The following is a 57025-nucleotide window of genomic DNA, read 5'->3' on the forward strand; positions in this document are numbered from 1 at the left end:
CGTCGACGCGGTAGGCGAACGGTTCGGTCACAGTGCACAGTGTGCACCGGGAATGCCGAAACCGCTGCTGTGCAGAGGATCTGCGACAGATGATCCGCTCGCCGGGACGATCGAGGCGCAAAATCAGTGGTGTCGCCTCGATACCATCGATCCATGGCGATGACACTGCGGCTGGACGACGAGGACGACCGGCGGCTTGCCGCGGCGGCCGAACGCGAAGGGCGCAGCAAGCAGGATCTGGCGCAGGATGCGATCAAGCGGTATCTGGACCGGGCCGACTCGATTCGGGCCATGGTCGAGGCCAATATGGAACGGCACGCCGATCTGATGGACCGGCTGGCGTGAGCACGCGCATCGAATACTTGGGTCTGCCCGAACTGCTGATCACCGCCTCCGTGGTGAACGGTGGTGACCCGGCCGTTCGGGACGTCGGGTTGCTGGCGTCGGCCGGAGAACGGCCGCGGCTCGACGTGTTCGAGGTCGAGCCGTATCCGACAGTGTGGGAGAAGGCGGCCGCGCTGCTGCACAGCCTGGCCCGCAATCATCCGTTCGTGGACGGCAACAAGCGGACCGCGCTCCAGGCCGCGGCGCTGATGTTGGAGTTGCACGGCCGTCGGCTGGCGGCGCTGCCGGACGAGCAGGAAACTGTGATGCTCGACGTCGCGCAGGGTCGGGTCGACGCGCCCGAACTCGCGGCGGCCCTCGCTTCGTGGTGCGACTGATCCGGCCGACCGCCCAGGTGCGGGAAACACCACTGTGTTCGCGGGGCATCGAACCTGTACCGTCGAGTAGGAATGGTTTTTACGGTGCATAGGAGGCCACGTGGTCGGGCAGGCGCATCAGCCGATCTTCGCGTCGGTGGACGAGGTGATCACGCGGCTGGCGGAGACCGGGTATCTGGCCGACAAGGCGACCGCGACCTCGGTGTTCCTGGCCGACCGACTCGGGAAGCCGCTGTTGATCGAGGGACCGGCCGGTGTCGGTAAGACCGAACTGGCACGGGCGGTGGCCACGGTCGCGGGCGCGGGACTGGTGCGGTTGCAGTGCTACGAGGGCATCGACGAGGCGCGGGCGCTCTACGAGTGGAACCACGCCAAGCAGATCCTGCGTATCCAGGCGTCCAGCGACAACGGCTGGTCGGAGACCAAGGCCGATGTGTTCTCCGAAGAGTTCCTGCTGGCCCGGCCGCTGCTGACCGCCATCCGGCGCAGCGAGCCGACCGTGCTGCTCATCGACGAGGCGGACAAGGCCGATGTCGAGATCGAAGGCCTGATGCTGGAGGTGCTCAGCGACTTCGCGGTCACCGTGCCGGAACTGGGCACCATCACCGCGACTCGCCTGCCGTTCACGGTGCTGACCTCGAACGCGGCCCGCGAGCTGTCCGAGGCGCTCAAACGCCGCTGCCTCTACCTGCACCTAGACTTCCCGGACGAGGAGCTGGAACGCAAGATCCTGGCCAGCCGGGTGCCGGAGCTCAAGCCCGCGGTCGTGGAACAGCTGGTGCGCGTGGTGAACGTGTTGCGTGGCATGCAGCTCAAGAAGCTGCCGTCGGTCTCGGAGACCATCGACTGGGGCCGCACCCTGCTGGCACTGGGCGCCCGCGACCTCGACGACACCACGGTGCGCGCGACGCTCGGTGTCGTGCTCAAGCATCAGGCCGACCACCAGCGGGCCCTGGCCGAACTGAAGCTGGCCTGAGCCGTGGCCGTGCCGCGCTCGAGCCGCACGTTCCGGGTGCCGCGCAAGCCGGTCCCCGGTCCCGGCGCCCCGCCGCAGCCCGATCCGGTGCCGCCGCACGGCATGGCCGGGCATCTGGTGGGTTTCGTGGAAGCCTTGCGGGACCGCGGAATTCCGGTCGGCCCGGCCGAAACCGTCGACGCCGGAAGGGCGTTGGCGGTCATCGAACTGACCGACCGCGAGACGGTGCGGGAAGCCTTGGCCTGCTCGCTGATTCGCAGCAGTACCCAGCGCCCCACCTTCGACGGCCTGTTCGACCTGTGGTTCCCGGCCGCGCAGGGTGAGCGGCAGGGCGCGGTCGGCGCCGAGGTGCCCCGCAAGGAGGACGGCACGCCCGACATGATCGCGGTGCGCCGGGAACTGGCCGAGGCGATCGCCGACCCGGACGGCGTCCAGCAGGAGCGGATGCGCGAACTCGCGGCGCAGGCGGTCGAACAGCTCGGGCAGTACAACGCGGCCGGCGGGCCCTCGTTCTCGGCCTATCAGACCCTGCAGGCCGTCCAGCCCGAACTGCTGATCAGCAAGATCATCGCGGGATTGACCGCCGGACAGGACAGTTCGGAATTCGACGTGGCGGTCGCCCGCCAGACCGCGCGCAATCGGGTGCAGCAGTTCCGCGACGCCGTCGCCGACGAGACCCGCCGCCGCGTCGCCGAACGCGTCGGCCGCGACCGGGTCGCCACCTACGGTGTCAACCGTCAGGCCGAGGACGCCGACTTCCTGCGGATCTCCGACAAGGAGCTGGCGGACCTGCGCCGCGGCAGCCAGCGGCTGGCCCGGGTGCTGGCCGCCCGGCTGTCCGCCCGCCGCCGAAGGGCCCGGCGCGGCGAGATCGACCTGCGCAAGACGTTGCGCAAATCCATGTCGACCGGCGGCGTGCCGATCAAGCTGGCCGCCCGCAAGCCCCGCCCGGGGCGCCCGGATCTGGTTCTGCTGTGCGATATCTCGGGTTCGGTGGCAGGTTTCTCCGGTTTCACCATGCTGCTGGTGAGCACGCTGCGGGAACAGTTCTCGCGGGTCCGGATCTTCGCGTTCGTGGACCGGGTCGACGAGGTCACTCACCTGTTCACGCCCGCCACACCGCTGGACCAGGTGACCAAACGCATCTTCACCGAGACGAACGTCATGTCCGTGGAAGGGCATTCGGACTACGGCCGGGCCCTGGCCGACTTCGCCCGCGACTTCCCGGACGCGATCACCGACAAGACCGCACTGCTGATCCTGGGCGACGGCCGGACCAACTATCGCGACCCGTCGCTGGGTGCGTTGCGCGAGCTGTCCGCCGCGGCCAAGCACACGCACTGGCTCAACCCCGAGGCGGAGAAGCTCTGGGGCACAGGTGATTCGGCGGCCATGAAGTACGCCGATATCGTCGAGATGCACGAGTGCCGGACCGCCCGGCAGCTCACCGAACTGGTCGGCCGGCTGCTGCCGGTGTGACCACTCACGGGGAACACCTACGGCCGAACCGGTTCCGGTTCGCCGGTGGTGTCGTGCCCCGAACGAAGTACCGCCACCGGTGATCTCGATCCGCTCGTAGTGCAAGGCGTCGTTAAGCGGTTCGTTGGCGCTGTCGGCAAAGGTCGGCGCATGCATCACAACGCGCGCGCCGATCCCGGCGGCCATACCGGCGTGGCCGGGATCGTGGAACAGGCCGTCGCGGTGTTGCGTACCGACCCGGCGCGAGCCGAACTGTTGCTCCGCCAAGCGCTGAGCCGCGGCGCCGGGCTACCCGCCACCGATCTGGCGCGGCTGTCCTCGCTGGTGGTCACCGCGGTCGCCGCCCGGGGAGGCCCGGACCGCGAACTCGCCGACGCGGCACTCGCGGCCGCGCTGCGCTGGGAAGCCATCTCGCCGCCCGACGCCGCTCATCATCGAGCGCTCGCCGCCCGGATACTGCACCGGCAGGGCCAGCACGCGGCCGCCGCCGACCTGTTCGCCACCGTGCTGCCCGCACGGGACCTGCCCTACCGGCCGCCCGAGATCGCGCTGCTGCACGAACAATACGGCTGGTCACTGCGCGCGCTCGGCCGATACACCGATGCCGCAGGACAATTCGAGGCCGGCGCGGGGCTGGTCGCCGACGGCGCCGAATACCGCGAACTGCACGCGGACCTGTCCGCGGATGCTCGCACCGCCCGGCTGTTCACAACCGGCGGCCCGAGCACGATGAATCCCCGATGACCCGAACCACATCGAAACAGGGGGAACCCATGCGTATCCGGATCGTTGCGACCGCGGCGGCACTGGCCGCGAGCGCGGTACTGCTGACCGCCTGCGAGCCCGACGACGGAACCGTCCCGGTGGCAACGCCTTCCGCCGGGGCGCCGGCCGGCAGCTCGTTCACCGTCACCAGCAAGCACCTCGAGGGGCCGAACTACACGCTCGACGTCCCACAGGTCGGCGGCGGCGCAGCGGCGGCCCGGACCGAGTTCGACACCGCCATGGCGGCTCTCGGCGACAAGTTCGCGGCGATGGCGAAGCCGGGCGACCTGCACGCCCCCGGGGCGCCCGGAGTCGCGGTGAGTACCGTGGCCGACAACCCCGCCTCCGGCCAGGTCGGCAGCCGGGTGGTCATCGGCACCCACGTCCTCAGCGGCGTGCTCGCGGTGTCGGTGTACTCCGGTGGCGCCGCGCACCCGTTCACCGACCAGGACACCCACGTCACCGATATCGACACCGGGCGCGCGCTGACCCTGGCCGACATCTTCACCGACGAACAGCAGGGCCTGCGGGTGCTCTCGCAGCAGGCGGCGATCCTGGTGCCACAGACCAACGCGCACAACAGCTACAGCCCGGACAGCATCGCGCCGGTGGAGAAGAACTACGCGCACTGGAACGCCACCGCCGACGGCATGCAGATCCTGTTCGGCGAGATCGCCTCGCATGCGGCCGGTCAGATCGTGATCACCGTGCCGTGGCAGAACCTCCACCCGGTGCTGAAGCCGGAGATGCGCACCACACTGGAGACCTTCTAGTTCACTGCGCCAGCCCGATGATGCGGCCGATGTCGGCCAGCGTGGCGTCGAACAACAGGTCCGGGTGCGACACCGGCAGCGGATAGTTCCCGAACACCTCGAGCGTCACATGGCCGTACAGCCGCGCCCAGGACTGGATCATCACGTAGGCGACGCCGAGATCCAGTTTCTCGGCCGGGAACTTCTGCCCCGAATCCGCGGCGGCGCGCACCAGATCCGCCTGGAACCGGGTCAGGTCGTCGCGCAGCTCCGGCGGAATGTGCTCGGTGGGCGGGGTGACCACGTCGTAGTCGGTGAGCAGCCGGCCGGCCGCGCCCAGGAAGATCCGGCCCACCGGCTCACCGAACTGCTGCATGGCGCTGGTCGCGCCGGCGCCCAGCGGGGACGCGAACACGAGAGTGAATTCGCGGGCGTGCGCCAGGGCCCACTGCCGGAAGGCGCGGAACACCGCGAAGAACTGGGTCGCCGCGTCGTCGGGAAGACCCGCGCCGGCTGCCGCCAGTTCGACGGTGAGGTCCGCGCAGATGTCTCGGCGGACCGCTTCCACCAGGTCGTCGCGGGATTCGTAGTGCCGGTACAGCGCGGGCGCGGTGACCCCCAGGTCCCGGGCGATGGCCCGCAGGGTGATGGCATCGGGCCCCTGCTCGACCAGCAGGGTGCGTGCGACGCGACGGATGTCGCGGTCGGTGACCGCGGGCGTCCGGCCACGCCGGCGGGTCTCGTTCATCCGTGTTCCTCTCACCTACTAGCGGTCTCGTGTCTGCGACCGTCGGGCCCGCTGCCCGCACCGATAGGTGCGGGCAGCGGGCCCATCCGGTTACCGTAACCGCCGAAGGGGGTCGCGTCCTTGTGAACGCGTACCCCGTCTCACTCGTAGGCGACCTGCCAGCTCTTGATGCCGTTGAGCCAGCTGGAGCGCAGCCGCACCGGCTCGGAGATCTGCCGGATGTTCGGCATCACGTCGGCGATGGCGTTGAAGATCAGATCCAGCTGCAGGCGAGCCAGATTCGCGCCCACACAGTAGTGGGTGCCGGTGCCGCCGAAGCCGACGTGCGGGTTGTTCTCGCGCAGCACGTTGAACTTGTACGGCTCCTCGAAGTAGTTCTCGTCGAAGTTGGCCGCCGAGTAGAACAGGCCGATGCGCTGACCCTGCTTGATCTGCGCGCCGCTGAGCTCGAGGTCCTGGGTGGCGGTGCGTTGGAACGCGACGACCGGGGTGGCCCAGCGGACGATCTCGTCGGGTGCGGTGCGCGGGCGCTGCTCCTTGTAGATCTCCCACTGTTCCGGGTTGTCGACGAACGCCTTCATGCCGTGGGTGGTGGCGTTGCGGGTGGTCTCGTTGCCGGCGACGGCCAGCAGGATCACGAACCACGCGAACTCTTCGGAGTTCAGCGAGTCGCCCTCGATGTCGGCGTTGAGCAGGGTGGAGGCGATGTCGTCCATCGGGCAGGCGCGGCGCTGCTCGGCGAGGTTCCACGAGTAGCCCATGACCTCGGCGGTGGCCATCTTGTGGTCGCCGTTGAATTCCGGGTCGTCGTACCCGATCATCTGGTTCGACCAGTCGAAGATCTTGCCGCGGTCCTCCTGCGGGATGCCGATGAGTTCGGCGATGGCCTGCAGCGGCAGTTCGCAGGCGACCTGCTCGACGAAGTTGCCGCCACCGGTCTTCTTGGCCTCGTGGACGATTCGTTCGGCGCGCTCGCGCAGCGCGGCGCGCAGCGACTCGACCGCGCGCGGGGTGAAGCCCTTGGAGATGATCTTGCGGAGCTTGCTGTGCCGCGGCGGGTCGGTGTTCAGCAGCAGGAAGCGCTGCACCTCGATCTCGTCGCGGGTGATGTCACCGTAGAAGCGGATGACGGCGGTGTTCTCCTCGGAGGAGAAGAGCTCCGGGCGCTTGGAGATCTCCTTGATGTCCGCCATCTGGGAGACGGCCCAGTAGCCGCCGTCGTCGAAACCGGTGAGGCCGTCGGCCTGCGGCACCCAGAACGGGGTGGCGGTGCGGCGGAGTTCGGCGAACTCCTCGACGGGCAGGCGCTGGGCGAGCAGGTCCGGGTCGGTGAAGTCGAAGCCGGCGGGGATGGATGGTGCGGACACGATGTCTCCTCTTCGAGCAGGTGTGACATCGATCCAAGCACTTCGGCACCCGGTTGTGAACATCTATTAGTAAATGGCGTTCATTTTCTCAGGAACGACGCCTTCGAGTCGCGGCCGATCAGCGCCGTCCACACCCGGGCCCACCGGGACACGGCCAGTAGACTCGGCAGCCGTGCAAGAAACAGCGCGGCGCAAGCTCGGCGTGATGGGCGGGACCTTCGACCCGGTCCACCACGGACACCTGGTTGCCGCCAGCGAGGTCGCCAACCGGTTCGACCTCGACGAAGTGATCTTCGTCCCGACCGGTCAGCCGTGGCAGAAGGCGGGCAAGACCGTCTCCCCGGCCGAGGACCGCTACCTCATGACCGTGATCGCGACCGCGTCCAACCCGCGATTCTCGGTGAGCCGGGCCGACATCGACCGCGACAAGGTCACCTACACCGTCGACACCCTGCGCGACCTGCAGAACCAGTACCCTGATGCCGAGCTCTACTTCATCACCGGAGCGGACGCGCTGTCCAACATCCTCACATGGCAGGATTGGTCCGAGCTGTTCGAGCTGGCGAAATTCGTGGGGGTGACCCGTCCCGGGTACGAACTCGACGTCGACCATCTCGAGGAGCATCTGCGGGACAGCCCCGCGGATGCGCTGACCGTCATCGAGATCCCCGCCCTGGCGATCTCGTCGAGCGAGTGCCGCCGCCGAGCCGCCGAGGGCCGGCCGGTCTGGTATCTGGTGCCGGACGGGGTGGTGCAGTACATATCGAAGCGGCACCTCTACGTGCCGGGGAACGGGAAGGTGGACCGGTGACGGCATCCGACGAAGCGGCGCGCTTGGCGAAGGTGGCCGCGCTGGCGGCCGACGACAAACTGGCGACGGACGTGGTGGTGATCGACGTGTCCGAGCAGCTGGTGATCACCGACTGCTTCGTGATCGCGTCCGCGCCAAACGAGCGCCAGGTCAACGCCATCGTCGACAATGTCGAGGAGAAGCTGCGCGAGGCCGGGGCCAAGCCGGTACGCCGCGAGGGCACCCGTGAGGGCCGCTGGGTGCTGCTGGACTACGTCGATCTGGTAGTGCACGTACAGCACAGCGACGAGCGCGAGTTCTACGCGCTCGAGCGGCTGTGGAAGGACTGCCCGCAGATCGCCGTCGAGGGTCTGACCGGCGCGAGCAACCGTGCGGCGGGTGGAGTCGCCGAGTGAGTAAGTATGCCGGCGTGCGCACGCTGATCCTGTTGCGGCACGGGCAGACCGAGTGGAACGCCGCCGACCGGATGCAGGGCCAGTACGACACCGAGCTCAGTGAACTGGGCCGGCGGCAAGCGAAGGACGCGGCTCGCGAGCTGGGACCGTCCGACCCGATCGCCATCGTCTCCTCGGATCTGCGGCGCGCCTACGACACCGCGAGCGCCCTCGCCGACGCCACCGGCCTGCCGGTGACCGCGGACGCCCGGCTGCGCGAGACCTCGCTCGGCGACTGGGAAGGGCTCGACCACCGTGAGGTGGACGTCCGCTACCCGGGCGCCCGCAAGGCCTGGCGGCTCGACCCCACCTTCACCCCGCCCGGCGGCGAGAGCAAACTCGAGGTCGGCGCGCGGGCGCTGCCGGTGGTGCGTGAACTACTCGCCGAGCGCGCGGACTGGCCCGACCGCACCCTCGTGCTGGTCGCGCACGGCGGACTCATCGCGGCACTGACCGCGGCGCTGCTGGAACTGCCGCCGGCGAACTGGCCGATCCTCGGCGGACTGGCCAACACCAGCTGGGTGCAGTTGTCGAGCCACGGGCCGAGCATCGACGAGCCGAAATGGCGGATGGACGTGTGGAACGCGGCGGCGAAGGTGGCACCCGATGTCCTCTGATCGATCCGAGCAGTCCGGCGAACGCCAGGTGTCCGACGAGCAGCTGCGTGCTGCGTCGGACGGGCAGGTGCGCCAGGTGCCGGACGCGCTGCTGGACGGTCCCGCGGCCGCCGAGCCCCGGCCGGTGCTGCTGGTGATCGCCGACTCGCTGTCCTATTTCGGGCCGAAAGGTGGTCTGCCCGCGGACGACCCGCGGATCTGGCCGAACCTGGTCGCCGCGGAGGTGGGCTGGGAGGTCGAGCTGGTCGCGCGGATCGGCTGGACCTGCCGCGACGCCTACTGGGCGCTGATCGGCGACCCGCGCGTCTGGGCCGCCGTGCCGCGCGCGGCGGCGGTCGTGATCGCCACCGGCGGAATGGATTCCCTGCCGTCGCCGCTGCCGACACCGCTGCGCGAGCTGATCCGCTATCTGCGACCGCCGGCCCTGCGCCGCACGGTCCGCACCGGTTACCAGTGGTTGCAGCCGCGGCTGTCGCGGCTGGGTGGCCCGGTCGCCCTGCCGCCCAAGGTCAGTGTCGACTACCTGGAACAGATGCGGGATGCGCTGGCACAGTTGCGGCCCGAGCTGCCGGTGATCGCGGTGCTGCCCTCGGTGCACCGCAGCGAGTCCTACGGCGAGGTACACACCGGGCGCGAGCCGGCGGTGCGCGCGCTGCGCGAGTGGTCGGCGAAATCCGGTGTGCCGCTGGTCGATCTGGGTGCCGCGGTGCGCGACAACATCGATTCCGACGATGCCAATCCCGACGGGATCCACTGGGGCTGGGACGGTCACCTCGCCGTGGCGCAGGCCATGCGCAAAGTGCTGACCGACGTGGAGACCGGCACCCGCGCCGGGAGGGTGCGCTGACCCATGGCGGTGGTCGTGGTGACGGATTCGTCGCCGAATCTTCCCGCGGCGGTGTACGAGGAGCGCGGTATCGAGGTCGTGCCGCTGCATGTCCTGGTCGACGACCGGTCCCTGCGTGAGGGGCTGGACACCGGCGAGATCGATTACGCCGCATCCGCGGTGAGTACCGCCGCGGCCTCGCCGGGCGATCTGCGGACGGCCTACGAACGCGCGCTCACCCGGTCCGGTGGTGACGGTGTCGTCGCGGTGCACATCTCGCGGCAGCTGTCGTCGACCTGGGAAGCGGGCCGGCAGGCGATCCGCGATATGGACGCCGCGCGCACTGTGCGCCTGGTGGATTCGCTCAGCGCCGGGCTCGGGCACGGCATGACGGTGCTGGCCGCCGCCCGCCGCGCGGCCACCGGCGCCACGCTGGACATGGTCTACGACACCGCCGTCTCGACGGCCATGCGCGCCCGCACCCTGCTGGTGGTCAACCGCACCGAACAACTGCGCCGCGGTGGCCGATTGAGCTCGGCCGCAGCCTTTTTCGGCTCCGAACTGGTCACCAAGCCGGTGCTGCAGCTGGTGGACGGCCGCCTCGAACTACGCGAGAAGGCCCGCACCCGATCCAAGGCCTTCGCGAAACTCGTCGCGGCGGCCGTCGACGCGGCCGGTGACGACGGCGCGGCCATCGGCGTGCAGCACCTGGGTGCCCCCGAGGCCGCCGAAACCCTCGCGGCCCAGCTCACCGACCTGGTCCCCGACATCCGCGAACTGGTCACCGCCGAATTCGGCCCGACCCTGGGCGTCCACCTCGGACTCGGTTCGGTCGGTGTCGTCGTAGTACCCGGCGGCTGCGGCTGACCACCCCGCTGGGCTCCTGACCTGAGCCGATCGGCCCGCCCCGCGCGTCGGTGTCCGGTGAGTTGTCCACAGCCCGAAGGAATTCCACAGACCTACTGTTTGCCCTGGTCGTCCGCCCTGTGACCCGTGCCGCGCTGCCTACCGTGAGGCCATGGCGCGAGATGACGGCAGAGTGCGGGAGCGGCTCGGGGCACTCGGCGGTGGACCGCTGGGGGACCGCGGAGGTGGGCCGCGCATGGAGCACAGGGGTGGCCGGCACCGAGAGTCCCGCAGTGGTGTGCCGGCGGAGGCCGGCGCCGATCCGCGCGCGGCATCGAGTGGGCTGCTCGGAAGATTCGGCGGTAATCCCTTCGGCGAGAACAGCAGTGAGATAGCGGGAGAGCGCAGAGGCCGGCACCGCGAGCGCGGTGGCGAGTCTCGCGAAGCGGGCCTGCGGGGAACGGGCGACGGTGTGGCGTTCGGTGCGTTCGACGGCGGGCGCGCCGAGTCGGGTCGCGGCTCGGCCGGGCGGCACCGGGGGCGTATGCCCGGTGGGGAGTCCGACATGGCGGGCTCGCCGGTAAGTGTCGGCGGGGTCGATCACGGAAGAGCTGAGCTCGGTAGTCCGACCGCAGTCGGGTGGCACCGTGAGCGTGTGACCGGAGGGGGTGGTGGCGAGTCCGGCAAGGTGGGTCCGCCGGCAAGGGCAGGTCGTGGGTTCGCCGGGGCGTTCGATAGTGGAAAGGCCGAGCTCAGTGATCTGGCCGCAGATGTGCGGCACCGAGAGCGTGGGCTCGATGAGCGTGGTGGCGAGTCGGGCACGGTGAGTCCGGTGGCAAGGGGAGGTCGTGGGTTCGCCGGGGCGTTCGATAGTGGACAAGCCGAGTTCGGTGGCCTGGCCGCAGATGTGCGGCACCGAGAGCGTGGGCTCGATGAGCGTGGTGGCAAGTTCGGCACCGCGGGTCTGCCGGAAAGAGTCGGCGCGGTCGAGCGGGTGCGTGCCGAGTTCGGTGGCGGCACCGCTGTGGGTCGGTGGGAACTGGATACGGAAAGCTTCGCTGCGGTGGGGCCGGTGGGGTCCGAAGGTGGTGAGCGGGAGCAGGATTCGGGTGGGGGTGTGCCGCTGCCGGTGCCGCCGTGGCTGAGTGAGCCGGTGGGCAGTGTGTCGTTCTGGCACGGGCGGCTGGTTCCGGAGCGGTTCCGGGGTGTGCGGCTGGATCCGGGGCGGCGGGGGGTCGTGGTGCTGGCGCTGGTGGGGGTGGCGGCAGTGGTGGTCGCGGGTGCGGCGGCACAGCGCGAGAAGCCGGTTGTGGCGGCGGTTCCGGCATTGCCGTCGATCGTTCCCGGGGCCGCGCTGACCTCGGTGGCGAGCGGTCCGGCGGTGGGTGCGGACAGCCGGACGCCGGATCCGCCCGCGCGCGTGGAGGATCTGGTCGTCAGTGTGGTCGGGCTGGTGGAACACCCTGGGCTGCTACATATTCCGTCGGGGTCGCGGGTGGCTGACGCGCTCTCCCGGGTAGGTGCCGCCGACGGGGCCGATCTGACGAGTCTCAATCTGGCCCAGAAGCTCTCCGACGGCGACCAGATCGTCGTCGGCTCGACCGGACCCGGATTGCATCCGGTCAGCGCCGTCCAGTCGGGTGGTGCGACGGCAGGTACCCGGGCTCCCGGCACCGCGACCGGACGGGTGAACCTCAACTCCGCCACCGAGGCCGACCTCGACACCCTGCCCGGCGTCGGAGCGTCCACCGCCCGCGCGATCCTGGCCTGGCGCACCGAACACGGCCGCTTCACCGCCGTGGATCAGCTGGGCGAGGTCGCAGGTATCGGGCCGTCGCGACTGGCCCGCCTGCGTGCGCTGGTGACGCTGTGAGCGGCCCCGCGCCGGCCGACCGGCAACTGGTCGAGGTGCCGTCGGTGCTCGACATCCGTTTGCTGCCGGTGGCATTGAGCTGCTGGGCAGCGGCACTGGTGGCGATCGGATTCGGCTGGCGGATCGGCCTGATCCTCGCCGGTGTCCTGACAGCTGCCGCGATTGCCTTGTCGCCCATGCTGTTTCGCGATCGGAAGCAGCCGGGTGCGGTGCTGCTCCTGGTGCTGCTCGCGGTCTTGTTGACCGGGGCGGGGTTCGCGGCTGCCGCGGCCTGGCAGGAGTACCGCGCCGAAACCCATCCGCTGCGCCACATGGCAGGCGGAACCTACGTGACCGCGGTCGTGGTGCCCAGCGAAGACCCGAAGCAGTTGCCGGAGCAGGCTTTCGGCCCGCGGCAGTGGATGGTGCGGGCGGGCCTGCTGGAATACCGGCACGGTCCGGTGCCGGTCCGGGCCGGCGGCTCGGTGATCGTGCTCGCGCCCGGACCGGGGTGGTCCGCGCTGGTCCCGGGCCAGCAGGTGACCTTCCGGGCGCGAGTGCAGCGCCCGTGGCGCCACGACCTGACCGTGGCCGTCCTGCGAGCGCAGGGCCCGCCCACCGCGGTCGGGCCACCACCCTGGTGGCAGGTGCCCGCGACGGCAGTGCGCACCCGGTTCGTCGCCGCCGCGCAACGGGCACTGCCGGAACGGGCCGCGGGCCTGCTGCCGGGGCTCGTGGACGGCGACACCGCGCGCTTGCCCGACGATGTCCGGGAGAACTTCACGAAGACCGATCTGTCGCATCTGGTGGCTGTATCGGGAACCAACGTGACGATCGTGCTGGCCAGCGTGCTGGTGTCCGTTCGCCGGGTGTCGTTGGGCCCGCGGGTCGGTGCGCTGCTCGCCGCCCTGGCGCTGACCGGATTCGTGATCCTGGCCCGGCCCTCGCCCACGGTCCTGCGGGCGGCGGTGATGGGTGCCGTCACGCTGACAGCGGTCGTCACCGGCCGCCGTCGCCAGGCCTTGCCGGCCCTGTGCACCGCAGTGGTCGGACTGCTCGCCTTCTCGCCGGGACTCGCCCTGGACGCGGGCTTCGCGCTCTCGGTGCTGGCGACGGCCGGCCTGATCCTCCTCGCTCCGGGCTGGTCCCAGTGGCTCGTGGCACACGGCTGGCCGCACCGCCCAGCCGAGGCGGTGTCGGTCGCCCTGGCGGCGTTCCTGCTCAGCAGCCCGGTCATCGCCGCACTCACCGGCCACGTCGGCCTGCTCGCCGTGCTGGCGAACGTCCTGGTCGAGCCGGTCGTCGCCCCGATCACCGTGCTGGGAACGCTGGGCGCGCTGCTGTCGTGCCTGTGGCTACCGGGCGCGGTCCTGCTGCTGCGACTCACCGGTCCGCCGCTGTGGTGGCTCCTCGAGGTATCGGGTCGTGGTGCCGCACTGGGCATTTCACTGTCGGTGCCCAGCGGTGTGTGGGGCGGCGCGGCTACCGCCGCGGTGGTCGCGGTGCTGGTCGCACTGTCCGCCCGGCCGCCGGGAGACCACCGCACGCCGGCGGATCCCGATGGATGAGCGGGCCGGGCCGGACGAGGTGCGCCGGCCCGACGGCCGTAGCCCGCGCCCGAGTCGACGAGCCGCGGGAAGTCTGTCGGTGCCCATCCGTAGGATCGACGCCGTGACCGAACGGCCCGCCCCCCTGCATCTCGTGCTCGGCGAGGAAGAGCTGCTGATCGAGCGCGCTGTCGCCGCGGTCGTCGCCGACGTACGGGCATCGGTACCCGATCCGGCGGCGCTACCGGTCGACCGGCTGCGTGCCGGTGACGCGGGGACCGCCGAACTGGCCGAGCTTTTGAGCCCGTCGCTGTTCGCCGAGGAGCGGGTGATCGTGCTGGAGTCGGCCGCCGAGGCGGGTAAGGACGCGGTCGCGCTGATCACCGACGCCGCGGCGAATCCGACCGAGGGCGTGGTGATGGTGATCCTGCACTCGGGCGGCGGCCGGGCCAAGGCACTGGCCCCGGCGCTGCAGAAGCTGGGTGCGGTCACCCACGCCTGCGCTCGGGTGTCGAAGGCATCGGAGCGAACCGAGTTCGTGCGCAACGAATTCCGCACAGCGGGCATCCGGGTGTCGGCCGATGTGGTGCAGGCGGTGCTGGAGTCGGTGGGGTCGGATCTGCGCGAGCTGTCCGCGGCCTGCTCGCAGCTGGCCGCCGATACCGGTGGCCGCTTGGATGTGGCCGCGGTGCGCCGGTACTACTCCGGTAAGGCGGAGGTCACCGGTTTCGACGTGGCCGACCTCGCGGTCGGCGGCGACCGGGCCGAAGCCATGGAGGCCCTGCGCTGGGCGATCGACCGGGGCGTGCCGGCCGTGCTGCTGGCCGACGCCCTGGCCGATTCGGTCCACACCATCGCGCGGGTGGGCTCGGCCGGGCGGGCCGACCCCTTCTCGCTGGCGCCGCAGCTCGGCATGCCGCCGTGGAAGGTGAAGAAGGCGCAGGGGCAGGTCCGGGCCTGGAACTCCGGTTCGATCGGTGCCGCCCTGCAGGTCGTGGCCACCTTGAACGCCGACGTCAAGGGCGGCGCGGCCGACAGCAACTACGCCCTGGAACGGGCGTTGGGTCGGATCTTGGACCTGCGCGGGGCGTAGCGTTACACCCCGCCGCCGGATTCACAGGAAAAGCACAAGTGAATTCGGGCACGGTCCTGGGTACCTGCGAGTTGACTAGTTATGTGCGGGGGCACGGGCTCGGCACATTGCGCTGGAGCACCCGACTCGCACCCGGCCGGCGTACCGATGTCCGAGGAGGCGAGGCTGTGCACACCGAGGTGACGACTGCTCTGACCCACCGTGAGCTGGCCCAGCTCATCGGCATCCAAGCCGAGTCCGTCAGCCATCGTGGCTCACGGTCGCTGAACGCCGACGCGGTCGGTGCGTACACCGATATCGCGCGTGGCCGTTCGGCTTTCGTCGTCGCGGACGGGATCGGTGACCATCTGCTCGCGGTCCGCGCCGCCCGCACGGCCGCCGCCACCGCCGCGCACGCGTCCGCCGCCTGCGGCGCGGTGGCCGGGATCCTGGCCGCGCAGCAGGAGCTGACGCGGCAGTTCCCGCAGGCGAAGGCCGACTGCGTCCTGGTGGTCGCGGTCCTGCCCGCACCCGAATACCCCGACATACCGTGCGATATCGCATGGGTGGGCGATTGCCGCGCCTACCGGTGGAACGGTCGCGTCCTGCACCAGATCACCACCGACCACACCGTGGCCGAAGCGCTCAGTTCCCGTGGCATCCGCCCGACCGCCCGCATGGGCCACCTGGTCACCACCTCCGTCCGCACGGTCACACCCGAGGAGATCGGCCACGCCACGACCGGCACCAGCAGCGGCCGCTTCCTGCTCGCCTCCGACGGCGCCCACAAACCCCTGACCATGGCCGCTATCCGAGACGTTCTGGCCGCCGCCGAAACCCCCGGCGCCGCCGCAGCGTCCCTGACCGACGGCGCCCTGCGCGCCGGCGGAACCGACAACACCACAGCCCTCGTCCTGGACCGCGCTTAACCGCCCCCGCTGCGGCCGATTCGTCCGCCCTGCGCACGGGCGGGATCGACTGCGCCACAGCCCTCGTCCTGCGCGCGGCCGCATTGCACACCAGCACCGACTGCGCCAACCGATCTCGTTGGGCCAAACCATTCGGCGCTCGGTGTGTGGGCGGGTTCGACCGAGTGACGGCCCTCGTCCAGGACCGCGCCTAACCGCCCCGCTGCGGCCGATTCGTCCGCCCTGCGCACGGGCGGGATCGACTGCGCCACAGCCCTCGTCCTGCGCGCGGCCGCATTGCACACCAGCACCGACTGCGCCAACCGATCTCGTTGCGGCCCAACCATTCGGCGCTCTGTGTGTGGGCGGGATCGACTGAGTCACGGCCCTCGTCTTGGACCGCGCCTAACCGCCCCCGCTGCGGCCGATTCGTTCGCCCAGCGCGGGCGGGTTCGACCGAGTGACGGCCCTCGTCTTGGACCGCGCCTCACCGCCCCCACCACGGCCGATTCGTTCGCCCTGCGCGCGGGCGGGTTCGACTTCGCCACGGTCCTCGTCTCGCGCGGCCCGCATTGCACCTGCGCACCGGACTGCGCCAACCGATCTCGTTGCGGCCCAACCATTCACGCTCTGTGTGTGCGGGATCGATCAGGTCAGGCCTTGCCTGAACGCCCTTGGCCGATCCTGTTGTTGTCACCTAGTTGCGTGCCGCGCGATTGCTATGGGCCGCTGTGGGATTCAGCGGCGCGCGCGGCGCGTGACCACCGCGGTGCCGCCGTGCGCGGCGAAGACCGCGACGACCAGTACCGTCACCAGTTCCAGCACATCGAAGGCCACCGAATCGGCGGCGGGCTCGGCCAGGGTCTCCTGTACAGGGGGTACCACCGCTGGCGGTGTGATCATCGGTGGCTCGGGCACCCGCTGCGGCGCCGGGGCGACCCGGCCCGCCGCCGGGATCGGCACCACGGCTGGCAGCGGGGGTGGCGACAGCAGCAGCGGTAAGCCGGGCAGTGGGGCCGGTGGATGCGGCAGCAGGGCCAGACAGCCGAGGGCGATCCCGGAGGCGCCACCGGCGATGATGCTGCCCAGAGCCGAACCGCTGCCCGTTCCGGATCCGCCGATCAACGCGGGACCGCTGCCGAAACTACCGATCAACGCCGGACCGCTGCCGAAGCTGCCGGAACTTCCCACCGATCCCGCCGAGGCGAGCCCGCCGCCGAGCGCGCTCGCCGAACACGCTGCCGCACTACCGGCATCGGAGCTCCCACTCGGGGCAATGTCGCCCGCGGCCGGGGTTGCGGCCTGCGCAGGACCGGCCGGAGTACCGACAGCCGGAGTGACCACGACCGGCCCAGGTGCGGCGTGGCCGACGGGTTGCTCAGCCGAACCTGTACTGCCGGAACCCAATCCGATCGAGCCACCCGTATTCGGTATGCCACTGCCCGATTCCACACTGCCGGTGCCCAATCCGAGGCGGCTACTGGCGTCGGTGCTGCCGGTGCCCAGTCCGAGGTGGGTGCTGGCGTCGGTGCTGCCGGTGCCCAACCCGAGGCGGCTACTGGCGTCGGTGCTGCCTGTGCCCAGTCCGAGGTGGGTGCTGGCGTCGGTGCTGCCTGTGCCCAGTCCGAGGTGGGTGCTGGCGTCGGTGCTGCCGGTGCCCAACCCGAGGTGGGTGCTGGCGTCGGTGCTGCCGGTGCCCAACCCGAGGTGGGTGCTGCCGTCGGTGCTGCCGGTGCCCAACCCGAGGCGGGTGCTGGCGTCGGTGCTGCCTGTGCCCAACCCGGGGCGGGTACTCACGTCGCCGCTGTCGTTTTCGAGACCGCGGTGGCTGTCTATGTCCGCGCTGCCGTATTCCGGACCGAGGCGGCTACTGACGTCCGTGCTGTTGCCACCCGGCATGCCGCCGGTGCGCACGCCGTCGATCAACTCCTGTGGTGGCAGCGGCATGCCCGCCGATCCACTGATCGGTAGCGTCGGCATTCCTGCGGGCCCGACGGTCGGCAGCGCGGGCATTCCTGCGGGTCCGGCGGCTGGCATTTCTGCCGGTCCGACAACCGGTAGCGTCGGCATTCCCGCCGGTCCGGCGGGCGGTTGCGTTGGTACCTCCGCGGGACCGACAACCGGTAGCGTCGGCATTTCCGCCGGTCCGATGACCGGCAGTAGTGGCAACCCCGGCAGCGGCAACACCGGTTCGGCCGTGACCGGGCCCGCGAGTCCGGCCGTGGTCGCGATCAGTACGGCCAGACCTGCCGCGAATAGGACGGTCAGTGCCCGGTTACGAGGCATGCTGGACCGGTCCGGTGGTGGGCTGGAACTGTTCGAGGGCCAGGCGGAAGGTGTCGGCCGGCACTACGTCGCCGCCGGCGAAGGGATGGTCGAGATTGTGGATCTGCAGCAGTACCGACCCGATCACGACTCCCAGCAGCGCGATCATCACCACGCTGCGCCTGCTCACTCGCACGCCGGACAGGACCGGACTGAGCAGCAGTAGCGCGGCGGCGATGTAGAGCGCGACGTAGAGGAATCCGGGGATGCCGTGGGCGGCGGAGTTGGCCCGATAGTGCCGCGCGTCGGCGACCTTGTCCAGGCCGGACAGCGCGTTCGCGCGCAGCGTCGATTCGTAGGGATCGGCGGGTCGCAGCTGCTGGACGGTGTCCCGCAGGCGGTCGAACGTGGCTTGTGTTTGTGGGTCCAGCCGCTGGTCGCGGTCCATGACCGGCCATTCCTGGGTGACGACCGACGTCGTGTAGTCGTGCACCTGCTGCTGGATCTGCTCCCGCTCGGGCCCGGGCATCGAATGCGCCGCCCAGTAGGTCTCGATCAGCGCGTTGGCCTCGGCGACCGTGCGGCCGCGCGCGTTGTCGTACTGCTGCCAGCAGATCACCACCACGAAGGCGACGATGGCGGCGAAGAACGTTTTGATGAGGTCGAAGACCAGTGTGCCGGACGATTCGTCGCTGCTCTGCCGCCAGCCGGCGGGGCGCAATCGGTCACCGAGCAGAAACGCGAGCAGCGCGACCAGCGCTCCCCCCACCGCGACCATGACTTCCATGACCATGACGACAATCCCCACTTCCCATGTGGCGAAACGGTTTTCGTGGGGTATTCGTGGTCGCCGGTGCGGGGGATGGGAAGCGGGAGCGATGCCGGTTCAAAGGTCGCGGACACGACAAAAAGCCGCCGTGGTCGCCTGCTCAGCAGGCCCTCTCGCCACGACGGCTGGGGGACTCGCGGACTGCGAGCCCTCGACTCAGATCTTGTTCAGCGCCAGGGCGAGCGCCGACTTCTTGTTGGCGGCCTGGTTGGCGTGGATGACGCCCTTCGAGGCAGCCTTGTCCAGGCTGCGGCTGGCGGCCTTCAGCAGGTCCTGCGCGGTGGCGGTGTCGCCGGCGGCGGCGGCCTCGCGGAACTTGCGGATGGCCGTGCGCAGCGAGGACTTCACCGACTGGTTGCGCAGCCGCGCCTCCTCGTTGGTGCGGATCCGCTTCACCTGGGACTTGATGTTGGCCACGCCGATTCCTCTGGTTTCTGTCGTCAGTTGGTTTGCCTCGAGAGCGGGTGCTCTCCCAAGGGCTAAGTCGTGTGGGCGCGCCACCGACACGGGGTAACGCTGCGCCGACGATCGAGAGTACCAGCCGGGCGCCCAGGGAACGAAATCGGACGGTCCGAGCCGGTCATGATGCGAGAAATTTACCTGTCGCACACACGGCATAAACGCCGGTTGATGGACGATTCTTGCATGTCCCCGACAATTGCGACACGTGCCGGTGCCGCTGCCGCGTCAGCGCGGCGGGCGCCGGATACGGGGGTCTTCGACGGTTACCGCCCCGGCCGTTACCACCGCGCGTTCGACGAGATGTTCGACGGTCACGGCCGGCCTCGGCCGGCGTATCGCGGACTGTTCGCGGCGCTCGCGCCGATCGCCGCGACCGATCTGGAGCGGCGGGCCGAAGCGCTCGACCGCGCGTTCATCGATCAAGGCATCACGTTCTCGCTGTCTGGTCAGGAACGTCCGTTCCCGCTCGATCTGATTCCGCGCGTGATCACGGCGGCGGAGTGGGCGAAGCTGGAGCGGGGCATCCGGCAGCGGGTCACCGCGCTGGAGATGTTCCTGGCCGACGTCTACGGTGAGCAGCACATTCTGCGCGACCGGGTGATTCCGAAGCGGCTGATCACCTCCTGTGAGCATTTTCATCGCGAGGCGGCGGGTGTGGTCCCGCCGAACGGGGTGCGGATCCACGTCGCGGGTATCGATCTGATCCGGGACGAGCGCGGCGAGTTCCGGGTGCTGGAGGACAACCTGCGGTCGCCGTCGGGGGTGTCGTATGTGATGGAGAACCGCTCCACCATGGCGCGGGTGTTCCCGGACCTGTTCTTCTCGCACCGGGTGCGCGCGGTGGGCGACTATCCGAGTCATCTGTTGCGGGCGTTGCGGGCCGCGGCCGCGCCCAACGAGGTCGATCCGACCGTGGTGGTGCTCACGCCCGGCGTGTTCAACTCGGCGTATTTCGAGCATTCGCTGCTGGCCCGGCAGATGGGTGTGGAGCTGGTGGAGGGCCGGGACCTGTTCTGCCGCGACAACGTGGTGTACATGCGCACCACGGCCGGCGAGGTGCAGGTCGACGTCATCTATCGCCGCATCGACGACGTGTTCCTCGATCCGATGCAGTTCCGGCACGATTCGGTCCTCGGGGTGGCGGGGGTGCTCAATGCTGCCCGGGCCGGAAATGTGGTGATCGCCAACGCATTCGGAAACGGTGTCGGTGACGACAAGCTCACCTACTGCTATGTGCCGACGATCATCGAGTACTACCTGGGGGAGAAGCCGATCCTGGGCAATGTCGACACCATGCGCTGCTGGCTGCCCGAGGAGCGCGAGCAGGTGCTGGATCGGTTGGCCGAGTTGGTGATCAAGCCGGTGGAGGGTTCCGGCGGGTACGGCATCGTGATCGGGCCCGATGCCACCTCGCGTGAGCTGGACGCGATCCGCCGCAAGATCAAGTCCGATCCGCGCGGCTGGATCGCGCAGCCGGTGGTGCAGCTGTCCACCGTGCCGACCAAGATCGGCGGCGAACTGCGGCCCCGGCACGTGGATCTGCGGCCGTTCGCGGTCAACGACGGCGACGAGATCTGGGTGCTGCCCGGTGGTCTCACCCGGGTCGCGCTGCCGGACGGTTCGCTGGTGGTCAATTCCAGTCAGGGTGGTGGCAGTAAGGACACCTGGGTGCTGGCACCGCGCACGTCGGACGAGAAGCGCGAACTCGAAGGGGCCGAGGTGGTTTCCGAGCCGCCGGGCGTCGACATGCGGGAGCAGGGCCGGGAACCGACCGCAGCGCAGGCCGCGCAGCAGCAGCAACAACAGCAGCAGGGGTGAATCATGTTGGCTCGCAATGCCGAATCCCTCTATTGGATCGGCCGCTACGTCGAGCGCGCCGACGACACCGCCCGCATCCTCGATATCGCCGTGCATCAGCTGCTGGAGGACGCCACCGTCGACCCGGATCGCACCTCGCGAGTGTTGTTGCGGGTCTTGGGAATCGATCCGCCCGAGGGTGAACTCGATGTCTGGTCGGTGACCGACGTGGTGGCGTTCAGTCACTCCCAGGGCGGTTCCATCGTGGACTCGATCGTGAAGGCGCGCGAGAACGCCCGTGGCGCGCGCGAAGTCGTCTCCAGCGACATGTGGGAGTGCCTGAACGCCACCTACAACGGCCTGGCCGTCGCCGAACGCAACTCACGCGCGCTCGGCCCGCACGAGTTCTTCCACTACATCACCGGGCGCGCGGCCATGTTCGCCGGCCTGTCGGACTCCACGCTCTCCCGCGACGACGGGTTCCGGTTCCTGCTGCTCGGCCGGTCCATCGAGCGGGTGGATATGACTGTGCGACTGCTGCTTTCGCGCGCCGGGGACCGCTCCTCGTCGCCGGCCTGGGTGACCGTGCTGCGGTCGGCCGGCGCGCACGACACCTATCTGCGCACCCGGCGCGGGGCGCTGGACGCCAATCTGGTGGTGGAGTTCATCCTGCTGGACCGCCACTTCCCGCGTTCGGTGTTCCATTCGCTGCTCGAGGCCGAACACTGTCTGCGGGAACTGGATCAGCGGCCCAACAGCCGGTTCGGCGTCCAGCACGAGGCCGCCCGGTTGCTGGGCCGGGCGCGCAGCGAGCTCGAATTTCTCGCGCCCGGACTCCTGCTGGAGGATCTGCAAGCTCGCCTGTTGTTTCTGCAGCAGACCTGCCGCCAGGTCAGTGAGGCGGTGTCGCGGCAGTACTTCCATGCCGCCCCGTTCGTGGCCTGGACGGACCTGCGTTCCAGCCAGGATCAGCGGGACAGTGTCGTGGAGGAGTTGCAATGAGCTGGCGTCTACGGGTGGTGCACACCACCGGTTACGGATACGACGTGCCCGTGGTCGGGTCGTTCAACGAGGCGCGGCTCACGCCGCGCGCCGACGGCCGACAGAACGTGATCATGAACCGGGTGGAGACCGTGCCGTCCACCCGCTCCTATAGGTACGTCGACTACTGGGGTACCGCGGTCACCTCGTTCGATCTGCACGCCCCGCACACCGAACTGGAAGTCACCGGTTCGTCGGTGGTCGAGACCGAGCCGTTCGCCGGGCCCTCGGAGGAGCTGTCGTTCGACGAATTGCGTTCGGACGCGGTCGTCGACCGGTACGACGAGCTGCTGACGCCCACCGGCTACGTGCCGCGGGACCGCCGGCTCGCGACGGTGGCCCGGCAGCTGGCCCGCGGTGTGCCACCGGCGAAAGCCGTTGTGCGCGCCGCAGAGTGGGTGCACCGGGAGATGGACTACGCGCTGGGGTCCACCTCGGTGCACACCTCCGCCCCGCAGGCCTTCGCCGAGCGACGCGGCGTATGCCAGGACTACGCGCACCTGACGCTGGTGTTGTTGCGCAGCATGGGAATTCCCAGCCGCTACGTCTCGGGCTATCTGCACCCGATGCCGCTGGCGCCGATCGATCAGACCGTGGCCGGCCAGTCGCACGCCTGGATCGAGGCGTGGACCGGTGGCTGGTGGGGTTACGACCCGACGAACAACATCGCCGTCACCGAACAGCACGTCTCGGTCGGTGTCGGCCGCGACTACGCGGACGTACCTCCGCTGAAGGGCATCTTCTCCGGTGACGGCACCACCGCGCTGGAGGTCCTGGTGGAGGTCACCCGCCTCGCCTGAGCCGGTCAGCGGGCGGAGGCGGCAGCGGAGTGTAACCACGTAGCCCGCCCGGTCCAGGCGCCATAAACACGGCCTGAGCCGAATCGGCCTCAGTACCAGCGGTATTCGCCGCAGAGCCGATGCGCGACCGCGTCGAACGAGCGGCGCTCCAGGATGGCGCCCTCGCGGCGGATGCTCTCCTCGGGCACGTCGTGGACGCGGTCCATCCGCACCCAGTGCGGCCGGCCGTCCCAGGAACCGCGGCCGATCCCGACCCAGTCCGGGTCGTGCGCCCAGCGCGGGTCGGGGGAGACCGCCAGGCCCAGCAGCGTGCTGCGTTCCCGGCCCACGATCAGCACCGGCTGATCGCTGCCCTCGCGCGGGTCGTGGTCGAACGGCAGCCAGGTCCAGACGATTTCGCCCGGATCGGCCCGGCCGTCGAGGTGCGGGCAGTACACGACCTGGCGGGCCCGCTGCGTGGTCGGCATCGCGACCGAGGCGGTCGGCCGGACGGCGACCCGGGGCACGGGACGACGCCCGAACGCGAACTCGACCACCGCCGACCGGCGCATCCGCCGCACGATCCCCGGCGTGGACTGCCGGACGAGCTCAGCCCCCTGCCCGGTGGCGATCGTCGTGATCTGCCTGCCGAACGAGCTCCACGTAGTGGCCATACCGGGGACTATAACGGGGACGAGGGGTGATCACATCTCACGTCGAGGCCGCGCCACACCGGCCCGCGGCTCGATCCTACCGGCGAGTACGCCGAATCCCCACTGCCGCAACCGGACAGCGATCGCGGTGGTCAGGGCCTTCTCCGGAGGACGCGAACGCGCCGTGCGCGGGTCGCTCACCCCGGCCACTGGGTGATCAGCTGCCACACCGCGCGCGGATTCTCCTCGGGGGTGAAATGTCCGCTGCCCGCAACCGTTGCGGCGCTGACGTTCTCGATCCCGAAGTCGGCGAAGCCGCGGGCGTAGGTCTGGATCTCGCCGCCCTCCTGGTCGCCGCGCAGGTACAGCAGCGGGGTAGCGATCGTGGCGGTGAGCATCGTGTTCGCCGCGGCATCCGCGGGAAATGCCCGATACCAGTCGAATCCGGCCGCCAGCGCGCCGTCGCTGCCGTAGGCGGCCGCGTAGCTGTCGCGTGCCGATTCGGTGACGGCGTCGGGACGCGCGGCCGCGGTGGCGAAGATGTGGTCGAAGTAGCGGCGCTGGTGACCGGCGACCAGGGTCTCGGGCAGACCGGGTACCGCGTGGAAACCGAAGTGCCACAGGCGCGGATCGGCGAGCGCCCGGTCCCACGGCGCGATCCCGGGGATCACGGTGTCCATGACCACGGCCCGGGCGATCTCGGGGTAGGCGCGCAGCAGGGAGTAGCCGACCATGCCGCCGATATCGTGCCCGACCAGCGTGTACCGCTCGAGTTCCAAGTCCGCGGCCACCGCGTGGACGGTCTCGGCCATGGCGACCGTACTGCCGTCGGTGCGCGCGCCGGCCGACCCGCCGATCCCCGGCAGATCCAGGGCGATCATCCGATTCCCGTCGGCCGCACCGAGTTCCATGATCGCGGTCCAGGCCCGCCAGTTCTGCGGCCAGCCGTGCAGCAGGAGTACCGGGCGGCCGTCGGGGGGACCGTGCTCGACGACGTGCACGGCCCTGATCTCGGCGGTCCGAAACCCCGCGTTCCCCACGCCGGCTACGCCGACCCGACCGGCTCACATGTCACGAATGTCCAGCCTACGCCGGGTGCGGGTGCGCGGCGGGGACCTTCACGGTGTGCCCGGGTTCACTCGTGTTCCCAGTGACGGCGTCTCGATAGGGTGACGCGCATGGTTCAGCAGGTTTCGAGCACTTTCGTCGGGCGGGCCGCGGACCTCGAACAATTGACAGCGGCGTACCGGGATCCGCAGGTCGCCGCGGTACTGGTGGCGGGCGAGGCGGGTCTGGGGAAGTCGCGGCTGGTCGGCGAGTTCGGGAGCCGGTTGCCGGCCGGGGTGCGGGTGCTGACCGGGCGCTGCCCGGAGTTCGGCAGCGCTGGGGTCGCCTTCGGGCCGTTCCTGGCGGTGGCGCGGGCGCTCGTCCGCTCGATCGGCGCCGACGGGCTGCGGATGCTGCTGGCCGGACCGGTGCCGGAACTGGCCCGGTGGGTACCGGAGCTGGCCACCGACGTCCCGGCCGGTGAGCCGGACCGCACCCGCCTGTTCGGCGAGGTGCTGATCCTGCTGGACGCGCTCGCCCAGCAGGGGCCGCTGGTGCTGGTCCTCGAGGACCTGCACTGGGCCGACGACGCCAGCCTCGATCTGCTCAGCTTCCTGATCGCGAATCTGGACCGTGCCGATGTACTGCTCGTCGGCACGTATCGGCCGCCCGGGCCGGGCCGGCTGCACAGTCTGCTCACCGAGCTGTCGCGACTGCCGAGTGTGGTCGCGGTCGAACCGCGCGCCCTGACCCGGCACGACGTGGGCCGCCAGCTCGCGGCGCTGCTCGGACGGGAGCCCGAACCCGGTTTCGCCGGAAGGGTTTTCGAGCGCAGCGGGGGCAATCCGCTGTTCGTCGAGGCGTTGAGCCGCTCGGCGGCGGACGCGCCGGCTGCGCTGGGGGAGCTGCTGCTGGCCGGGCTGCCGGGGCTGTCGGCGACCACCCAGCGGGTGCTGCAGGTGGCGGCGGTGGCCGGATCGCCGGTGGAGCACGAATTGCTCTCCGCCGCAGCTTCTCTCGACGACGACACCCTGGACGCCGCGGTCGGCGAGCTGATCGGGGCGCGGTTGCTGCAGATCCACGGCAGCGGGTACGAATTCCGGCACGCGTTGATCCGAGAGGCCGTCTACGACAGCCTGCTGCCCGCACGCCGGACCCGGCTGCACGCGGGCCTCGCAGCGGTCCTGCGGGCCGCCGCCGGGCCGGAATCGGCAAGTCTTGTTCCACCGGAACGGTATTCGGCGGAGCTGGCTCGGCACAGCGAATGCGCGGGCGATATCGCGGGGGCGCTCGCCAGCGGGTGGCAGGCGGCCGCGGATGCCGCCGCGACCGGATCCCGCGCGGCTCAACTGCATCACCTGCGCCGGATGCTGGACCTGTGGGATCGGGTCGGGCCGGAGCAACGGCCGGTGGACCGGGCGGCGTTGCTGGAACTGTTCGCCGACGTGTGCGCGCATCAGGGTGCCGTCGAGCCCGGGCTGGCGGCGGTCGAGGAGGCGCTCGGGATCGTCGCCGCACAAGCCGGTTCCGCGCAGGACCGCGGCCGGCTGCTGACGGTGCGTGCTCGCCTGCGCAACCAGGCGGGCGGTGGCCGGGCGGATCTGCAGGAGGCGCTCGAAGTGCTGGGCGCCGCACCGACGGTGCTGCGGGCGAAGGTCCTGCTGGAGTCGGCCTCGGTACACCTGTTCACCGGCGAGCCGGCGGGTGCGGCGGCCGATGCCGAAGCGGCACTGGAGATCGCGGCCGGATTCGACTCCGCCGCGGATCCGGAGGTGGCTGCGGTCCTCGCCCGCGCCCACGCCTTTCTCGGGCTGGCCGCCGCCGACCGGCCCGAACTCGCGAGCGGGCATTTCGAAACCGCTCGCAAGCTGGCGCCCGACGCGGAAACCCTTCTGGCCGTGGTGGTCTGGGAGTCCGCGTTCCTGGTGGCGACCGGCGCGTACGGCACCGCGATCGAAGTGATCGGACAGGGGTTGCGCGCGGCCTGCGATACCTTCCGGTTCGTCGAGAAGGGCCCGATCCTGATCGTCAAATGGGTGCAGGCGCTGGAGGCCCTGGGCCGCTGGCCCGAGGCGCTCACCCTGATCGACGACACCCTGGCCGACCCGATCCCGCCGCTGAGCCGGGCCGTACTGCTGCTGTGCCACGGCCGGATCATGGCGGCACAGGGGGATTCGGCTGCGGGGGCCGTCTCCGCGGCGACAGTGGAACCGCTGCTGCGGGATTCGGCCTGGGCGGGTCAGTACGTGCTCGAATCTGCCGGTCTGCGAGCGGATCTGGCACTGAACGCAGCCGACCTGGGCGCCGCACGCGAGATCGTGGAGCGTGCGCTGCGGGACGGCGCGCGGCATCACCACGAGGTGTGGGCGCTGCTGGTGACCGGCGCCCGGGCGGGCCTCGACCATCGGGCGCTCGCCGCCGCGCTGCCCGTCACCACCGCGCCCGACTCCGCCTATCGATCGACCTGGGCCGCAACGGTTTCCGGTGATCCGGCGGACTGGCGGACGGCGATCGCGGCCTGGGCCGAGCTCGGCCGGCCCTTCGACCGGGCTGTCGCCGAGTTCGCCTGCGCGCGTGCGTCGCTCGCGGCCGGCGACCGCTCGGGAGCGCGGGAGATTCTTGCGGCCGCGACCGCTCGCGCCGCCGCGCTGGGCGCGGACGGACTGGTCAGCGCGATGGCGGACACAGTGCGCCGCGCCGGGCTCGCCGCCGCGACCACGGCGCCGCCGGCGCCGCCGCGCAGTTTCGGCCTCACCACCCGGGAACTCGAGGTGTTGCGCCTGATCGCCCGCGGCCTGAGCAATCGCGCGATCGGGGCGGAGCTGTTCATCAGCGGCAATACCGCCGGAGTGCACGTCTCGCGGATCATCACCAAGCTCGGGGCGTCGAGCCGCACCGAGGCGGCGGCACTCGCCCGCGACGCGGGTCTCATCGACTAGAACACCGCGGACGGCACGGCGGTGCGATCCATCGCGGCGGAACCCGACGACCGGGCCGATCACGCCTTCGCGGTGTTCCCCGAGCGGATACCGACCGGAGGATTTGACCTCAACCTTACTTCGGGTTCTACGGTCGTGAGGTCGATGAAATACGGAGGTAGACATGAACATCCGACCCACACTGGCCGACCCCGCCGGGCAGCAGATCGCGGATCGCGTCGCTGCCGACCTGGCCGCCGAACTCGAACAGGCCGGGCTGGCGAGCGACGCCGACGGCTACGACCGCCGGTTCGCCGCCGACATCCTCTGGGGCAGCCCGTTCGGTGCCACCGTCACCGGCTACCCGACCTTGAACGCGATCCACCACCGGCTGATGACCACCAAGGTCGCGCCCGCCTCCCACTTCGAGGTGGTCGCCGCACTCAGCCCCGCACCGGGCGTGGTGATCACCCAGATCCGGCGCCGATCCGCCGACCCGGCCGGTTTCTCTGAGATCGCCATGTACACCCTGGTCGAGCGCGACGGTGACTGGTGGCTCGCCGCCGCCCAGAACACCCCGGTCGAACTCGCGCGATCGCCGTTGGCGGCGAGCGGGAACTGAGGGTCCGGGACGCCCGGCAGCGGATCCGCGGCGGCCGTCGAGCTTGTGGCACAGTATCTTTCGCGCATGTCCCGGCGGCCGGCGCCGAAATCCGCGCGCCGCGAACCGCCGGGCTCGCACGGAATTCGATCTGGACGGCTCCAGCGCGATACGCAGTTGCAACGGGGCGGTGCCGGCGACCGGGCCGGTAAACCTGCCGGGTCCGCCCGGTGGCCGAGACGGTGACAGGAGTGACCCCACACGATGAGATCACGGATCATAGGAGCCGGTCGGCGTCGGGCGGTCGGCGTGGTCGCCGGTCTGATGGTGGTGGCCGGCTCATCGGGTTGTACCGACAGCGGAAGCGGTGGGCGCATGGTGGACGGTACTCCGGCCTCGAGCGTGGCCGATATCGTCAAGGAGGCATCCGAATTCGGCGGGTTGGTGATTCCGCCGGACGCGAAGGTCCTCGACGCTCGGACAGACCGCGGAATCGACACGAGCTATCGGATCGCGCTGTCGACCGACTCCGCGGGTGTGAACGCGCTGCTGACCGGGTCGGGGATCACGCCGCCGCTCACCAGGACCTACCACGTGACGGTGGAAATCATTGCCGGTCCGCCGCTGGCGACCTCGCCGTCGCTGCTGGAGACGGGAGATCGCTATCAGCGGCCCGACGGCAAGCACGTGTCACGCGATATCACTGTCGACGAGCGGGATCAGACGACCCGCTACGTTCACATCCAGCTGTTCGACACCTAGCCGATCCGGTCAGGACAGGTCGCGGAAGGTCATCACCCACCCGACGACGGCGAACGCGACCAGTGCGATATAGGTGGCGACGCGCAGCCACTGCCACGGCAGATCCCGGACGAACAGCCCGGCGATCATGAACGTGATCAGCATCAGGACCCCGTAGAACGGGGTCCGCTGCGGGTGCTTACCCATGCCTGCGGGATACCCGTTCGGGGTCGGCGTTCACCGTCGGTCGCCGCACCGTCCTGCTCGCTGCGGCGATGCCGGCCCACCACGTCATCGCCGGCTGAATCGCCAGGTAGAGCGGCAGATTGCCCGGCGACACAGTCGATCGGCGCGACTACGACGAGGCGCGGGCCGGCACCGAGCTGGCCGACTTCGCGGATCCGCGCCCTCCGGTCATGACGCCTGGGTCGTCGGTGGCGAGGACGTCGTGACCGTCGACTGGGCCGGAGGGAGCCACTACGCCGAACAATAGGGCCCGAGATCTATTGTGGCCGTAGCTCGCACATGCCGTCCGAGCCGATGTTCAGGCCGACATTCGTCAGGTTGTAGAGGTGCTCGCTGGCGACCAGCCAGGCCAGTTCGCAGACCTCGCGCTCACTGAACTGCCGACGGACGGCGTCGATGGTGGCCGGGGAGACGGACTTGTCGACGGTCAGTTCGGTGGCGTAGTCCAGGGCGGCGCGTTCGGCGGGGGAGAACCTCGGGTCGGTCCGGTAGTCGGCGAGCGCCTTCGCCTTCGCCGCGGTCTCGCCGCCGATCTTGCGGGTGACGAACCACTGGTTGGTGTCCATGCAGAATTCGCAGACGTTCAAGTTCGCGACGCGCGAGCGGACCAGAAGCGCGGTACCGCGCGGCAGCACGAGCTTGCGGTCCAGTCGCGACACCTTGCCGTAGAAGGAGAAGAACGACAGCGGCATGCGGGCGCCGAACACGGCCAGCGGGCCGGCGACCTTGCCGAGCACCCGGCGGCTGACGAGGTAGGCGAGCTTGCGCAGCAAGCCGCGGGGATGCTCGACCGGGGGCAGATATGTGGTGGATGTGGTCATGGTGGGCCTCCTGTTCGTCGGAACACCACCCATATCTCCTGCATACCCCGCTCGGGCCTGCGATCACAGCCGGTGTGTCGCGGCGGCCGCCCGCACCGGCGGCGGAGGTGATGCCCACTGCGATTCCGCAGGGCCCGTTGGCTTTTCGGCTGCCTGCTAGAGTGCAGGTGAACTGCGCAGGTTACCTGTACGTATTGGTGGTGGATCGTGACGAACGTGGAACTGCGGGTCGACGGCCTCCGGCGGACCTGCTCCCTCCGACTGCCCACCGATCAGCGGCCCGAGATGCCGCTGATGCTGGTGCTGCACGGCAGTCGCTCGCCGGTCCTCGCGCCGATCCAGCGGTTCGCCGAGGCGAGCAGCCGGCGCCGGAGCGGGTTCGAGGCCTTCGCCGACCGGCACGGGGTCGCCGTGGCCTATCCGGACGCGGTCACCGGCCGCTGGGCCGACGGGCGCGGTGTCACCGTGAGCGAGGAGAAAGGAATCGATGACGTCGCCTTCCTGCGCGCGGTCGCCGAGGAGTGCGCCGGTCGTTTCGGCACCCGGCGCGACGGCATCCTGGTGGCCGGCATCTCCAACGGCGCCTTCATGGCGCACCGGACGGCACTCGAGGCGTCGGACCTGGTGGTCGCGTTCCTGGCGATCGCTGGTGGCCTGCCGGCCGCGCTGGCCGGGGCGCAGCCGACCCACGCGGTATCGGCACTGCTGATCCACGGCACGGCCGATCCGGTGGTGCCGATCGAGGGCGGGTATTCCCGGCGCCGCGGCCCCGACGGCGAATTACGGGGCCGCACACTGTCGCTCGCCGACTCGGCCCGGCACTGGGCCGACATCGACCGGTGCGGGGATGAAGCCGTTGTTACGGAATATCCGTCCGGACCGGGTCCGGACGACCTGGCTCGGAACCGGCGGACGGTCGCCGGCGGGGTCGGCGGAACCCGGGTCGAGGCATGGGCGGTCGAGGGCATGGGCCACACCTGGCCCGGTCAGCGCGTACCCGCGGTCCTGCGATCCGCGCTCGGCGCGTCCGCGGCGAACATCGATGCGGCCGAGGAATTCTGTCGCTTCGCACTCCCGTTGCTCGCGTCCGCCGCCGATCGCCGACGCTGATGCGCCGAAAGTCGCTGCTACGGCCGGATGTTCAGTTCGATCGACGCCGTCGGGGTGCTGCTGACCGGGGTGGGGGCGTGCGCGCTGGGGTCGGTCCGGGTCGCCTCGAACCGGGTCGAACCCGCGACGAGATTCGGCGCCGGGTCGACCTCCAGCTTCAGGTGATAGGTCACCGACTGTCCGGCGCTCAGGCTGAACGCGGGGACCAGGGTGCGGCCCAGGAAATCGGTGCCGCCGCCCTGAGTGACGTACGGGGCCGGCTGCCAGGAGCCGTCGGCGGCCTCCAGCTGCATGCTGCCCGCGGGCATCGTCTTCATCGGACCAGGATTACAGCCACAGTGCCCCAGCGACACCACGACACCGACGCCGGTGAAGTCGCCGGAGGTCGAATTCTGCACCACCACATCGAATCTCACCGGAGTGCCGGGGTGGACGGTGGTCGACTCGGGTGCGGACACCTCGATGTAGAGCCCGTCGGCCGTGGTGCTCGCGTGCACGTCCGCGGGTGCCTGGGGCGGCACCTTGCCCGATTCCGGGCCGGACGCGGCGACCGATCCGGTCGCGGTCGGCGTCGGTGACCCGACCGGGATCGGGGTGTCGTCGTTCTGGCAGGCGCCGAGGGTGACCATGGCGGCCACCGCGCAGACTGCGGTCGCCAGGATCCGGCCGACTGGTTTCATGATGTCCTCCCGGGAGGTGTGGATGTCCACCAGTGATAGCGCGGATCCGGTGCCGCGTTAACCGTTTCGGCACCCGGCGCGTCATGGCCCGCCTGCGCGAGATCACCGACCCGCATATGTGACATCGCGGTCGGCCGCAACACTTTCCGCTGGGGGTGAACCTCACAGACCGCGCGGAATAACTCCCGCCGATCTCGGGCTGACCATGATCGGAACGCTCGTCGGCATCCGAGCGACCCGCGTCCGGTCGGGTGCCGCTACCCGGCCGACGCTCGAGGCGAGCAGTAGGCAGGAGCGAACAGTGTCCCTTCCCACCAGAATCGGACCTTCGGTGCGCACCCGGGTGCAGATCCCGATCACCTTCGACGACGGATTCTCGGTTACAGCGCAGGTGGTGACGTTCGCCGGACTGTCCGACGGGCTGGAGCATCTCGCACTCGTGCTGGGCCGGACGGACGACGTCCCGCTGGTCCGGTTGCATTCGGAATGCCTCACCGGCGACGTATTCGGTTCGGCCCGTTGCGATTGCGGACCGCAGTTGCGGGAAGCTGTCGAGCGGATCAGCGACACCGGTGGTGTGCTGCTCTACCTGCGGCAGGAGGGACGGGGGATCGGCCTCTACAACAAGCTCGACGCATATGCGTTGCAGGACTTGGGGTTCGACACCTATCAGGCGAACACCGCGCTCGGCTTCCCGGAGGACGACCGCGACTACACCGCGGCCGCCGAGATGCTGACGGCGCTCGGGATCGCGGAACTGGATCTGCTGACCAACAATCCGGACAAGGTCCGGCAGCTGACCGAACTCGGCGTGACGGTGCGGAACACGGTGCCGACGGGTGTGCACGCGAACGAGAACAACGTCCGCTACCTGCAGGCCAAGGCGGACCACACCGGCCACACCATCAGCCTGGCGTCCTGACCGCGCCGGGCTCGACCATCAGCCACACGCCGCGGTCGTGCGATCGGGTCAGGTGGCGAGCAAGTAGCCGCCGGGGATCACCAGTTGCATCAATCCGAGCGCGCTGAACAGCCGGTTGCTCTCGGCCAAGCAGCCGACAGTGATCGCCACGTCCGCGCACGCCATCAGGATCAGGGAGGCCCGCTCACCCGGCCAGGGCGCGAGTGCCCAGTACGCGGCCCACGCGACTCCGAAGGTGATGGTGAACACCGTGACCAGGTTCCACACGCCGGTCGGTCCGGCGGTGGACACGAGAGCCAATGCGGTGATCAGCGCGATCACGGCCCCGCCGACCGCCACGACTCCCTTCATGACTCGGAGTGCGCCGTGGTGGTCGAGGGTCCGGATCAGCCACCGATAGTCCAGGTGCTCGTTCCACCAGGCCGCGATCGTCTGCCGGCCCGTCGTCTGCGATCCGATCATCGATCGGCACCTCCGCTTCACTACCGATCCGCTACTGGTCAGCGAATTCTAGGTGTGATCCGCGGGATGGGGGGATGAGCGGTCTTCGGCGAGGTGGGCGGCATCCTCGGGAGCCGGGCGATCACGCGCCCTGCGGCACGACCTCGCAGTCGGGCCCGGGATAGATCAGGCCTTCGTGTCCGTCGGAGAACCGCACCACATAGGGCGGCTCACCGTCGTTCCCGCGTACTTCGACGATGTCGCCGGATCGGTCGGCGAGGCCCACCGTCCGGCCGTGCACCACGATTCGATCTCCGACATGGGCTTGCATCGAGCAACCTCCCTCGGGGCCGGCGAATTCGTTCAGGAGTCGAGCAGCGCCCTGCACCTCCAGTATGCGGCGGGAACGGTCCGTTGTCCCCTAGGAGGCGAGTACCACGGTGTTGCCCCCCAATTGCTTGGCCCGGTACATCGCCGAATCCGAGCTGCGCAGCAACTCCTCGGCGTCGCGGCCGGTACCGCCCTCGACGACGGCGACACCGATGCTGGCGGTGACCGGTTGCACAGCGGTCTCGATCGCTTGGCACAGCCGCTGCGCCTCGCTCACCGCGGCGACGGCGGCCAACGGGACCAGAACGACGAATTCCTCACCGCCGCTTCGGGTTACGACTGCGGCGGCGGGGCGTTCCTGGAGCAGGCAGGCGGCGGTTCGGGCGAGGACCTGGTCGCCGGCGCGGTGGCCGAAGGTGTCGTTGACCTGTTTGAACCGGTCGAGGTCGATGGTCATGAGGGCGATCGATTCGTGGGCGCCGGGTTCGAACCAGGACGAGACGTAGTAGTCCAGGCCGCGGCGGTTGAGCAGGCCGGTCAGCGGATCGGTCAGCGCGTCCTGCCGGAGTACCCAGTAGCAGAAGTGCAGCGCGGGCAGCACCAGCAGCATGACCGACGCCATGGTCAGCACGATCGAGACGCCCACCGGGCCGTCGGTGTCGCCGGCGTCGATCATGATCCACGCCGCGGTCGCGATCGACAGCACCGACCACAGGCCGTGGAGCGCGAGGATCCGCGGTCCGTGGAAGATCGCCAGGTAGCCGCCCGGAATCACCAGCTGCATCAGCCCGAACGCGCCGAACATCCGGTTGCTCTCCAACAGGGAACCGACCGTGATCACCACGTCGGCGCAGCCCATCAAGGTCAGCGAGGTCCGTTCGCTCGGCCACGGCGCCAGCCACCAATACGCCGCCCACGCGACCGCGAAGGCGATGAGGCAGACGGTCACCAGGCTCGGGCCCCGAGCTGGCCCGGCAGCGGACTGCAAGCTCAGGGCCGTGATCACCGCGAGTATCGCCCCGCCGACGGCGGCGACCCCCTTCACGACGATCAGCGCGCCACGGGCCTCGAGTGTCCGGACCAGCCACCGATAGTCCAGGTGGTCGTGCCACCAGGCCGCCACCGTCCGCCAGCCCGTCCTGTCCGATCCGAGCATCGGTCGGCACCTCCGATCCACTCCCGTCCGCCACTGATCAGCAAATTCTAGGGACGGGTGGCCGGATAGTCCGAGTCCGTGCAGATCGAAGTACGCAGTGCGATCCCCTCCCCTCCTCATCGGGGACCGAACTGCTGGACCGAGTAATGCGCACCTGCGACGACGTGAACGGCACATGCGTCCGCACTTTCTCGGCCGTGCACGGAGTCTTCGATTCCGGATGCTGGTTGTCAATCGAACCGGGGCGAATCCGCGCGGGTTCGTGACCGCGACCAGCGGCTTTCGCGGCGACCGGGAGAAAAACGTCTACAACCTGTAGTACTTGTGCGGCCGAACGTTCACGCCCCGGGCGACGGCGTCAGCAGGGCTCGACGGGAATCAGGGAATGAAAGAGCACCGGTGGCTGCGCGGCGCCGGAGCGCGGCAACGGATCGGCGTCGCGGTGCACGTTGACGTAGTAGTACCGCTGACCGGTGTGATCGCGCAGGTGCAGCTGCGAACGGCTGGCATAGAACCGTGCGGCCGGCTGCGTCGACATGAGCTGAAATTCCGGGGCCCGGGAGAGCCGGTCGAACGCCCGCAGATCGGCCTGGCCGCGGAAGTGGCGGCGCAGTTGGGTGGCGGTCCAGACCCCGAGATGCGTTTCCGGCCACCATTCTTCGCCGAGAACGTGCTTCGAGCGCGGGTCGAGCATCAGCCATTCCAGGAACGAGCTACCCGCGTGGATGCCGGGGTGCAGTCGTTCGTAGGCGGTATTGGCCTCCAGCACCCACAGCAGACCGGGAGTGATCAGCGCGGCCGGGAACGGCATGCTGTGCACCCAGGTCTTGTCGCGCGGATCGGGGTCGATGCGGGGGCCGGGGATGGCGTGCTGGAGTTGGATGCCTTGGACGAGAATCTCTTCCAGACTGTGCAGATCGGGTAGGCCGAGCGCGGTCGCGACCACCTTCAAGGTGCGATGGGTCACCTTCCGGGCACCGGACTCGTATGCCTTGACCGTCGCGATCGACAAGCCGGTGAGTTCGGCGAGATCCTGCTGGCTGAGCCGGGGCCGGGCGTCGAGCCGGGCCTTCACCAGCCGATCCCGGACCGCGGCCTGGCCGGCCGTCAGCCGCGGCCGACCGGCCGCCGAGTCTCGTCGGGCCGAAGCCTCGGTGGTCTGCTGTGCGGGCAGGGCCGGGTGATCGCGGCGGCCGCCCGAAGGTAACGCTGTGTACATCGCCGCCGAAGAATAGCCCGACCCGCCCGCGGTCACACCCGAGCGGAGGTGAGCCGGACCGGCAGCCGCAGCGGGGCCGCGGTGAGGATCGACTCGGTCGTCGGGACGTCGGTGCGGGCGGCGGCCAGCGACACCGCGGGGAAGCGGGCCAGCAGCGCCCGCAACGCCACCTGTCCTTCGAGTCGAGCCAGCCGCGCGCCGATGCAGTAGTGCATGCCGAGGCCGAACGCGAGATGGGCCGGGCCGTTGCGGTGGTCCAGGCGCACGCGCAGCGGGTCGTCGAAGACGGCCGGATCGGTGTTGGCCGCGCCGAGTCCTACGATGACCACCCGTCCCGGCGGTATCTCCACCTGCCCCAACGACAACGGCGCCGTGGTGTAGCGCAGGGTGGCGAACGGGCCGGGGCTCAGGATGCGCAACACCTCCTCGACATAGGTGTCGATGCGCTCCGGGTGGGCGGCGAGTTCGTCCCGGATCTCGGGTGTGAGCAGCATGACGCTGTTGGCGATCAGTCCGCGGGTGGTTTCGTATCCGGCGGCCAGGAGGACGGTGGTGTTGGTGGCGATCGCCTGATCGGCTGCGGCGATCCGCTGCTCCGCGGGCAGCCCGGCGGTCGCGGGGTCCGCGGCGACCGCCGCGTCACAGCGAATTGTCAACGTGCCCAGCAAGTCACCGGGCAGCGGGTCGTCCGGTGTCCAGGACGCCAGGTCCGGCTGCTGTCTGCGGCGACGCACCTGTTCCATGAGGTACATGGCGAAGTTCCGGCCCGCGCGGGCCCGTTCCCGACCGGGGTTCTGGGAGAGCAACATCGTGTGCACCCAGTCACCGAATTGCTGGTGGTCTTCGGCTGGGACGCCGAGGATTTCGCAGATCACCTGCACCGGCAGCGGAGTCGCGTACGCGCCGAGCAGGTCGACCGGTTCGTCGTCGGCGTCGATGCCGGAGAGCAGCTGCTCGGCGATCTCGTGCACCCGCGGTGCGAGTGCGGCCACGGTCCGGGGAGTGAACGCGTCGGCCACCAGCGCTCGCAGCCGGGCGTGCTCGGGCGGGTCCGACCACGGCAGCCGCTCGTCCAACGCCATCGCCGGCAAGGTGAGCTCGGCGAACTCCTTGACCTCCGGGCTGTCGGTCGCGGCGGGGTTCTTGCGCAGGCTGTCCTCGCCCAGGGCCTGACGGGCCAGTTTGTAGTCGGTGACCAGGATCGCGGTGCCACCACCGGGGAAGGTCACCTCGTGGACCCCGCCGGCTTCCCGCAGACTCGGGTAGATCTCGTAGGCGCGGCGGAAGAAATCGTCGGGCAACTGCACACGCGGTGCTGGGGTGGTCATCTGCGGCCTCTGTTCGCTTGTCCGAGGTGCGGTGCTGCCTTCCGTGGCTCACCTCGCTGCAGACGATCATGCGGCATGAACCGCAACATGTTCTAGTTTTCCCGCTGAGGCCCCGGGTGACATCTCCGCTGAGCCGGTGACCGGGAGGGCCGCAGTTCCGCCCTGCGGGCAGCGGCCGCCCGGTCCCGTGGGATCATGAACTCCGCCCGAAACGACCACGACCAGGAGTGCCGTGCCCAGCTTCGCCGACACGACGTTCACGGATCCGTCCCGGATCCGGAACTTCTGCATCATCGCGCACATCGACCACGGGAAATCGACCCTGGCCGACCGGATGCTGCAGTTGACCGGGGTGGTCGAGGAGCGGGCGATGCGCGCGCAGTACCTGGACCGGATGGATATCGAGCGCGAGCGCGGGATCACCATCAAGGCGCAGAACGTGCGGTTGCCGTGGCAGGTGAACGGCGAAGAGTACGTGCTGCACATGATCGACACGCCCGGCCACGTCGACTTCACCTACGAGGTGTCGCGGGCGCTCGAAGCGTGTGAGGGCGCGATTCTGCTGGTCGACGCCGCGCAGGGCATCGAGGCGCAGACGCTGGCCAACCTGTACATGGCCATGGAACGGGATCTGGAGATCATTCCGGTCCTGAACAAGATCGACCTGCCGGCCGCCGACCCGGACCGCTACGCCGAGGAGATCGCGCACATCGTGGGCTGCGAGCCCGAGGACGTGCTGCGGGTCTCGGGTAAGACCGGTGTCGGGGTGCCCGCCCTGCTCGACAAGGTCATCGACGCCGTGCCCGCCCCGGTCGGCGACGCCGAGGCTCCGGCCCGCGCACTGATCTTCGACTCCGTCTACGACACCTATCGCGGCGTCGTCACCTATGTGCGTGTGGTCGACGGCAAGCTGACCCCGCGCCAGAAGATCAAGATGATGTCCACCGGCGCCCAGCACGAACTGCTGGAGATCGGCATCGTCTCGCCCGAACCCAAGCCCACCGCGGGCCTCGGGGTCGGCGAGGTCGGCTACCTGATCACCGGTGTGAAGGACGTCCGCCAGTCGAAGGTCGGTGACACCGTCACCTCCGCGCGCGACGGCGCCGCCGAGCCGCTGGCCGGCTACCAGGAACCGCGCCCGATGGTCTACTCCGGCCTGTACCCGGTGGACGGTTCCGACTATCCGGACCTGCGCGACGCGCTCGACAAGTTGCAGCTCAACGACGCCGCGCTTACCTATGTGCCGGAGACCTCGGTGGCACTGGGCTTCGGATTCCGTTGCGGCTTCCTCGGATTGCTGCACATGGAGATCACCCGCGAACGGCTGCAACGCGAATTCGGCCTGGACCTGATCTCCACCGCGCCCAACGTCATCTACCGCGTCGTGACCGAGGACAACTCCGAGCAGCTGGTCACCAACCCGTCGTTCTGGCCGGCCGGCAAGCTCAAGGAGACCTGGGAGCCGATCACCAAGTGCACGGTGATCGCGCCCAGCGAATTCGTCGGCACCATCATGGAACTGTGCCAGTCGCGCCGCGGCGAACTGCTCGGCATGGACTACCTGTCCGAGACCCGCGTCGAGATGCGCTACACGCTGCCGATGGCGGAGATCATCTTCGACTTCTTCGACTCGCTGAAGTCGCGGACCCGCGGTTACGCGTCCCTCGATTACGAGGAGGCGGGCGAGCAGCAGGCCGATCTGGTCAAGGTGGACATCCTGTTGCAGGGTGAGGCGGTCGACGCGTTCTCGGCCATCGTGCACAAGGACGCCGCCCAGGCCTACGGCAACAAGATGACCACCAAGCTGCGCGAGCTGATCCCGCGCCAGCAGTTCGAGGTGCCGATCCAGGCCGCGATCGGGTCGAGAATCATTGCGCGCGAGAACATCCGGGCCATCCGCAAGGACGTGCTCGCGAAGTGCTACGGCGGTGACATCTCCCGTAAGCGCAAGCTGCTCGAGAAGCAGAAGGAAGGCAAGAAGCGGATGAAGACCATCGGCCGCGTCGATGTTCCGCAGGAAGCCTTCGTGGCCGCGCTGTCCACCGATTCCTCGTCGGACAAGGGCAAGAAGTAGTTCGGTGGATTCGGTCCTGCCGCGGCCGATTGTGGGGCAGACTGCGGTTCGAACGGGATCGTGCCTGATCGGGTCCCGGCCGACCCCGATGTGACACCTCGTCGTTCCGGAAATACGCTGTAAGCCGGATGTCGGATCGGCTGGACCAGTTCGGAACTCAAGGCTGAACTCTGGGAGTTGGAGCTCGAATGTCACGTGACCTGTCCGCGGCCGATGCCGTCGACCCGCCGGCCGGCAATGACATCGCCTATCAAATCGCCACCGGTGTAGCCCGGGTTGCCCGCGCCGGCGCCTACGTGACCGGCGGGACGTTGGTCGCGGCCAACGGCGCGCCGGCCGTCGCGACCGAATCCCACGACAGCAGGTTCGCCGGGTGGGCGGTCCGAGACCCGGAGTCCGACGCTCCGGCCCCGGTGGTCACCTACCCCGACCTGTCGGCGAACGATGTCCGCGTGCCACCGATGCACACCCCGCCGCACGCGCCCGACCCGGGCAGCGTGGCCGCGTACGTGCCCCCGGGGCCGCCGATGGACGGTCAGTTCGACCCCGTCACCACCGAACTTCCGGTGGTGACACCGCATTCGGAGTATCTGCTTCCCGACCTCGCCGATGCGCGCAATTCCGGTGCGGAACAGCAGGTTCCGGAGCACGCCACACCGATCGCCCAGCCGGTCTCGCCGCCGGACAGTGGACTCGGCGACTCCCTCGGGAACGACGACGACCGCCCACACCGTTCGGACCCGGACGACGGTCACCACAACCCGTGGTCCGGGGACGGCAGTGACCAGCGGAACTCGTCGTCCGGCAACCACGATGGGGCGCCGGGTCAGGCCGGGGACAACTGGGGTCCGGGCGCCGGAATCGGGCGGCAGATCGGCGGTGACTCCGGCACCGTTCCTGCCGGATCGAGCGAGCCCGGTGCCGGTGTGGCCCTGGCCGATTCGCCCCCACCGCCCGGTAGCGACCCCGCGGTCGGTGCGCACCACGATCGGCGCGCCCACGCCGACGATGCCCGCCACGACGGCCCGCACCATGGTGGGGCGGGCGTGTACTTCAGCTCCTCGATGTCCGTCGACGCCCACGCCGGGCTCGACGGCGTCTGGGTGCAGACCGCCACGCAGATGAACGCCGGGGCCGGCAATGTCGGATCGGAGCTGGACGCCTACCGGCAGAGCCTGGCCACCCCCAACCCGGCGACCACCGCCGGCACTTCCGGATCCGCGGACCCGAACAGCGTTTTCGCGCTGATGGGAGGCAAACCCGCTGTGCCGCAGGTGCAGTTGCCCACGCCACCGGCCGCGCCGGGCCCGGTGACCAACACCCCGCTGCAGACGGTGGTGCAGCCCGAGGCCGCCGCGCACCCGATCGCCGATGTGCTCTCGACGCACGGTGGCGGGTCACCGTTGACCGTGGTGCCCGCGGCGGTTCCGGCGCTGCTCGGCCTCGACCGTCCGGCGCCGCCGAATCACGGTCCGTCGCACCATGATTCGCCGGCACCGGGCGCCACGGTGACCATGCCGCCCGGTGCGCTCACCACGCCGGTCAAGCCGCCCTTCCCCGGTGACCTGGGGCGCCTGCCCGGGCTGAACGACCCTGGCGGCGCACACGGCCCGACCTCGGTGCCGACACCGTCGGGCGTAGCGACCACCGTGCCGGTTCCGGCCACGGCCGTGGTTCCCACGACCGTGCCGCAGACCGCCACACCGGCGACCCCGTCCGAGGTGGCACTGCCGTCCGACACCGCCACCGCGCCGACCACCGTGCCGGTTCCCTCGGATGCGCAGGCGCCCACCGCGACCGCCGCACCGCCGATCACGAGCCAGCCGCCGCCCACAACGGTGCCGCACACCGTCGTACCCACCACCGCCGTGCCGGCCAAGCCGATCGCCGACTACGGGACGGCCGGTGACCGGTACCACGCGTTCGCCGACACCGGTCAGTTCCACAGCACCGCATGGGCAGCCGACAGCGGGGATTGGGGCCACGCCGGCTTGGCGGCGGATCCCGGTGGCTTGTTACCCGACGCATCGGTGCTGCCGGATCCGGAGCACCACTTCGTCGCCGACCTGCACCCGGCGCTGTGACCCGTTCAGCCGCAGTCGAATCCGTGCCGGTCAAGCACACGGACCGGCTGGCCCCGGAACTCGCCGTCCTCGACGAACTCGCCGGCCTGTCCCGCTCCGCCGGCCGAGCCGATCTGTCCGCCCGGCTCGACATGGCGCGGTCGCGGACCGTCGACCCCCGGATCCGGCTGGTGGTGGTCGGCGCGCCCAAGCACGGGATGAGTACCCTCGTCAACGGTCTGGTCGGGTCCGCGGTCAGCGCCACCGACAGCCCGGTGAGCGTGCCGGTGATCGCCGCGTACGGTCCGCAACCGACCGCGACCCTGATCCGTCATGTCAACGGCCGCACCGAACGACAACCGGTCGACCCGCTGAACCCCGGCCCGGCGCTGGCCGCCGAGGGCGTGGTGCGGGCCGAATTCACCGAGCCCAGTGCGCTGTTGGCCGAGGGCGTCGTGCTGATGGACGCCCCCGGTGGCGCGGACGCGCCCGGCACCTGGCCACTGATCGCCGCCGCGGACGCGGTGCTGTACGTGTCCGAGGCCGCGGTCGAGTACTCACCGTCCCAGCTGGCCCTGCTGAAGCGGATCCGGCAGGCCTGTCCGACGGTGATCTGTGTCCTGAACAAGATCGACCGCTTCCCGCACTGGGCCCGGGTGCAACAGCGCAACCGGGAGTTGCTGGACGCGGCCGACCTCGGCTTCGCGGTCGCTCCGGTGTCGGCGAAGATGCACTGGCAGGCGGGCCGCGGGCGCGACGGCGCGGTGGAATCCGGTGTGCCGCAACTGATCGAGCATCTACGCGACTACGTGCTGGCTCGGGCCGACGCGGTTGCCGCGGACGTCACTCGCAGCGATGCCCGGGCGGTCTGTGACCAGCTGACCCAGGCGTTGCGCGCCGAGGCCGACATCCTGCGGGATCCGCAGCGCGCCGACGAGGCCGCCGACCGGCTGCGGGCCGTGCGCGCCGAAGTCGAGGAGCTGCGGCTGCGCGCGGCCAACTGGCAGCTGGCGCTGTCCGACGGCTGCGCCGAGCTGATGGCCGAGGCGGAACATGATCTGCGGCAACGACTTCGGGTGCTGCTACGGGAGGCGGAGGCCGAACTCGCGGACCGGAACCCGTTCCGCGGCTGGGCCGAATTCGGTACCGACCTCGATGCCCGGATCCGTGCCGCCGTGGAGGAGAGCTTCCTCATCGCCCACTATCAGGCGGTCGAACTCGCGGAACGGCTGGCGGGCAAGTTCGTCGGACCCGGGGACGCGGTGGCGCTGCCGTCGCTGCGGCTCGGCGAGGCCGACGAGGTACTCGCGTCGGTGACCGCGCTCGAACCGCTGACCGCCGGCCGGGGAACCGTGCCGCACCTTTCGCTGACCGTCATGCGCGGGTCCTATGCCGGACTGCTGATGGTCGGCCTGCTGACCAGCATGCTGAAAATGCCGCTGGTGAACTGGTATTCGGGTGCGGCGGCGGTCGTGCTGGGCGGCAACGCACTGTGGGAGGACCGCAAACACCGCCGCGACCGCCGGCAGATCGAGGCCAAGCTGGCCGTGACCCGCCTCATGGACGATGTGGTGTTCCAGGTGGGCAAGGAGTCCCGGACCCGGCTGCGGGCCGCGCAGCGCCTGCTGCGAGACCATTTCACCGACGTGGCGGCCGGCGCGATGCGGACCCTGGACGAGTCCCAGACGGCGGCCGAGGCGGCGGCCGTGAGCTATCACCCGGAAACCCGGTCGCACCGGCTCTCCGAGATCGACGCGTCCCTGGGCCGGCTCGCCGCGCTGCGGGCCGGGCTCGGCGGCTAGGCCGCTCCGGCTCAGCTGTGCCGGTAGGCGGGCTGGAAATCGCCTGCGCCGACGGCCATTTCGGCCCGGATCAGGTGCATGAGCGCGTTGATCAGGGCCAGGTGGGTGAAGGCCTGCGGGAAGTTGCCCAGGTGCCGGCCGGACCGGGCGTCGATCTCCTCGGCGTACAGCTCCAGCGGACTGGCGAAGCCGAGCAGCCGCTCGCACAGCCGCCGGGCCATGTGCAGTTCCCCGATCTCCACCAGCGCCGACACCAGCCAGAACGAGCAGATCGTGAAAGTGCCTTCCTTGCCGGACAATCCGTCGTCGGTGGTCTCGGTGCGGTAGCGCAGCACCAGGCCGTGATCGGTCAGGTGCTCGGCGATCGCGAGCACCGTGCGGCGGATCCGGATGTCGTCGGGCGGCAGGAACCGCACCAGCGGCAACATCAGTAGCGAGGCGTCCAGGTTGTCGTTGCCGTAGGCCTGGGTGAAGATGCCGTTCTCGTCGACGCCGTGTTCGAGGACGTCCTCACGGATCTCGTCGGCGATCTCGGCCCACTTGCGGGCGTAGTCCTCCTCGCCGTGCAGCGCGGCCAGTTTCGCGCCGCGGTCCAGCGCCACCCAGCACATCACCTTGGAATGCGTGAAATGCTGTGGCTCGCCGCGGATCTCCCAGATGCCGCGGTCGGGGTCGCGCCAGTGCTCGATGGCGTCGTGCACCTGCCGTTCCAGCATCGGCCACAGCGCCTCCGGGACCTCGCCCCGCGACTTCACGTGCAGGTACACCGAATCCAGCACCGAACCCCAGATGTCGTGCTGCTCCTGGTGGGCGGCGTCGTTGCCGATCCGGACCGGGCGGGCGCCGTCGTAACCGGTGAGGTCCGGCAGTTCGTACTCGGTGAGTTCGCGTTCGCCGCCGATACCGTAGAGCACCTGCAGGTCCTGGGTGCCGCCGTTGCCGTCGGAGGCGACGTCGTAGAGGAAGTTGAAGTAGTCGTCGGCCTCGCGGTTGTAGCCCAGGGTGTACAGGCCCCACAGCGCCAGGTTGGAGTCACGGATCCAGCTGTAGCGGTAGTCCCAGTTCCGTTCCCCGCGTGGGGTTTCCGGCAGCGACGTGGTGGGCGCGGCGAGCAGGGCGCCGGTCGGGGCGTAGGTCAGGCCCTTGAGCGTGAGCACGCTGCGCTGCAGGAAACCGCGCCACGGGTGATCGGGGAACTGGCCCAACGTGATCCAGCGCCGCCAATACTCGGTGGTGGCCCACATCTTCTGCGCCGCTTCGGCGAAGGTCCGCGGCGGCGGCAGCGTACTCCACGACAGCGCCACGAACACCTCGTCACCCTCGGTCATGCGGGTGCGGGCGTAGGCGCCGCGGCCCTCCAGGCCCAGGCGCAGATTGGTGGTGATGGTGAGCCGGGTCTCGGCCTGCACGCTGTTCTCGACATCGACGTCGGCGTTGCAGTGACAGGAGGCCTGCTCGTAGACCTCGCCGGTGTACTCCCAGCGCGAGCGCGCGCGGTGGTAGTCGAAGGACGGCTCGCAGCTCATGTCCAGCTCGACGACCCCGTTCACGCACTTCACCGTGCGCAACAGCATGTGCTCGGCATCCCAGTCGACCGGGGTGCGCCGGTGGGTGGCACTGCGCTTGTCGGTGTTGTGCCAGGGACCCAGCACCAGGGCGTCGCGCACCACCAGCCAGCCCGTGCCGGTCTGCCAGGTGGTCTCGACGATCATGCCGCCCGGCAGGTAGCGACGGGCCGCGGGCACGTTCACCCCGTACGGGCCGAGCCGGAAATGGCCCGCGCTGCGATCGAGGATCGCGCCGAACACGCTGGGGGAGTCGGGTCGCGGCAGGCACAGCCACTCCACGGCCCCGTTGCGGGCGATCAGGCAGTTGTTCTCGCAGTCGGACAGGAAGGCGTAGTCGTCGATCGGCGGAAACGCGGACTTGTGCTCCATCGGGTCGAGCAACGGCCCCGGCAGGTAGCCGCCCGCCAGTTGGGCGTCGAGCATGTCACTGCGGGTCCGCGGCGCGACCGGCGAAGCCGAACCGGGGGCGGTGTGGGTGGCGTCGGCCATATCCACATCATGGCCCGCCGGTCAGAGCGAGTCCAGAACCGCTGGTGAGCCCCCGAGCCGGACTCGCTGCCTTCCCAGCGCGTGCGCGGCAGTAGGCTGAGGGCGTGCACAGCTTTGCCGATTGGTGGGACGGTTTCGAACTCTGGGTCGCGGGTCTGCCGTTCGTTCCGCAGTTCGCGGTGGTGCTGTTCGGCATGATCCCGGTCAGCATCGGCCTCGCGATGGGGCTCGACTTCGTGCTGCGCTCGGTCCTGCACCTGCTGGGCCGGGACCGCGCCGCCGTCGCCGCGCCGGCCGAAGCGGCCGCGGCAGCGACAGTGCGGAAGGAAGCCGCCTGATGCCTCGTTCTCGCGTTCAGCTGGCGCTGGTGGCCCTGCTGGTGCTGGTCGTCGTCGCCTGGTTCTTCACCCGCTGACGGCTTTCGGCCCGGCTCGGTTGCTTCCCGCCCGGTCGGGCGCTGCTCCCAGTACGCTGCTCCGCATGTCCACCGAACCCGAAGTCGTCGACCTGTCCCTGCTCGCCGAGGACGACGAGCCCCGTGTGATCTCCACCCATCTGTGTGGCCCGGAGGAGGCCGTCGAGATGGTGCGGGCGGCGCAGACGCTCGGCCTGGGGGTTCGGCTGCAGAACCGGATCCGGATCGACACCGACGAGGACGGCGAGGAGATCGCTGTCGAGGAGTGGATCCTCGAACTCCTCGACAGCCCGCCCGAAGTCGACGAAGACTAGATCCCTACAGCCCGAACCGTTTTCCGATCTTGGAGACGGTGTCGCCCACTTCCTGTCCGACGGTGCTCGCCGCGGCCGCCATATCGCGCCCGAGGTTGCGCACCGTCCGGACGAGGGGATCCTCCGACTGGTCGAACGATTCCCGATAGGCCCGCGCGGCCTCCTTGATCTCGTCGGTGAGCTGCACTCGATGGTCGGCGTCGCGGCGCGGGTACTGGCCGTCGAGGATGCGCCCGTACTCGCCGGACGCGATCCAGCGCCGCAGCTCGGCCGCGCGCAGCACCGAGAACGGGTGGGACTGCAGTTCCAGGTTCAGTAGCTTGAGCACGCCGTCGCGCAGGTCGCCGGTGCGGTCGTAGTCGTCGGCCTGGGCCAGGAACGCGGCATGGTTCATCTCGCGGACCATCGCGCCGCCGGCCAGCTTCATGTGCACCCGCACCGAGGCGTCGACGTCCTGCCCGCACAGCAGCCCGGCCCGATCGCCGGACAGCTCCGATTTGCGGCTCCACTCCATGAGGGCGGCGATGATCGCCCGCAACGCCCAGCCGCCGATCGGCATCCAGCCCAGCCCGTCGGCGAGCCGCAGCAGATGCATCAGCATGGTCCGGTAGACCGCGTGCCCGGACAGCGCGTGCCCGAGCTCGTGGCCGATCACGAAGCGCAGCTCCTCGACGTCGAGGAGGTCGACCAGGCCGGTGGTGAGCACGATGAACGGCACATCCATGCCGATGGTGAAGGCGTTGACCTCCGGGTCCTGCAGCACGAACATCTCGGGCGTGATCGAGGTGTCCAGGACCCTGACACAATCCTCGCGCAGCTGATGCAGGGTCCGGAACTGCCGTTCGTCCACGCGCACAGCGGTTGCCAGATACAGCAGCCGGTGCTGGCGTTCGCGCAGCAGACCCGACAGGGTGCGCAGCACGGTGTCGAAACCGGCGAACGAGCGCAGGGCCACCAGGGCGGTGCGATCGGCGGGATGTTCCCAGGCCCGGGTGCTGATGCCCGGGAAGGCGACCCGCACTCGGTCCGGCGGTGCGGTGTCGTCGATGGATGGACCTGCGTTGTTGTCGGAACGTTTGCCGTCGTCCGTCATTGGTTACCCCCGGATATCTGGTTGTTTCTGCCGTGTGATTGTCCGTTGATTCGCGGGAAATATCACACCTTGTTACAGTCTGCCTCGTGTCTTCGAGTGCCATCCCGCCGGTCAGCTTCAAGCTGGCATTGATTGCGGTCGGCTGCCTCGATGTCGCCGATGTCTACTGTCGCTGAGTGTTTCGGGCATTTCTGCGCGTTCTACCGGTAGGTCGGCGCGCACCCTTCGCAGAGATGTCCTCGCCTCCGGCGGCCTTCGTGCCGTAGTCGCGCCCACTGTCGCTCATCCGGACAGTTCTCTACCGCTGGCAACCACAGCTCCTCCCACCGCTCGGCCGTCGTCGGCCGTTCGGTGGTCGTCACGAAGGGTTCTTCCCATGTTTCGCAGTTCCCGGATCGCTTCCCGTCGCCGTACCCTCGCGGTCGCCCTCACCGCCGTCGCGGCTGTGACCCTGACCGCCTGCGGTGGTGGCGCCAGCGATTCCACCGCAGGCTCGGGCAGCTCGGTGGCGGACGGTAGCGGCGGCACCATCACGCTGGTCGGCTACTCGGTGGCCAAGGCCGGGTATGACGTGGTCGTTCCCGCGTTCAACCAGACCGACGCCGGCAAGGGCGTGCAGGTGCAGGCGTCCTACGGGCCGTCCGGTGACCAGTCTCGCAAGGTGAAGGACGGCGCCGACGCCGACGTGGTGAGCTTCTCGCTGGAGTCCGACGTCACCCGCCTGGTGGACGCCGGTCTGGTCGACGCGGGCTGGAATGCGGACGCCACCAAGGGAATTCCGTTCTCCTCCGAGGTGGTCATCGCGGTCCGCAAGGGTAACCCGAAGGGCATCCACGACTGGGACGACCTGCTCAAGCCGGGCGTCCAGGTGGTGACCCCGAACCCGTTCAGCTCCGGTTCGGCGAAGTGGAACCTGCTCGCGCCCTACGCGGCCAAGAGCGACGGTGGCAAGAACCCGCAGGCGGGTCTGGACTACCTGAGCAAGCTGATCACCAAGGACCACATCACCGTGCAGCCGAAGTCGGGCCGCGAGGCCACCGACACCTTCCTGCAGGGCACCGGTGACGTGCTGATCAGCTACGAGAACGAGGCTCTGTTCTCCGAGCGCAAGGGCGACGCGATCGAGCACTTCCTGCCGCCGACCACCTTCAAGATCGAGAACCCGGTCGCGGTGACCAAGAACGCCAAGAACCCCGGCAAGGCGACCGCCTTCCGCGACTTCCTCTACACCCCGGCCGGCCAGAAAGCCTTCGCGCAGGCCGGTTTCCGTCCCGTCGACCCGAAGACGGCCGCCGACTTCACCAAGGACTTCCCGGCGCCGCAGCAGCAGTGGACCATCGCGGACCTCGGCGGCTGGAAGAAGGTCGACAAGGACCTGTTCACCCCCGGCTCCGGCAGTATCGCTCAGCTGTACGACGCCGCGACCAAGTAAGAAGTGACGGCGCACACACGCGATACTCGATACCGTGACTGACAGCAGATCCGACGACGGGGCCCAGGTGGGCCCCGTCGCCGGTGATTCGACCGCCGTGGCCACCGACGGGGATGCGGTAGCCGTGCCCGCCGAACAGGATGCGATTGCCCCGCCCGCCGACGGCCACTCGGCAGCCGTGCCCGCCGACCGGGGTTCCGTCGCGCGTACGCCGGCCTGGCTGCGGTTCAGCGGCTCGGTCGGCCCGGTGGGCGTCGCGACGGCTGTGCTGTGGCTCAGCCTGATCGTGCTGCTGCCGCTGGCCGCGCTGACCTACCACTCGTTCGACAACGGCTGGTCCGGATTCTGGAACGCGGTCTCCGCGCCCGCCGCCGTGGACACGCTGCGCGTGACGCTGCTGGTGTCGGTGGTCGTGGCCCTGCTCAACATCGTGATGGGTACCTTGATCGCCTGGGTGCTGGTCCGTGACGAGTTCCCGGGCAAGAGCATCGTGAACTCGCTGATCGATCTGCCGTTCGCGCTGCCCACCATCGTGGCCAGCATCGTGCTGCTGGCGCTGTACGGCCCGCAGAGTCCGATCGGCGTGCACCTGAATGCCACGCAGCCCGGTGTGGTGGTGGCGCTGGCCTTCGTCACGCTGCCGTTCGTGGTGCGGTCGGTGCAGCCGGTGCTGATGGAGGCCGACAAGGAGGTCGAGCAGGCGGCCGCGTCGCTGGGCGCGGACAACTTCACCGTCTTCCGGCGGATCGTGTTCCCGACCCTCGCGCCGGCCGTCATCTCCGGTGGCGGCCTGGCGTTCGCCCGCGCGATCGGTGAGTACGGCTCGGTCGTGTTGATCGGCGGCAACATCCCGCACAAGACGCAGATGGCCTCGCAGTACATCCAGCAGCAGATCGAGGTCGACCGGCCGGTGAACGCGGCCGCGGTTTCGGTTGTGCTGCTGCTGATCTCGTTCGCCACGCTGGTGGTGTTGCGCCTGATCTCGGATCGGACCGCCCGGAAGGAGACTGCGGCGCGATGAAGCTCTCCGCACCCACTCGGATCTCGCTGCGCTTGATCGCGCTGGGCTATCTGGTGCTGCTGCTGGTCGCACCGCTGGTGATCATCATGTGGCGCAGTTTCGAGCACGGGATCGGCGCGTTCGTGAACTCGATCACGACGCCGGCCGCGATCTCGGCGCTCGACCTCTCGCTGCTGATCATCGCGATCGTGGTGCCGATCAACGTGGTGTTCGGTGTGGTCACCGCGCTCGCGCTGGCGCGCGGCCGGTTCCCGGGCCGGACCCTGCTGCAGGGCGTGGTGGATCTGCCGTTCGCGGTGTCGCCGGTGGTGGTCGGTGTGGCGCTGATCCTGCTGTGGGGCGCGCACGGCTGGTTCGGTGGCGTCGAGAACCTCGGGTTCAAGGTGATCTTCGGTTTGCCGGGCATGGTGCTGGCCACCATCTTCGTGACGCTGCCGTTCGTGGTCAGCGAGGTGGTGCCGGTGCTGCACGAGATCGGTGACGATCAGGAGCAGGCCGCCGCGACCCTCGGTGCGTCGAGTTGGCAGACGTTCTGGCGGATCACGCTGCCCTCGATCCGCTGGGGCCTGACCTACGGCGTGGTGCTCACCGTGGCTCGCGCGCTCGGCGAGTTCGGTGCGGTGATCATGGTGTCCTCGGGTCTGCCGGGCATCTCGCAGACGCTGACCCTGCTCGTGCACGGTCGATACACCAACGACCACAACACCTTCGGCGCCTATTGTGCGGCGACCCTGCTGATGGCCCTCGGGCTGCTCACTCTTCTGCTGATGACCGTCCTCGACCGCAAGCGGGGTTCTGCCAAATGATCACTGTGACCGACGCGAACAAGCGTTACGGCACCTTCGCGGCGCTGGACAACGTCAGCCTGGAGATCCGGCCGGGTGAGCTGACCGCGCTGCTCGGGCCGTCGGGTTCGGGCAAGTCGACGCTGCTGCGTTCGATCGCCGGGCTGGAGACCCTGGACTCGGGCGTCGTCACCATCTCCGGCCGGGACGTGACCGGTGTCCCGCCGCAGAAGCGCGATATCGGCTTCGTGTTCCAGCACTATGCCGCGTTCAAGCACATGACGGTCCGCGACAACGTGGCGTTCGGGCTGACGATCCGCAAGCGGCCCAAGAACGAGATCAGCAAGCGGGTCGACGAGCTGCTGGGCATCGTGGGTCTGGACGGTTTCCAGCACCGGTATCCGGCGCAGCTGTCCGGTGGGCAGCGGCAGCGCATGGCGCTGGCCCGCGCGCTGGCGGTGGACCCGCAGGTGCTGTTGCTGGACGAGCCGTTCGGCGCGCTGGACGCGAAGGTGCGCCACGATCTGCGCACCTGGTTGCGCCGGCTGCACGACGAGGTGCACGTGACGACCGTGCTGGTCACCCACGATCAGGAGGAGGCGCTCGACGTCGCCGACAAGATCGCGGTCATGAACCGGGGCCGGATCGAGCAGTACGGCACGCCCGAGGACGTCTACGACCGGCCGGCGAACGACTTCGTCATGTCGTTCCTGGGTTCGGTGGCGAAGCTGAACGGGCATCTGGTGCGCCCGCACGACATCCGGATCGGCCGGGACCCGGCGATGACGCTGGCGGCCGACGAGGGCACCGCGGAGTCGGCGGGTGTCACCCGGGCGACCGTCGAGCGGGTCGTGCGGCTCGGTTTCGAGGTGCGGCTGGAGTTGCGCAACGCCGCGACCGGTGATCTGTTCACCGCGCAGGTGACCCGCGGTGACGCGGAAGCGCTGAAGCTGAACGAGGGGGAGACCGTGTACGCGCGGGCGACCCGGATTCCGGAACTGCCGACGGCGTGACCGGGCGGATATTGCCCGGATTCGGCGTGTCGCCGGGGCACCGCGGATAGGGTGACCCCGTCTCGAGCGGGTGGTTTGCCGGCGGTGTTCCGGCGCGGCCGGGCCGGTTCGGCCGTCGGCTGCGCACGATTCGCTGTGCGAGCCCTCGTGGCGCGGGCTTCGGTCGACGGATGCCCAGGTGGGACGACGGGTCCTCGGTGAATTGTGACGCCCGTCATAATCACCGTCGAGGGTGACGATCGGCGCTCCGACCGGCCTTTCCTGGGCGTACCGGCGGGTAACCAGACGCGCCGCGAACACTGCCCCGCGCGCCTATTGACGTAACCCCGCGTTGGTGTAACCATGAAACACAGTTACTCAACGGAAGGGATGGGACCGACGATGACGTCTGTCGCTCCGGAGTCCGATCTGGACCCGATTGTCGAAGAGGCTATGCAGTACGCGGGCAAGCTGATGCTCCTGTCCGAAGGCTCGGTGAACAAGCACTTCGACCCGTTCGAGGACATCGATTGGGACAACCCCGACTTCGATGCCGACACCAAGCCCGAGCGCTGGATCCTGCCCGAGTCGGCCGACCCGCTGGGCCGCCACCCGTGGTACCGGGCGCTGACCGACGCGCAGAAGATCGCCATCGGCAAGTACCGCCAGTCCAACATCGCCAAGGTCGGCCTGCAGTTCGAGTCGATCCTCATCGTCGGCATGGTCAACTACACCGCGTTCAAGGTCGCCAACGGCGACAAGGAATTCCGGTACTGCAGCCACGAGATGGGTGAGGAGATCAACCACACCCAGATGTTCCAGGAGATGGTCAACCGCATCGGCGACGACGTGCCCGGCATGGGCCCGCTCACCAAGCTGATCCGGTTCGTGGCCCTGCCGGTCGCCAACGCCTTCCCCAACTTCTTCTTCATGGCCGTGCTGGCCGGCGAAGAGCCGATCGACCACATCCAGAAGGACATCCTGCGCTCGGGTGAGGAGATCCACCCGATCATGCGCGGCGTCATGTCCATCCACGTGGCCGAGGAAGCCCGCCACATCTCCTTCGCGCACGAGTACCTCAAGCACCACGTGCCCGCGACCGGCAAGCTGAACCAGTTCGGCCTGTCGCTGATGATGCCGATCATCATGTTCATCCTGGGCCGGTCCATCGCGACCCCGCCGCGGAAGTTCTTCGACGAGTTCGGCATTCCGGACTCGGTGCGCAAGGAGCTGTTCTACGGCTCCAAGGAGGCCAAGCAGGTCTTCGCCGACTACTTCGTCGACGTGCGGGCCTTGGCCAAGGAGCTGCGCCTGATGAACCCGGTCTCGAAGGCGATCTGGAAGCTGCTGGGCATCGACGGCCCGTCCAGCCGGTACCGCTCGGAGCCGATTCGTTCCGCGCTCCACAACAAGGTCGCCTGACCTACCCCGTCAGTCCAGCCAGTCCCCTGAGAGTGAGGTACGCGTACAGTGCCGTACGTCGTCACACAGTCCTGCTGCAGCGATGCTTCGTGCGTGTACGCCTGCCCGGTCAACTGCATCCACCCCACGCCCGACGAGCCCGATTTCCGTACCGCCGAGATGCTGTACGTGGACCCGCAGGCCTGTGTCGACTGTGGTGCGTGCGCGACCGCGTGTCCGGTCGACGCGATCGTGTCGTCCAAGCGGCTGACCGAGCAGCAGTTGCCGTTCATCGAGATCAACGCCGACTTCTACCGGCAGGAGCGGCCGCGCCCGACGCTGGCGCGTCCGATTCCGCCGGCCGAGGTGGTCGGTGGGCCGCTGCGCGTGGCCGTCGTGGGTTCCGGCCCGTCGGCGATGTACGCCGCCGACGAGCTGCTGACCCAGCCGGGCGTCACCGTCACCATGTTCGACAAGCTGCCGGTGCCCTACGGTCTGGCCCGGCACGGTGTCGCGCCCGACCACACCAAGACGCGTAAGGTCAGCGACCTGTTCGACGTCATCGCGGCGCAGCCCGGGTTCGGTACCTACCTCAATGTGGCTGTCGGCGAGCATGTTTCGCACGATGAGCTGCTGGCCCACTTCAACGCGGTGATCTACGCGGTGGGTGCCTCCAGCGACCGCAAGCTCGGGGTTGCGGGCGAGGGCCTGGACGGCAGCATCTCGGCCACCGAGTTCGTCGCCTGGTACAACGGGCACCCCGATCAGGCCGGCCGGTCCTTCGACCTGTCCCAGCCGCGCGTGGTCATCGTCGGCAACGGCAACGTGGCGCTGGACGTCGCCCGGATCCTGACCATGGACCCGGAGGAGCTGGCCGGTACCGACGTGTCCGCCGAGGCGCTGGAGGCGTTGCGGCGTAGCCAGGTTCGCGAGGTGGTCGTCGTCGGCCGCCGCGGCCCGGCCGAATCCGCGTTCACCGTGCCGGAATTCATCGGCCTGCTCGGCTCCGACCTGGACATCGCCGTGGAAGGCGATGTGCCCGAGCCCGATTCGAGCATGCCGCAGAAGGTGGAGCACAAGTTGCGCCTGCTGCGCGCGGTCGCCGACCGCCCGGTACTGGGTCGCAAGCGGATCGTGTTCCGCTACCTGTCCTCGCCGACCGCGATCCTGGGTAACGACCACGTGACCGGGATCGAACTGGCGCGCAACACCTTGGAGGCCGGTTCGGACGGCGTCCTGCGCGCGATCCCGACCGGCGAGACCGAGGTGCTGGACGCGGGCCTGGTGCTGACCTCGGTCGGTTACCGCGGCGTCGCGGTGCCGGGCGTGCCGTTCGACGAGCAGGCCGGCGTCATCCCGAACGTCGAGGGCCGGATCCTGGACGAGGTCGACGGGTCGGTCGTGCAGGGCGCCTATGTCACCGGCTGGATCAAGCGCGGGCCGACCGGGTTCATCGGCACGAACAAGTCGTGTGCGCAGCAGACGGTGCGTCAGCTGGTCGACGATTTCAATGCGGGCCGGTTGCAAACACCCGCGCGGGATGCCGCCGATTTCGACCGATTGGTCACACGGCGGCAGCCGGAAGCGCTGCGCAGTGGTGCCACGGTGCCGAAGTCGAAGTGGCGGTTGAAGCTGCTCGCGTAGTAGTACCGCGAATGCCGAACGGCGGTGGTCCACTGGACCGCCGCCGTTCGTCGTTATTGTCCCTATTGGCCGAATGGTGTGGGGTGGGCGGCCGTCGCGTGGTGTTCGATAGCGCCCGAATCCGATTCATGCTGCGGATAGTTCTTTCATGTACCACGAACCGGTCGGTATTCGGTCGGTAATTACTGGGCGGTAGCCGGGGTATCGATGTGCTATCTGAATTAATGCATGCCTTTTTCCTTTTATTCGACCTGGTCACCGATTAACCTGCGGAAATGGCACGGCAATTGCTGGGTTGAAAGTTTTTCTCCGGATTCGCCATTCGAGATCGCGGTATGGCGGCTAACCTGTGTTCGCTGTTTGGTAAACGACCGCGACCACCTCGTACGCCAACCTGGGGCCGTGGTCTCGGTGCGTTGACGGGATGGCAATGAGTCTTTGTTTCGGTATGAGTATCGGCGCTGTGAATACCGTGTGGGCCGGAGTCTCCGGAGAAGGTGGACTACCCGCCGTGCGCACTCGGCGCACTGCGGTCACATTCGACGGACGCGGCGCGAAATTGGGTGGAATTTCCCGTTTCGCCCCGATTGTCACCGATTTTGCCGATCTCACCACGGATCCGGAACCGGTTGTCCTAGGCGGGCGCATTTGGACCCCGGCCGATCTGATAGCCGCGGTGATCGGTTGCACGCTGGCCGCTGACGAACCGGCCGACGGGCCGGTCGCCACCTATCCGGCCTGCTACACCGAACGTCAGGTATCCGCGCTGCGGCACGCACTCGACTGGTCGGGTTCGGCCGATGTGCTGCTCATGCCCGAACCCGTCGCGGCGGTCGAATGGCTCGACGAGGAATTCGAGCTGACCGGAAACGGGTTGACCCTGGTCTACGACCTCGGTGCCACCAGCCTCGACGTGGCGGTGGTCCGGACCGAGGAGTGCAGCGGCAAGCGCGGGCTGCTCGGCTCGGCCGTGCGATCGCACGAGTTCGGTGGTCGGCCGCTGGGTGCGGTACTGGCGCGCTACGCTCGCGCCCTCGCGCCCGGTACGGCCGGGCAGGTCTCCAAAATCGTTCCGGCGCAGCAGACCACGCGCCTGCGCAGCTGGCACATCCGCAATTCGTTGAAGGTGGTGCGGCGGTGTGTCGCCGGCGCCGGGCTGGAGCTGTCCGATATCGACCGGGTGCTGCTGGTGGGCGCGGCCACCCGGCCGCCGGAAGTCGCCGACGTGCTCGCCGAACTGGGCCGTCCGGTCGTGATGTCGTCGGATCCCGGCCACACCGCGGCCGTGGGAGCGGCGCTGGCGGCGGCGCGAATGGCCGACTTCGGCAGCAACTTCGGCCGCTACGCGCGCGGCGCGGCCGTCGTCTCCGGTGCGGCGGTCGCCTCGGCACTGGCCGTGTCGGCGGTCAGCATGATCGGTGGTGGGCCGATCGGAACCGACGGTCCCGCAATCGAATTCGCTCCGGTTCTCGCCGGCCCCGGCCAGGGGCACCACAGCGTCAGTGACCTGCTGCTGCTCGACGGCACCCGCACGGTGCCGGGCCTGCCCAGCACGCAGGTCCGCCTGGACGCACTGGCGGGCCCGTGGCGGACGTTCACCGGTGTCGCACAGGCGGTCTCGGAAGCCGTATCGGCGGACATCGAGCACTCGGTGGCCGCGCACGGGCCCGGCACGCACTGCGACCCGCCGCAGCTCGCCCGTACGACCACATACGCCGATCCGGCGAACTTCGTCAATCCGCTGCCGTTCCAATCAGGTTCGCGGATCGGGGGTACTCCGGGGGCCGGCGGGAGCACGCCGTTCATCGGCCCGATCCCGACGGTGAGCCTGCCCGGCGGTCACGTTCCGGGCCTGCCCGGCGAGCCGTCGACCGGCGGCAACGGAAACTCGGGAACGCCGGTGGCGGTGCCGATCTCGGAGCCCGGGCCCGACGGGGGTACGGCGAACGGTGGCGCTTCGACGGGTGGCGGCACGGCGCCGGGCAGTGGCGCATCGGCGGGTGGTGGTTCGACCGGCGGCGGAACATCCACCGGCGGTTCGACATCCGGCGGCGGTGCCACCGGTGGTGCCTCGTCGACCGGTGGCTCGGACGGGACCGGCGCGTCCGGAGGTGCCGGGGGGAGTACGGGCGGTGCGGCATCGGGTGGGACACAAGGCGGTTCGACCGGTGGCGGTACCGGTGGATCGACGGACAGCGGCGGATCCACCGGCGGCACCGGGGGATCAACGGGCACAGGCGGAGGTTCCACCAGCGGTAGCGGGGGATCGACGAGTGACACCGCGGGTTCCACCGGCGGTAGTGGCGGATCGACCGGGGACTCCGAGGGGAGCGGCGGATCGACGGGCGGCACCGGGGGCAGCGGCGGTACGACCGGTGGCACGACGAATTCTGGTGGCACCTCGACCGGCACCACGGGTGGCTCGGGTAACACCTCCACCGGCACAACGTCTTCTACCGGCGGCACGTCCACCGGCGGCGGTACCACGGGTGGCACGTCCAACGGCGGCGGAACATCCACCGGCGGTTCGACATCCGGCGGCGGTACCACGGGTGGCACGTCCCCCGGCGGCGGAACGACCCACGGCGGCGCGACCGGCGGTGGCATGAACACCGGTGGCATGACCGGGGGTGGGATGAACACCGGTGGCATGCACGGCGGCGGCCTGTCCGGCGGTGGCGCCCCACCCGCCTCGCACCCGATGGGCGGCCTCGGCACCGGCGGCGGCATGGGCGGTTCCCCCATGGGCGGCCTGACCGGCGGCTTCCACAAGTAGCCCCGAGAACCCCGGAACCCCAGCCGGATTCGACTGCGGAGCGAATTC

Annotated in this window: 54 protein-coding genes (1 of these 54 only partly in view); 36 read left to right on the forward strand and 18 right to left on the reverse strand. The window is 69.5% G+C overall.

The features are described 5' to 3' along the window. Positions 1–31, reverse strand: the 5' end (the start) of a protein-coding gene (locus tag EBN03_RS13115) for a hypothetical protein (protein WP_122188242.1). Its footprint begins 248 nt before the window's first position; only the first 31 of its 279 coding nucleotides appear in the window; the start codon lies at positions 29–31; its stop codon lies beyond the left edge, outside the window. Positions 32–153: 122 nt separating this feature from the next. Between EBN03_RS13115 and EBN03_RS13120 the strand changes: the two genes are divergently transcribed. The 6 genes from EBN03_RS13120 to EBN03_RS13145 all read left to right on the forward strand — a co-directional run bounded on the left by EBN03_RS13120 (position 154) and on the right by EBN03_RS13145 (position 4715). Further along, entirely contained in the window at positions 154–345 is a 192-nt protein-coding gene (locus EBN03_RS13120) for a TraY domain-containing protein (protein WP_122188243.1), read from the forward strand. Next, on the forward strand, positions 342–722 hold the full coding sequence (locus EBN03_RS13125) for a type II toxin-antitoxin system death-on-curing family toxin (protein ID WP_122188244.1): 381 nt from the start codon (positions 342–344) through the stop codon (positions 720–722). Before EBN03_RS13120 ends, EBN03_RS13125 begins: the two co-directional genes overlap by 4 nt. Positions 723–822: 100 nt before the next feature. Further along, positions 823–1698 carry an AAA family ATPase gene (locus tag EBN03_RS13130; protein ID WP_122188245.1) on the forward strand — a complete coding sequence of 292 codons (876 nt, stop codon included), beginning with the start codon at positions 823–825 and terminating at the stop codon, positions 1696–1698. Positions 1699–1800: 102 nt separating this feature from the next. Next, the gene (locus tag EBN03_RS13135; protein ID WP_122188411.1) at positions 1801–3177 is read left to right on the forward strand and encodes a vWA domain-containing protein; all 1377 of its coding nucleotides are present in this window, start codon (positions 1801–1803) and stop codon (positions 3175–3177) included. Positions 3178–3327: 150 nt separating this feature from the next. Beyond that, positions 3328–3921, forward strand: a complete 594-nt coding sequence (locus tag EBN03_RS13140; RefSeq protein WP_122188246.1) for a hypothetical protein — start codon at positions 3328–3330, stop codon at positions 3919–3921. A 29-nt stretch (positions 3922–3950) separates the two neighbouring features. Then, a complete protein-coding gene (locus tag EBN03_RS13145; RefSeq protein WP_122188247.1) occupies positions 3951–4715 on the forward strand; it encodes an RsiV family protein in 765 nt (254 codons plus the stop codon). A gap of 1 nt (position 4716) precedes the next feature. Here EBN03_RS13145 and EBN03_RS13150 read toward each other — a convergent pair whose 3' ends face one another. After that, positions 4717–5442: a TetR/AcrR family transcriptional regulator gene (locus EBN03_RS13150; RefSeq protein ID WP_122188248.1), complete on the reverse strand. Its 726-nt coding sequence runs from the start codon at positions 5440–5442 to the stop codon at positions 4717–4719. Positions 5443–5582: 140 nt separating this feature from the next. After that, complete coding sequence (locus EBN03_RS13155) at positions 5583–6809, reverse strand: cytochrome P450 (protein WP_122188249.1); 1227 nt, start codon at positions 6807–6809, stop codon at positions 5583–5585. 205 nt (positions 6810–7014) lie between these two features. Here EBN03_RS13155 and nadD point away from each other — a divergent pair, with 205 nt between their 5' ends. The 9 genes from nadD to EBN03_RS13200 all read left to right on the forward strand — a co-directional run bounded on the left by nadD (position 7015) and on the right by EBN03_RS13200 (position 15743). Next, complete coding sequence (gene nadD, locus EBN03_RS13160; protein WP_233608368.1) at positions 7015–7620, forward strand: nicotinate-nucleotide adenylyltransferase; 606 nt, start codon at positions 7015–7017, stop codon at positions 7618–7620. Then, positions 7617–8015 (forward strand): ribosome silencing factor, encoded by a 399-nt coding sequence (gene rsfS, locus EBN03_RS13165; protein ID WP_122188251.1) that lies wholly within the window; start codon positions 7617–7619, stop codon positions 8013–8015. The genes nadD and rsfS overlap by 4 nt, the downstream gene beginning before the upstream one ends. Positions 8016–8086: 71 nt before the next feature. Beyond that, complete coding sequence (locus tag EBN03_RS13170) at positions 8087–8671, forward strand: histidine phosphatase family protein (protein WP_233608369.1); 585 nt, start codon at positions 8087–8089, stop codon at positions 8669–8671. After that, a complete protein-coding gene (gene octT / locus EBN03_RS13175; RefSeq protein ID WP_122188253.1) occupies positions 8661–9518 on the forward strand; it encodes a diglucosylglycerate octanoyltransferase in 858 nt (285 codons plus the stop codon). Before EBN03_RS13170 ends, octT begins: the two co-directional genes overlap by 11 nt. A 3-nt stretch (positions 9519–9521) precedes the next feature. Continuing rightward, on the forward strand, positions 9522–10364 hold the full coding sequence (locus tag EBN03_RS13180; protein ID WP_122188254.1) for a DegV family protein: 843 nt from the start codon (positions 9522–9524) through the stop codon (positions 10362–10364). A gap of 811 nt (positions 10365–11175) precedes the next feature. Continuing rightward, a complete protein-coding gene (locus EBN03_RS35520) occupies positions 11176–12216 on the forward strand; it encodes a ComEA family DNA-binding protein (RefSeq protein WP_199742755.1) in 1041 nt (346 codons plus the stop codon). Continuing rightward, complete coding sequence (locus tag EBN03_RS13190) at positions 12213–13763, forward strand: ComEC/Rec2 family competence protein (protein ID WP_122188255.1); 1551 nt, start codon at positions 12213–12215, stop codon at positions 13761–13763. The genes EBN03_RS35520 and EBN03_RS13190 overlap by 4 nt, the downstream gene beginning before the upstream one ends. Positions 13764–13866: 103 nt before the next feature. Beyond that, positions 13867–14835, forward strand: a complete 969-nt coding sequence (holA, locus tag EBN03_RS13195) for a DNA polymerase III subunit delta (RefSeq protein WP_233608347.1) — start codon at positions 13867–13869, stop codon at positions 14833–14835. A gap of 167 nt (positions 14836–15002) precedes the next feature. Continuing rightward, positions 15003–15743, forward strand: coding sequence for a PP2C family protein-serine/threonine phosphatase (locus EBN03_RS13200; protein ID WP_233608348.1), 741 nt, complete (start codon positions 15003–15005; stop codon positions 15741–15743). A gap of 717 nt (positions 15744–16460) precedes the next feature. On the opposite strand, the gene EBN03_RS13205 is transcribed toward EBN03_RS13200, so the two are convergent. From EBN03_RS13205 to rpsT, 3 genes are all read right to left on the reverse strand, one after another. Next, entirely contained in the window at positions 16461–17669 is a 1209-nt protein-coding gene (locus EBN03_RS13205) for a hypothetical protein (RefSeq protein ID WP_147471569.1), read from the reverse strand. Positions 17670–17997: 328 nt separating this feature from the next. Further along, a complete protein-coding gene (locus EBN03_RS13210) occupies positions 17998–18780 on the reverse strand; it encodes a bestrophin-like domain (RefSeq protein WP_122188258.1) in 783 nt (260 codons plus the stop codon). A 192-nt stretch (positions 18781–18972) separates the two neighbouring features. Continuing rightward, positions 18973–19233 carry a 30S ribosomal protein S20 gene (rpsT, locus tag EBN03_RS13215; protein WP_122188259.1) on the reverse strand — a complete coding sequence of 87 codons (261 nt, stop codon included), beginning with the start codon at positions 19231–19233 and terminating at the stop codon, positions 18973–18975. A gap of 228 nt (positions 19234–19461) precedes the next feature. Between rpsT and EBN03_RS13220 the strand changes: the two genes are divergently transcribed. The 3 genes from EBN03_RS13220 to EBN03_RS13230 are packed head-to-tail and all read left to right on the forward strand — an operon-like array spanning position 19462 to position 22916. Next, entirely contained in the window at positions 19462–21096 is a 1635-nt protein-coding gene (locus tag EBN03_RS13220; RefSeq protein ID WP_122188260.1) for a circularly permuted type 2 ATP-grasp protein, read from the forward strand. A gap of 3 nt (positions 21097–21099) precedes the next feature. Further along, positions 21100–22077, forward strand: a complete 978-nt coding sequence (locus EBN03_RS13225; protein ID WP_122188261.1) for an alpha-E domain-containing protein — start codon at positions 21100–21102, stop codon at positions 22075–22077. Continuing rightward, positions 22074–22916, forward strand: a complete 843-nt coding sequence (locus tag EBN03_RS13230) for a transglutaminase family protein (RefSeq protein ID WP_122188262.1) — start codon at positions 22074–22076, stop codon at positions 22914–22916. Before EBN03_RS13225 ends, EBN03_RS13230 begins: the two co-directional genes overlap by 4 nt. 89 nt (positions 22917–23005) lie before the next feature. Here EBN03_RS13230 and EBN03_RS13235 read toward each other — a convergent pair whose 3' ends face one another. Then, positions 23006–23569, reverse strand: a complete 564-nt coding sequence (locus tag EBN03_RS13235; RefSeq protein ID WP_122188263.1) for a type II toxin-antitoxin system PemK/MazF family toxin — start codon at positions 23567–23569, stop codon at positions 23006–23008. Between the two features lie 176 nt (positions 23570–23745). Further along, entirely contained in the window at positions 23746–24588 is an 843-nt protein-coding gene (locus tag EBN03_RS13240; protein ID WP_122188264.1) for an alpha/beta fold hydrolase, read from the reverse strand. A 138-nt stretch (positions 24589–24726) separates the two neighbouring features. Here EBN03_RS13240 and EBN03_RS35685 point away from each other — a divergent pair, with 138 nt between their 5' ends. The 3 genes from EBN03_RS35685 to EBN03_RS13255 all read left to right on the forward strand — a co-directional run bounded on the left by EBN03_RS35685 (position 24727) and on the right by EBN03_RS13255 (position 28876). Beyond that, positions 24727–27534 carry an ATP-binding protein gene (locus EBN03_RS35685; RefSeq protein ID WP_122188265.1) on the forward strand — a complete coding sequence of 936 codons (2808 nt, stop codon included), beginning with the start codon at positions 24727–24729 and terminating at the stop codon, positions 27532–27534. 163 nt (positions 27535–27697) lie between these two features. Then, entirely contained in the window at positions 27698–28135 is a 438-nt protein-coding gene (locus tag EBN03_RS13250; protein ID WP_122188266.1) for a DUF4440 domain-containing protein, read from the forward strand. A gap of 354 nt (positions 28136–28489) precedes the next feature. After that, the gene (locus EBN03_RS13255) at positions 28490–28876 is read left to right on the forward strand and encodes a hypothetical protein (RefSeq protein WP_147471570.1); all 387 of its coding nucleotides are present in this window, start codon (positions 28490–28492) and stop codon (positions 28874–28876) included. Between the two features lie 9 nt (positions 28877–28885). Here the strand turns inward: EBN03_RS13255 and EBN03_RS34540 are convergent, their stop codons facing one another. Both EBN03_RS34540 and EBN03_RS13265 read right to left on the reverse strand, forming a co-directional pair. Next, on the reverse strand, positions 28886–29062 hold the full coding sequence (locus EBN03_RS34540) for a hypothetical protein (protein ID WP_199742756.1): 177 nt from the start codon (positions 29060–29062) through the stop codon (positions 28886–28888). A 296-nt stretch (positions 29063–29358) separates the two neighbouring features. Further along, a complete protein-coding gene (locus tag EBN03_RS13265; protein WP_122188268.1) occupies positions 29359–29922 on the reverse strand; it encodes a carboxymuconolactone decarboxylase family protein in 564 nt (187 codons plus the stop codon). 207 nt (positions 29923–30129) lie between these two features. Between EBN03_RS13265 and EBN03_RS13270 the strand changes: the two genes are divergently transcribed. After that, on the forward strand, positions 30130–31032 hold the full coding sequence (locus EBN03_RS13270) for an alpha/beta hydrolase family esterase (protein ID WP_147471571.1): 903 nt from the start codon (positions 30130–30132) through the stop codon (positions 31030–31032). A 17-nt stretch (positions 31033–31049) separates the two neighbouring features. On the opposite strand, the gene EBN03_RS13275 is transcribed toward EBN03_RS13270, so the two are convergent. Next, positions 31050–31712 carry a hypothetical protein gene (locus tag EBN03_RS13275; RefSeq protein WP_147471572.1) on the reverse strand — a complete coding sequence of 221 codons (663 nt, stop codon included), beginning with the start codon at positions 31710–31712 and terminating at the stop codon, positions 31050–31052. Positions 31713–32013: 301 nt separating this feature from the next. Between EBN03_RS13275 and ribA the strand changes: the two genes are divergently transcribed. Continuing rightward, positions 32014–32634, forward strand: a complete 621-nt coding sequence (gene ribA, locus EBN03_RS13280; protein ID WP_233608349.1) for a GTP cyclohydrolase II — start codon at positions 32014–32016, stop codon at positions 32632–32634. 48 nt (positions 32635–32682) lie between these two features. Here the strand turns inward: ribA and EBN03_RS13285 are convergent, their stop codons facing one another. From EBN03_RS13285 to EBN03_RS13305, 5 genes are all read right to left on the reverse strand, one after another. Continuing rightward, positions 32683–33096, reverse strand: coding sequence for a hypothetical protein (locus EBN03_RS13285; protein WP_122188272.1), 414 nt, complete (start codon positions 33094–33096; stop codon positions 32683–32685). Between the two features lie 121 nt (positions 33097–33217). Continuing rightward, positions 33218–33406, reverse strand: coding sequence for a DUF1918 domain-containing protein (locus EBN03_RS13290; RefSeq protein WP_122188273.1), 189 nt, complete (start codon positions 33404–33406; stop codon positions 33218–33220). Positions 33407–33496: 90 nt separating this feature from the next. Next, on the reverse strand, positions 33497–34561 hold the full coding sequence (locus tag EBN03_RS13295; protein WP_158675611.1) for a GGDEF domain-containing protein: 1065 nt from the start codon (positions 34559–34561) through the stop codon (positions 33497–33499). A 358-nt stretch (positions 34562–34919) separates the two neighbouring features. After that, positions 34920–35780, reverse strand: coding sequence for a helix-turn-helix domain-containing protein (locus EBN03_RS13300; protein WP_147471573.1), 861 nt, complete (start codon positions 35778–35780; stop codon positions 34920–34922). Positions 35781–35812: 32 nt separating this feature from the next. Further along, a complete protein-coding gene (locus tag EBN03_RS13305) occupies positions 35813–37108 on the reverse strand; it encodes a cytochrome P450 (RefSeq protein WP_122188276.1) in 1296 nt (431 codons plus the stop codon). A 232-nt stretch (positions 37109–37340) separates the two neighbouring features. On the opposite strand from EBN03_RS13305, the gene lepA reads away from it, so the two are divergent. The 3 genes from lepA (at position 37341) to EBN03_RS13320 (ending at position 43047) form a co-directional block, all read left to right on the forward strand. Continuing rightward, on the forward strand, positions 37341–39182 hold the full coding sequence (gene lepA, locus EBN03_RS13310) for a translation elongation factor 4 (RefSeq protein WP_122188277.1): 1842 nt from the start codon (positions 37341–37343) through the stop codon (positions 39180–39182). A 188-nt stretch (positions 39183–39370) separates the two neighbouring features. After that, a complete protein-coding gene (locus tag EBN03_RS13315) occupies positions 39371–41266 on the forward strand; it encodes a hypothetical protein (protein WP_122188278.1) in 1896 nt (631 codons plus the stop codon). Positions 41267–41289: 23 nt separating this feature from the next. Then, positions 41290–43047 carry a P-loop NTPase family protein gene (locus EBN03_RS13320; protein WP_233608350.1) on the forward strand — a complete coding sequence of 586 codons (1758 nt, stop codon included), beginning with the start codon at positions 41290–41292 and terminating at the stop codon, positions 43045–43047. Between the two features lie 11 nt (positions 43048–43058). On the opposite strand, the gene EBN03_RS13325 is transcribed toward EBN03_RS13320, so the two are convergent. Then, positions 43059–44984 carry a glycoside hydrolase family 15 protein gene (locus EBN03_RS13325; protein WP_233608372.1) on the reverse strand — a complete coding sequence of 642 codons (1926 nt, stop codon included), beginning with the start codon at positions 44982–44984 and terminating at the stop codon, positions 43059–43061. Between the two features lie 224 nt (positions 44985–45208). On the opposite strand from EBN03_RS13325, the gene EBN03_RS13330 reads away from it, so the two are divergent. Next, positions 45209–45442, forward strand: coding sequence for a hypothetical protein (locus EBN03_RS13330; RefSeq protein WP_122188281.1), 234 nt, complete (start codon positions 45209–45211; stop codon positions 45440–45442). A gap of 142 nt (positions 45443–45584) precedes the next feature. Beyond that, complete coding sequence (locus EBN03_RS13335) at positions 45585–45833, forward strand: hypothetical protein (RefSeq protein WP_122188282.1); 249 nt, start codon at positions 45585–45587, stop codon at positions 45831–45833. A gap of 4 nt (positions 45834–45837) precedes the next feature. Here EBN03_RS13335 and EBN03_RS13340 read toward each other — a convergent pair whose 3' ends face one another. After that, complete coding sequence (locus tag EBN03_RS13340; RefSeq protein ID WP_122188283.1) at positions 45838–46926, reverse strand: M48 family metallopeptidase; 1089 nt, start codon at positions 46924–46926, stop codon at positions 45838–45840. Positions 46927–47012: 86 nt separating this feature from the next. Here EBN03_RS13340 and EBN03_RS35690 point away from each other — a divergent pair, with 86 nt between their 5' ends. The 8 genes from EBN03_RS35690 (at position 47013) to EBN03_RS13375 (ending at position 56977) form a co-directional block, all read left to right on the forward strand. Beyond that, entirely contained in the window at positions 47013–47102 is a 90-nt protein-coding gene (locus EBN03_RS35690) for an Ms4533A family Cys-rich leader peptide (protein ID WP_325052072.1), read from the forward strand. Between the two features lie 200 nt (positions 47103–47302). After that, on the forward strand, positions 47303–48358 hold the full coding sequence (locus tag EBN03_RS13345) for a sulfate ABC transporter substrate-binding protein (protein ID WP_122188284.1): 1056 nt from the start codon (positions 47303–47305) through the stop codon (positions 48356–48358). 178 nt (positions 48359–48536) lie between these two features. Next, positions 48537–49379, forward strand: a complete 843-nt coding sequence (cysT, locus tag EBN03_RS13350; RefSeq protein WP_199742767.1) for a sulfate ABC transporter permease subunit CysT — start codon at positions 48537–48539, stop codon at positions 49377–49379. After that, positions 49376–50185 (forward strand): sulfate ABC transporter permease subunit CysW, encoded by an 810-nt coding sequence (gene cysW, locus EBN03_RS13355; RefSeq protein WP_122188285.1) that lies wholly within the window; start codon positions 49376–49378, stop codon positions 50183–50185. Before cysT ends, cysW begins: the two co-directional genes overlap by 4 nt. Beyond that, entirely contained in the window at positions 50182–51177 is a 996-nt protein-coding gene (locus EBN03_RS13360) for a sulfate/molybdate ABC transporter ATP-binding protein (RefSeq protein WP_122188286.1), read from the forward strand. The genes cysW and EBN03_RS13360 overlap by 4 nt, the downstream gene beginning before the upstream one ends. A gap of 381 nt (positions 51178–51558) precedes the next feature. Next, positions 51559–52578, forward strand: coding sequence for an AurF N-oxygenase family protein (locus EBN03_RS13365; RefSeq protein WP_122188287.1), 1020 nt, complete (start codon positions 51559–51561; stop codon positions 52576–52578). A gap of 48 nt (positions 52579–52626) precedes the next feature. Further along, positions 52627–54201 (forward strand): FAD-dependent oxidoreductase, encoded by a 1575-nt coding sequence (locus tag EBN03_RS13370; RefSeq protein ID WP_122188288.1) that lies wholly within the window; start codon positions 52627–52629, stop codon positions 54199–54201. A 676-nt stretch (positions 54202–54877) separates the two neighbouring features. Beyond that, positions 54878–56977, forward strand: coding sequence for an Hsp70 family protein (locus EBN03_RS13375; RefSeq protein ID WP_158675612.1), 2100 nt, complete (start codon positions 54878–54880; stop codon positions 56975–56977). Positions 56978–57025: the final 48 nt, after the last annotated feature.

Source organism: Nocardia stercoris, from assembly GCF_003696265.1.
Taxonomy (GTDB): Bacteria; Actinomycetota; Actinomycetes; order Mycobacteriales; family Mycobacteriaceae; genus Nocardia; species Nocardia stercoris.

Coding starts and splice junctions, on each gene's coding strand:
- EBN03_RS13120 (WP_122188243.1), top strand. CDS start 154: ATGGCGATGACACTGCGGCTGGACGACGAGGACGACCGGCGGCTTGCC.
- EBN03_RS13135 (WP_122188411.1), top strand. CDS start 1,801: ATGGCCGGGCATCTGGTGGGTTTCGTGGAAGCCTTGCGGGACCGCGGA.
- EBN03_RS13140 (WP_122188246.1), top strand. CDS start 3,328: ATGCATCACAACGCGCGCGCCGATCCCGGCGGCCATACCGGCGTGGCC.
- EBN03_RS13145 (WP_122188247.1), top strand. CDS start 3,951: ATGCGTATCCGGATCGTTGCGACCGCGGCGGCACTGGCCGCGAGCGCG.
- EBN03_RS13150 (WP_122188248.1), bottom strand. CDS start 5,442: ATGAACGAGACCCGCCGGCGTGGCCGGACGCCCGCGGTCACCGACCGC.
- nadD (WP_233608368.1), top strand. CDS start 7,015: ATGGGCGGGACCTTCGACCCGGTCCACCACGGACACCTGGTTGCCGCC.
- EBN03_RS13170 (WP_233608369.1), top strand. CDS start 8,087: ATGCAGGGCCAGTACGACACCGAGCTCAGTGAACTGGGCCGGCGGCAA.
- octT (WP_122188253.1), top strand. CDS start 8,661: ATGTCCTCTGATCGATCCGAGCAGTCCGGCGAACGCCAGGTGTCCGAC.
- EBN03_RS13180 (WP_122188254.1), top strand. CDS start 9,522: ATGGCGGTGGTCGTGGTGACGGATTCGTCGCCGAATCTTCCCGCGGCG.
- EBN03_RS13205 (WP_147471569.1), bottom strand. CDS start 17,669: ATGCCGCTGCCACCACAGGAGTTGATCGACGGCGTGCGCACCGGCGGC.
- EBN03_RS13210 (WP_122188258.1), bottom strand. CDS start 18,780: ATGGTCATGGAAGTCATGGTCGCGGTGGGGGGAGCGCTGGTCGCGCTG.
- EBN03_RS13220 (WP_122188260.1), top strand. CDS start 19,462: ATGTCCCCGACAATTGCGACACGTGCCGGTGCCGCTGCCGCGTCAGCG.
- EBN03_RS13225 (WP_122188261.1), top strand. CDS start 21,100: ATGTTGGCTCGCAATGCCGAATCCCTCTATTGGATCGGCCGCTACGTC.
- EBN03_RS13230 (WP_122188262.1), top strand. CDS start 22,074: ATGAGCTGGCGTCTACGGGTGGTGCACACCACCGGTTACGGATACGAC.
- EBN03_RS13235 (WP_122188263.1), bottom strand. CDS start 23,569: ATGGCCACTACGTGGAGCTCGTTCGGCAGGCAGATCACGACGATCGCC.
- EBN03_RS35685 (WP_122188265.1), top strand. CDS start 24,727: ATGGTTCAGCAGGTTTCGAGCACTTTCGTCGGGCGGGCCGCGGACCTC.
- EBN03_RS13250 (WP_122188266.1), top strand. CDS start 27,698: ATGAACATCCGACCCACACTGGCCGACCCCGCCGGGCAGCAGATCGCG.
- EBN03_RS13255 (WP_147471570.1), top strand. CDS start 28,490: ATGGTGGACGGTACTCCGGCCTCGAGCGTGGCCGATATCGTCAAGGAG.
- EBN03_RS34540 (WP_199742756.1), bottom strand. CDS start 29,062: ATGGGTAAGCACCCGCAGCGGACCCCGTTCTACGGGGTCCTGATGCTG.
- EBN03_RS13265 (WP_122188268.1), bottom strand. CDS start 29,922: ATGACCACATCCACCACATATCTGCCCCCGGTCGAGCATCCCCGCGGC.
- EBN03_RS13275 (WP_147471572.1), bottom strand. CDS start 31,712: ATGAAACCAGTCGGCCGGATCCTGGCGACCGCAGTCTGCGCGGTGGCC.
- EBN03_RS13285 (WP_122188272.1), bottom strand. CDS start 33,096: ATGATCGGATCGCAGACGACGGGCCGGCAGACGATCGCGGCCTGGTGG.
- EBN03_RS13290 (WP_122188273.1), bottom strand. CDS start 33,406: ATGCAAGCCCATGTCGGAGATCGAATCGTGGTGCACGGCCGGACGGTG.
- EBN03_RS13295 (WP_158675611.1), bottom strand. CDS start 34,561: ATGCTCGGATCGGACAGGACGGGCTGGCGGACGGTGGCGGCCTGGTGG.
- EBN03_RS13300 (WP_147471573.1), bottom strand. CDS start 35,780: ATGTACACAGCGTTACCTTCGGGCGGCCGCCGCGATCACCCGGCCCTG.
- EBN03_RS13305 (WP_122188276.1), bottom strand. CDS start 37,108: ATGACCACCCCAGCACCGCGTGTGCAGTTGCCCGACGATTTCTTCCGC.
- EBN03_RS13315 (WP_122188278.1), top strand. CDS start 39,371: ATGTCACGTGACCTGTCCGCGGCCGATGCCGTCGACCCGCCGGCCGGC.
- EBN03_RS13325 (WP_233608372.1), bottom strand. CDS start 44,984: ATGGAGCACAAGTCCGCGTTTCCGCCGATCGACGACTACGCCTTCCTG.
- EBN03_RS13335 (WP_122188282.1), top strand. CDS start 45,585: ATGTCCACCGAACCCGAAGTCGTCGACCTGTCCCTGCTCGCCGAGGAC.
- EBN03_RS13340 (WP_122188283.1), bottom strand. CDS start 46,926: ATGACGGACGACGGCAAACGTTCCGACAACAACGCAGGTCCATCCATC.
- EBN03_RS13345 (WP_122188284.1), top strand. CDS start 47,303: ATGTTTCGCAGTTCCCGGATCGCTTCCCGTCGCCGTACCCTCGCGGTC.
- cysW (WP_122188285.1), top strand. CDS start 49,376: ATGAAGCTCTCCGCACCCACTCGGATCTCGCTGCGCTTGATCGCGCTG.
- EBN03_RS13360 (WP_122188286.1), top strand. CDS start 50,182: ATGATCACTGTGACCGACGCGAACAAGCGTTACGGCACCTTCGCGGCG.
- EBN03_RS13365 (WP_122188287.1), top strand. CDS start 51,559: ATGACGTCTGTCGCTCCGGAGTCCGATCTGGACCCGATTGTCGAAGAG.